The following is a 54,920-nucleotide window of genomic DNA, read 5'->3' on the forward strand; positions in this document are numbered from 1 at the left end:
TGCTGCGCTTCATTGTCCGTCTCCAAAAGTGGGCGGACTCTACCAAAACATGGAGGAAGTTTAGGGTCTAAGGTCACACGCATCAATCTGATCTTTGGTTTCGAAAGCAAGGCCAACGGTTCCGCCGTTTGCGAAAGTGGCAGGTTCGCCATTGATCGGCTTCGTCAACATGAAACTAGCACCGTCTCGGATGTAGACGATGCGACCCTTCGCGTCGGCCTGACCCACATCTCCTCCCGACGCTGCCCGCGTTACAATTCGCATCACGTCGTCCGGGGAGTGCCTAATTTGGTTAACAGAGCGAGGGCGCGAGCGGTATGCTTTTTGTCGCAAAAGCACTTTCTCTCGGTTCTCCAAATAATGCTGACGGTACCGCTCAAGCATATACTCGTGATTGTCGCGATAGTAGGCGGCTTTGGCCACAGCAACCTGTGCTTTGTGTTTGTCACGATAGGTTTTTCGATAGGCTCGCATTTTTTCTGCATTGGAGTGGCTCCAAAGGCGGTCTCTCTCTCGGCATCCGTCGCGATTGGCTAACTTCCATCGGTTCTTAATTTCCCGCGCATTTTCCGGGTGAGCCTCGCGCCATTTTTTTGAAGATGCCCTGCAGCGGGCCTTCTTCAATTCGCTCTCAGCCGGTGTTAGTATCGCTTTCACGACGGTCGCTCCATTTGGAGCCCCCGATTGCCGACTATGCCTGCAATACGTGATTCGTTCCACGGCCCTGGCGAACAAGAGGACTGATCCCTCGCCATGGCGCCCAACCCTGTTGCCCCATCCGCCGGCAAAATGGGAGCGTCAATCCTTTTGAAGGCGTACCCCAGGGCCTCCCGTTATCATTTCGCCGTCGGCAAGGAAGACGACCTTATTGGCCTCTAGCGCGCTCACCATCGCGTGCAGATTGTTTTGGACCGGGACAGATCGACCCGCTTCAAAGTTTCTCACTGTCGACAAACCTACCTTGGCGGCTCGCGCTAGATCATCCTGGGAGAGGTTTGCCAACGCTCGGCCGGCTCGACATTGTTCGGGGGTCACGTTCGCTCCTACAATCAATTCCGTCATCTATAACGAAAACCGTTTGACATTGCCAGATACAACTAATAGCGTTGTCATTAACGTTAATCGTTATATAAGGGAGTACGCACTATGACGAACGACGCCACGCGGGCGACCGCTGAAGCTATGCCTACAATCAACCGCAGACGCTTTCTGCTCCATACGGCGACGACTGGTGCCGCTCTTGCTGTCGCTGTTCCGGCGACCGCTGCCGAGCCAGAATTGTCGCCGCGCGAACAAGCTATCTGGCACATGCGTGAATTGGGTCGCCTCGTTCGTGAGGGCGGAGGTCAGGATGTCGTCGTTCAAGCGATTGGCAAATATACCTGCAATGAAGATTGCCGCCTGATCGGCATCCACTTTAGCGGACGCTTGACTTGCGATGACAACATGTTCGCCCCGAAGGGTGATGCATCATGAGCGCCGCTCCCGAACTGCTCACCTATTACGATCTGGAAAGCGAACTGAACGACGCGGTCAGCATGTCGGAAGTCGCCTGCGATCTAATTGAAAATGCACAATGCGCGGCGAACAGAACTGCGAGCGGCTACGCTCTGACGGCCGGCGAAATGCGCCTCATGTCGTTCTCGATTTACCACGCCAACAGTTTAGCGCTGAAACTCAAGAAGAAGTGGGACGAGGTTCACGATGTGGCGGGGAGGACGCGGTCATGTGCCGCTTTGTCCCCCAAGGCGACATGGGCGCTGCCAAATTGATGGATTGCAGCTATCAGGCCCAAGCCATCATCCACCTATGTCAGTTCGTCGCCAACCGCATATCGGACGATGACCAGGCTGTACGGCTCGGAGCCGAGATAGATCTGGCTCTTGCTGTGGCAGGTGAGTTTCTCGGCATCGTGCACGACGCCCTCGAAACCCACGAAGGCTTGAAAGGCGGTGCGTCATGCGACTGATCCGCTTCCTTGCCGCGCTCGTCTTGCTCAAGGCGGGGTTCGCTGCGCTGGATGCTGCCGTCTGGCTTCATCACCGGGTTGCAGAAAAACCCGCTGATGGCTCGCGGCCGGACCCGTATCGCCCCATCGAACGCATACTTCTCGGCTCTATCGTCAGCCTTGGCATCTGCCCCTTATGGATATGGATCAGTGCGAGGGCAGGACAATGAGTCAGCGCGGCGTTTATCAACAGTTAATCGAACAAGATTAAATAGGGGGACAGAAGGGAGGGCGGAATTTTCTTGATTTCCCCTATCATATTGAAAATACACGATAAATAGCATTTAAGTGGTGCGGGTGGCCGGAATCGAACCGGCACTCCTTTCGGAACTGGATTTTGAGTCCAGCGCGTCTACCAATTCCACCACACCCGCACAGGCGTTGCCCGTCCCTGCCTGAAGCGAGGGACCGGCTGCCGGAACGCGCGCCCCGCACCCTTTCAGGCTGCGGGAACAGTCACCGACAGTAGATGGCGCGAACTACACGGCCCGACCCCTGTCCGTCAACTGGATTGCATCTCTCGTTTCCGGCAAAGCAGCCGTTACCCCTCTCTGCCGGCCCGCCAGGCCCCGTTTTCGATTTCGTGAAGACGCCGCCATTGTGCGGCACCGGGATTTTTCCTATTCAGGCGGCGCACTTCGAGGGAACACCATGCTTCGCGGACTTTATGACTGGACCTTGTCGCTGGCGGCACGGAAATCCGCCGAATGGTGGCTCGCCCTCATCGCCTTCGTGGAAAGCTCGGTCTTCCTGGTGCCGGCGGACGTACTGTTCCTGCCGATGGCGCTTTCGCGCCCCAGCCGCGCCTATCGCTATGCGCTGATCGCCACCGCCGCGTCGGTGCTGGGCGGCATCGCCGGCTGGTTCATCGGAAATTACGCCTATGATGCCGTGGCCCGGCCGATCCTCGAATTCTACGGCAAGTTCGACGAGTTCGAGCACCTGCGGCTGTCTTCGGGCGACGGTATCATCCTGCTGATGCTGGTCACCTCCGGCCTGGCGCACCTGCCGCCCATCAAGGTGGTGACGATCCTGGCCGGCGTGGTCGGCTTTCCGCTCGGCTGGTTCATCGTCTCGGCGATCGTGGCACGCGGCGCGCGGTTTCTTTTCCTGGCCTGGCTGCTGCGCCGATACGGCGAACCGATTCGCGACTTCATCGAAAAGCGGCTGGGCCTGATTGCGGGCGTCGCGGCGGCGGTCCTTATTCTCCTCTACTTGCTCGTCAAATATGCCATCTGAACATTGCCGCAAGGCAACTGGAGCGCAGTCATGATCTCGACCCTCGATGCCGCCGAAAGCCGCCGAAAGCTGACGGCCCTGTTCCTCGCAGTCGCGATGGCTGCCGTCGTCGGCTCGGCGCTCGGTTTCCAGTACATAGGCGGCTACATCCCCTGCAAGCTCTGCTACGAACAACGCATTCCCTATTATGTCGGCATACCGCTGATGGTGCTGGCGGTCGGAGCGTGTGCGCTTCGCCTGCCGGCCTGGCTGTCGCGCATCCTGCTCGCCATCGGCGGCCTGCTGATGCTCTACGGTCTCGGTCTGGCTATCTATCATTCGGGCGTAGAATGGGCCTGGTGGGCCGGCCCGACCGACTGCACCGACGTCGCCGGTCCTGTCGACACGGGCGGCAACGGCGTGCTGGATGCGCTCGAAAAATTCGTGCCGCCATCCTGCGACAAGGCGGCGCTGCGCATCCTCGGCCTGTCCATGGCCGGCTGGAACGCCATTGCGAGCCTGATCCTGGCCTTCGTCGCGCTGCGCGCTGCATTTTCTCGCGATTGAGCCGCCAGATGGCCGGCATTCCGTATGCCAGAACGACTTCAAGGTTCGAGTTCGACATCCCAGTAGAGATAATCGAGCCAGCTTTCGTGCAGATGGTTCGGCGGAAACAGGCGGCCATTATTGTGCAAATCGTGCACCGTCGGCTGATAGGGTTTCTGGCGGGGCCACATCTTGGCCTGGGCCGGCATCAGGCCACCCTTGCGCAAATTGCAGGGCGAGCAGGCTGCCACCACGTTCTCCCACGTCGTTGCCCCGCCGCAACGACGCGGGAGAACGTGATCGAAGGTGAGATCCTCCGGCGTCCCGCAATATTGGCACTGGAAGCGGTCGCGCAAAAATACGTTGAAGCGAGTGAAGGCGGGGTGCCTTGACGGCTTCACATAGGCCTTCAGGCTGACGACACTCGGAACTTTCATCGAGAATGTCGGCGAAGAAACCGCGTGCTCGTACTCTGCGACGATGTTGACCCGGTCGAGAAACACCGCCTTGATGGCATCCTGCCACGACCAGAGCGACAAGGGGTAATAGCTGAGCGGACGGTAATCCGCGTTCAGCACCAGTGCAGGAAGCCCATTCGCAGAGACGGCGACCGTCACGTTCCCGACCTCCTTCGCTTTCGATCCGAACGTCACCGATACTGTAAGCCCGACATGACAGGGATGTGAAGCGGATTGTCGGCTGGACGATGCGGTAAACGGCCTGTCTGCAACGTTTTTTTAGCGTCTCACGCCGGCGGAACGGCCTCGCGGCCCTTCAACTCCCGGTAATAGGCCCAAAAAAGCCGGGCAGCGACCCCGCGCCAGGGCGACCATGATTCGGCAATAGTGATCAGCGCCTTTTCCGGCGGGCGTGGCGCAACGCCAAGCGCATGGCCGACCGCCGTTTGCAAGGCGACATCGCGCGCGGGGAAAATATCGGGATGCCCGGCGGCAAACAAAAGGTAAACCTCGGCCGTCCACGGGCCGATCCCCGGCACGGCTACCAGCAAGGCCATCGCTTCTTCCGCGTCGAGCGAACACAGGTGATTGAGGTCGAGGCCATCGGCCACAGCCTGCGCAACCGCGACCAGGCCGCGCTGCTTCGGGCGCGACAGCCCAGCCTCGCGAAACACGGCCTCGCCCGACGCAAGGATTGCCAGCGGCGTCAGCGGATCGACCAACCGGGTCAATCGGCCAAAAATGGCATCGGCGCTGGCGCGCGACACCTGCTGCGAAATGACGATCGAGGCAAGGCTGTGAAATCCCGGCTTCGACAACCGGAGCGGGACCTCGCCGGCCTTGTCACGCACGGCTTTCAGGCGCGGGTCCAGCAAGCAAAGCGCGTCGAGGCCGTTGCCTATGTCATCGAGCGTTGCAATGCGCTGCATGGTTCCCTTGTCCCGTCCTTCGGGGCAAAGTAGCAATCGGCGGAAGCACCGCAACCCGATTAACGCCGAAGGATGAACCTCCTGACATTCCGCTTCGCGCCCAGCCCCAACGGCGAATTGCATCTCGGCCACGCCTATTCCGCGCTGCTCAACCAGAAACTGGCGAAAAGAACCGGCGAACGGCTGTTGCTGCGCATCGAGGATATCGACACGGCACGGTGCACGCCCGCGTTTGAGGCAGGCTTTTTGCGCGACCTGGAGTGGCTTGGCATCGAGTGGGAACGGCCGGTGCGGCGGCAATCGGAGCATTTCGCCGAATACGAGGCCATCCTTGAACGGCTGATTCGCGAAGAACTGGTCTATCCGGCCTTCATGAGTCGAGGCGAAATCCGCGCTTTCATTGCCGGCAGCGACAGCAAGGGGCGGGACTGGCCGGCCGACCCGGACGGCGTGCCGCTCTATCCCCCTTCGGACAAGACGATCCCGGCGAGCGAGCGCCGCCGGCGTATCGCCGAAGGCCACCCTTTCGCCTGGCGGCTGGATATGGCGGCAGCGATCGCGCGTATCGGCAGCAAGCTGGCATGGACCGAATATGCCGACGAGAGCCTGACAGCGGAAGTCAGCGTTGAGGCCCGCCCGCAGGACTGGGGCGACGTCATCCTGGCCCGGCGCGACCTGCCGACCAGCTATCACATGGCGGTCGTTGCCGACGATGCGCTGCAAGGCGTCGAGCATGTTGTGCGCGGGCGCGATCTGTTTCTCGCCACGTCCGTGCAGCGCGTGCTTCAGGAACTGCTCGGCCTGCCGCAACCCGCCTATTTTCACCACCGGCTCATTCTGGATGCCGACGGCCGCAAGCTGTCGAAAAGCCTGCGCGACACCAGTCTTGCCGCCTTGCGGGCAGACGCGGTCACGCCGGACCGCATCCGGCAGATGGTCGCAATCTGACCGCGCCGAAACCGTCATCAATTCCCGTTATCCTATGGTTCAACCGTTTCGCTTTGCTTGTTGCGAAGAACCGCACTACAGGCAGCCCTCCTTCTTCCAGCAATGGCCGGGCCGAAATGCACAGTCTCAAGCGGTTCATTCCCGCCACTTTCGTCATTTTGTGGGCGACCGGTTTCATCGGCGCGCGCTACGCCATGCCCTGGGCGGAACCGTTCACCTTCCTGTCGATGCGCTTTGTCGTGGCTGCGGCGCTTCTGGTCGCCATCGCCACCCTGATCGGCGCGAAAAGAGCAAATCGCGACGAGGCCATGCACGCCATGATCGCGGGCATGCTGATCCACGGCGTCTATCTCGGCGGCGTGTTCTGGGCAATCCATCGCGGCATGCCGGCCGGCCTCTCGGCGCTGATCGCCGGACTGCAGCCGCTGACTACGGCCGTGCTGGCGGGCAAATTGCTGGGCGAAAAAATCCTGCCGCGCCATTGGATCGGCCTGGCGACGGGCTTTGCTGGCGTCGTCGTCGTGCTATGGCCGCGGCTCGGTGAGATGGGCAGCGGCATCACGGCGGAAACCCTTGCCGCCTCGGTCGTGTCCGTGCTCGGGATAACGCTGGGCACGATCTGGCAGAAGCGCTTTGCGGTGAGCGGCAATCTCGCTGCCACCACGGTCTGGCAATATGTCGGCGGGGCACTGGTGGTGGCTTTGGGCTCGCTTCTATTCGAAGCGCGCACGGTCGTCTTCAACGGGGAACTTTTCTTCGCACTCGCCTGGCTGGTGCTGGTACTGTCCATCGGCGCGGTCTTCCTGCTGATGGTGATGATCCGCAACGGCGAAATGTCCAAGGTCGCCTCGGTGTTCTACCTCGTGCCGGCGGTAACGGCGGTGATGGCCTGGGCGCTGTTCGGCGAAAAGCTCGATCCCATCCAGATCGTCGGCATGGCGATCACCACCTTTGGCGTGGCGCTGGCGACCGCTCAGCCCGGAACCCGCGCCCTCGCCTCGAGATAGCGGGTGATCGCGGCGTTGAACTCGCCGCCGAGGATGAAGATCGCCGAGACGATGTAGAGGAACACTACCGCGATCATGATCGAGGCGAGACCTGCATAGGTCGTCACATAGGAAGAGAAATGGTCGAGATAGGTGGCGAAGATGGTCGATCCGATCAGCCAACCGACCAGGGTGAAAACGATGCCGGGGACGATGGACAGGAAGCGCCTTTTGCCGAGCGGCAACCAATAGTGCACGGCGAACAATCCGCCGATGATCACCATCGACGCGATGATGTAGCGCCATAGCGTGAAGGTGCCCATGTAGGGCTTGATCCATTCGAAATGGGCCTCGGCCAGCCGCGCCAGGATTGGCGCCAGGACCAGCAGCACACTGATGATCACGAACCCGACCGTGGCGATGATCACGAAGAAGAGGCTCTGCGCCCGCCTGTAGAGGATGCCGCGCGTTTCGACCACGCGGTAGGCCCGGTTGAGCGACGTGCGCAGCGCCTCGATGCCGTTCGAGGCAAAATAGCCCGCCAGCAACACGCCATAGGTCAACAGGTCGGTGCGCTGTACGGTAAGGACGTTGAGCACTTCGCGGGCGATCGGCTTGGCGATCTGCTCCGGCCAGGTATCGAACACCAGATGCACGGCCGTGTCGGCAAATGCCTGCGCACCCAGGAACGAGGCCAGCGTGGTCGCGAAGATGAGGAACGGAAACAGCGCCATCAGCGCCGTAATGGCCAGATGACTGGACATGGCCCAGCCGTCATCGTTGTTGAAATGACCAAGCGCATCGTAGACCACGCGTTTGAAGGCAACGATGTTCCTCAACAAGAAAGCTTCCTGCGATTGTTTCCGGGCCGCGAATATGGGAAGGGATTGCGGTAAATGGCAAGCCTTCAGGGAGCAACGGCTTTCAGGTGAAAGAGTTGCGCACAATCATCGTCACCGGTGCTTCGTCAGGGGTCGGCGCTTATTGCGCCCGGGCCTTGCGCGCCGATGGCTGGCGGGTATTCGCGACGGCGCGCAAAAGCCGCGACATTGCAGCACTCGAAGCCGAAGGCATCGAAGCCTTACCCCTCGACTACCGCGACGCTCACTCGATCGAGACGTTGGTGGCGACGGTACTGGAGAAAACCGGCGGCAGGCTCGACGCGCTCTACAACAACGGCGCTTATGCGCAGGCCGGCGCCGTCGAGGATATTCCGGTCGAATTGCTGCGCGAGCAGTTCGAGGCGAACTTCTTCGGCTGGCACGATCTGACCCGACGTATCGTGCCGGCGATGCGCAGGCAGGGACACGGCCGCATCGTGCATTGCTCGTCCATCCTCGGCCTCATGCCCCTGCCCTATCGCGGTGCCTATTGCGCGTCGAAATACGCGCTGGAGGGGCTGATGCTCAGCATGCGCCAGGAATTGGCCGGCACCGGCATTCATGTCTCGCTGATCGAGCCGGGTCCGGTCGTCTCCGACCTGCACGACAACGGCATGCCCTTTTTCATGGACAGGATCGATCACGAGAATTCCGCCCACCGCCAGGCCTATCGCAGGCAGATGGACCAGTTACGATCGGGACCGACAAAAGGCCGGGCAAAGGCCGGCCCGCATGTCGTCTATGCCGCACTGAAGCACGCGCTTCTTTCGCGGCGTCCGCGTCCACATTATGTAGTAACACTACCCGCGAGAGCGGGCATCCTTCTCAAGCGCATTCTCCCGGCATCGCTGTTTTACCGGCTTGTCGCCAGAACCAACTGATCGAACTGGAACGGCCATGGGCACTGTCTTCAATATCTTCGCTATCCTCGTCATGGTTGCGGTCGTGGCCGTGCTTGGGCGCGGCCTCTTCAACATGATGCGCGGCGGCGACGCCATGACCTCCAACAAGATGATGCAACTGCGTGTGCTATTGCAGTTCATCGCTATCGTGCTGCTGCTGCTGGCCGTTTATTTCACGCGCAAATAGCAATACCCGGATCGGATTCTGGCCTTGGTCAAACTCAACAAGATTTACACCCGCACCGGTGACAACGGCACGACGGGCCTGGGAACCGGAGAGCGGCGGCTGAAGTCCGATGCTCGCGTGGACGCCTACGGCACTGTGGACGAGGCCAATGCCTGCATCGGCATGGCCCGCGTCCACACGGCGCAAACCCACCCGGTGCTGGACGCCATGCTTGGCCGCATCCAGAACGACCTATTCGATCTCGGCGCCGACCTTTGTTGCCCCGACGACGGCAAGCCGCTCGACTACGAACCGTTGCGCATCACCGCGACGCAGGTGGCGCGGCTGGAACAGGACATCGACCTCCTCAACAAGGAATTGCAGCCGCTGCGCTCCTTCGTGCTGAACGGCGGCTCGCCGGCCGCAGCCGCGCTGCACCTGGCCCGCACGGTGGCCCGGCGCGGCGAGCGCCTGATGGTCGGCCTGGGGCAGAACCCGGCCGAGCCGGTCAATCCCGAAGGCATCAAATACATCAACCGGGTTTCGGACCTGTTGTTTGTCGCGGCGCGCACGGTCAATGACAACGGAAATGCCGATGTGCTATGGGTGCCGGGCGAGAACCGCTGACATTTCCGCCGGCGAGCGGGGGAGTATTCGATGTTTATCCCGCTCTACGACACCAACCATCTGCGCACCATCCGGCTGCAATATGTCACCTTCATCCTGATCGGCATCAACGTCGCGGCTTACCTCGCAACGAAGATCGGCGGTGAAAACTTCACCAATGCCGCCGTTCTCGGCCTCAGCTTCATCCCGTCGGTGATCCATAATACGGCGGAACTGTCGCCCCAGTTCGTCATCATTCCCGAAAACCTGAGCTACCTGACCTATTCGTTCCTGCACGCCGATATTTTCCATCTCGGCGGCAACATGCTGTTCCTGTGGGTATTCGGCGACAATGTCGAGGATGCGCTCGGCCATTATCGCTTCCTTCTTTTCTACGTGGCCTGCGCCATCGGCGGCGCTTTTTTCCACGGCCTGGTCGCGCCTGATTCCCAGGCGCCGCTTATCGGCGCTTCCGGCGCTATCGCGGGCGTCGTCGTGGCCTATCTCATCCTTTTTCCGCGCGTGAAAATCTGGATTCTGGCCTTCGGCCGAATCCCGCTGCGCATCCCGGCCTATATCCCGCTGGCGCTGTGGATCCTGCTCCAGTTCGCTATGTTCGTGCTCGGCGGTGAGGACCAGATTTCCTGGGCCTGCCATATCGGCGGGATCATTTCCGGTGCCGTGCTGGTGTTGTTGTTGCGACGCCGCAACGTGCCTTTGACGGACGAGGCCATCGTCGTGCCGGTTGCCATCGACCCCGAGCAACCCGTCGTCCTGCAGCCGGCCGACCGGCAACCTCCATCGCGCTGGGGACGGCAATGATTCAACCGATTTTGGTTGCCTCGGCATATTGACGTATAGACGGGCCACAATTACCGTCCGCGCGCTTGTGGAAGCCCCCTCCGCCACTGAGACGGCTGAACAACGGAATTTCCATGAAAAATGTCGGCTTTCGACAACTTCGAGGGAGCGCGTGCTGCTACGGCTCGCTCCAAACCATCGGATAAAGGTGACAAGCAGATGAAAGTCCTGGTGCCCGTCAAGCGTGTTGTCGATGCGAACGTGAAGGTCCGCGTGAAGGCCGATGGGTCGGCGGTGGAACTTGCCAACGTCAAGATGGCGATGAACCCGTTCGACGAGATCGCGGTCGAAGAAGCGATCCGGCTCAAGGAATCCGGCAAGGTCGAGGAGATCATCGTCGTTTCGGTCGGACCGCAGCAGGCGCAGGAAACGCTGCGCACGGCGCTCGCCATGGGCGCCGACCGCGCCATCCTGGTCAAGACCGACGAGCAGACCGAGCCGCTCGGCGTCGCCAAGGTGCTGAAGGGCGTAGTCGAGGCGGAACAGCCCGGCCTGGTCATCCTCGGCAAGCAGGCGATCGACGACGATTCCAACCAGACCGGCCAGATGCTGGCGGCGCTGCTCGGCTGGGCGCAGGGCACGTTTGCCTCCAAGATCGAGCTTTCCGGCGACAAGGCCAAGGTCACGCGCGAGGTCGATGGCGGCCTGCAGGCCCTGGAGTTGACGATGCCCGCCATCATCACCGCCGATCTTCGGCTCAACCAGCCGCGCTATGCCTCGCTGCCCAACATCATGAAGGCCAAGAAGAAGCCGCTGGACGAAAAAACCCCGGCCGATTTCGGCGCCGACGTGACGCCGCGCCTCAAGATCTTGAAGACCGAGGAACCGAGCGGCCGCAAGGCGGGCGTCAAGGTCAAGAGCGTCGCCGAACTGGTCGACAAGCTGCGCAACGAAGCCGGCGTGCTCTGAGGATTTGAGGTGAGGCCGGGCTGCAAATGGCGCCGTCCTCCGCTTCCGGTGCTCACGTACTAAAGTACGCTCCGCTCCGGTCCTCGAACGTCACCATTTTCGCTTCGGCCTGACCTCAAATCAGGCACCCGATGAAGTAAGGAAAAAAGAATGGCTATTCTTCTGATTGCCGAACACGACAACGCTACCCTTTCCGACCAGACCGCCAAGGCGCTGTCGGCCGCCCTCCAGATCGGTTCGGACGTGCATGTGCTGGTAGCCGGCAAGGGCGCGAAGGCTGCGGCCGACGCCGCCGCCAAGCTCAAGGGCGTCACCAAGGTGCTGCTGGCCGAAGCCGACGAACTCGCCCAGCAGCTTGCCGAACCGATGGCAGCCCTGGTCGTGTCGCTGGCCGGCGGCTACGACACCATCGTCGCTGCGGCGACCTCGACCGGCAAGAACGTTGCGCCCCGCGTCGCGGCCCTGCTCGACGTGGCGCAGATATCCGAGATCATCGAAGTGGTTTCGCCCGACACCTTCAAGCGGCCTATCTATGCCGGCAACGCCATCCAGACGGTGCAGTCGGGCGAGGCCAAGAAGGTCGTCACCGTGCGCACCGCCGGCTTCCAGGCAGTTCCCGAAGGTGGCTCCGCCTCGGTGGAAACCGTCAAGGCCGCGAGCAATCCCGGCCTTTCGACCTTCATCGAAAACAAGCTGTCGGAAACCGACCGTCCGGAACTGACCTCGGCCAGGATCATCATTTCCGGCGGCCGCGCGCTCGGCTCCGCAGAAAAGTTCCAGGAAGTCATCCTGCCGGTGGCCGACAAGCTGGGCGCGGCGGTGGGCGCGTCCCGCGCCGCCGTCGACGCCGGCTATGCGCCGAACGACTGGCAGGTCGGCCAGACCGGCAAGGTGGTCGCGCCCGACCTCTACATCGCCTGCGGCATTTCCGGGGCGATCCAGCATCTTGCCGGCATGAAGGATTCCAAGGTCATCGTCGCCATCAACAAGGACGAGGAAGCCCCGATCTTCCAGGTCGCCGATTACGGCCTCGTCGCCGATCTTTTCGTCGCCCTACCGGAACTCGAAAAGGCGCTTTGACGCTTTCCTTCTAACCGTATTACACTGGTCCGCGAAAGGCGGGGAGGCGAACGCCTCCCCGCCTTTCTAGTTGCGCTGCACAAAAAACAGGCTAGTTTGCACTGCACAAAAAATGAGCGGCGGGTTAACGGGATCAGGTCATGAGCAAGATTGAAACGATCGGCATCATCGGGGCTGGCCAGATGGGCGGCGGCATTGCCCATGTGTCGGCCCTGTCCGGATATAACGTGCTGATCTACGATATCTCCGTCGACCGCATCGAAAAAGGCATCGCCACCATCAACGGCAACATGGCCCGCCAGGTTGGAGCCGGCAAGCTGGAGGAAAAGATCCGCAAGGACGCCATGAGCCGGATCTCCACGGCAGCATCAATGGCCGATCTCGCCGGCGCGGATTTGGTCATCGAGGCGGCGACCGAGGACGAAACCGTCAAGCGCAAGATTTATGCGCAGCTTTGTCCGCAGCTCAATCCCGAGGCGATCCTCGCCACCAACACCTCGTCCATCTCCATCACCCGCCTTGCGTCGCAGACCGACCGGCCGGAGCGCTTCATCGGCATCCATTTCATGAATCCGGTGCCGCTCATGAAACTGGTCGAACTGGTGCGCGGCATTGCGACCGAGGACCAGACCTTCGAGGCGGCCAAGGCCTATGTGACCCGGCTGGACAAGGCGATCACCGTGTCGGAAGATTTTCCGGCGTTCATCGTCAACCGCATCCTTTTACCGATGATCAACGAAGCGATCTACACGCTCTACGAGGGCGTCGGCTCCGTCGAAGCCATCGATACCGCCATGAAGCTCGGCGCCAACCATCCGATGGGGCCGCTGCAACTGGCCGATTTCATCGGCCTCGACACCTGCCTGTCGATCATGCAGGTGCTGCATGACGGCCTGTCGGATTCGAAATACCGCCCCTGCCCGCTTCTGGTAAAATATGTCGAAGCGGGCTGGCTGGGCCGCAAGACCGGACGCGGCTTCTACGACTATCGCGGCGAGCATCCGGTTCCGACGCGCTAGAATATCACCGCGCCAGTTATAAATCACCGGGAGAGCACGTCTACCCATTCCTTGTGGCGCTGGAACTGGGCGGCAGCGAACGGGCATAGCGGAATGATTTTCTTGCCTGCCGCGCGGGCGTCCTCGACGGCCCTTGTCACAAGCCGCAATCCCGCGCCCTGCCCGCGAAAGGCGTCCGGCACGCCGGTATGATCGATGATGATCTGTTTTTCGCCAACCTTGGTGAAAGTCATCTCCGCTTCGGCTCCGTCCGGCCCGCGCAGCACATAACGGCCCTTCGAGCCATTGTCTTCCAGTTCTATCTCCGGCAGTTGTTCCGTCATTGCTTCCTGTCCTTCCTTCGTTCGCGGCAAGAATTACACTCCAAAAGTGAACAATGCGAACGGCATGGTTCACGGTGAAGAGGAACCGATTCAAAAAAAAGCCCGCGCCGGATAAGCGCGGGCTTTCGTCATTCAAGCTACCGAAGCGCGGTGCTACTGCAGCATCATGCGCTGCTCGTCGCGCTTTTGCGCATAGCTGCCCTTGTCATAGGGAGCCTGCTTCTCCAACTGGTCCTTGGTGAAGGCCGTATAGAGATATTTGTTGCCGTCCTTGTCGGTCATGAACTTCAGATTGTCCATGCCGACGGCAACTTGCTTCTCGCCCATGCCGAGGAACCCGCCAACGTCGACGATCACGGCGTCGACCTTGCCGTCGGTTGAAAGCGCGACATCGCCGATCTCACCAACATTGGCGTTGTCGGCGCCATAAACCGTCGTGCCCACCAGCTCCTTGCTGGTTATGTCACCGACCGGCATTTCGGTCAGGGCCGACTTGTCGATCGCAGCCGTTTGTGTCGCATCGGCGGTGGCGTCCGCAGCCGGCGCTTCCTGCGCCGTATCCGTGGAAGGCGCGACTGTCGTGGTATCGGCCGGGGCCGCAGCCATGGGCGCCGGAGCGGTCACGTCGCTGGAGGCCGCTGCCGCAGGCGCGGGCGCGGGATCATAGGCCTTGCGGTCGAAGGCCGGCAGCGCCGTCAGTTCTTCCTTGCTGCCTTGGACAACCAGCCAGCGGTCGTTGTCCTTGGTCGCCCACTGCGCCTTGTCGTAGTCGAAGGCAACGCTCTTCTGGCCCAGGCCGAGGAAGCCGCCAACCCCGATGACGAGCGACTGCGCCTGACCATCCTTGGCCACCACGATGTCGTTCACCTCGCCGATATTCTCGGCATCGTCGCCGGTACCGTTATAGACGTTCTCGCCGATGATCTGGCTGGCAAGGTTACCCTCCACCTTGACGACCGGGGCGGTATCCGCCGGAGCCGTCTCCGTCTGTGCCGTATCTGCCGAAGGGGCCGTTGCGGTGCCGTCTGCCGGCGCCGCAGGAGCCATGGCGCTGTCTGCCGGCGCTGTGGTTGTGGTATCGGCTGGAGCGGTAGCGGCCGGCGCCTGTGCAGCCGTGGGCTCATAAGGTGCTGGATCGAAGGCTGGCTGCGCCTTTAGTTCGTCCTTGCTGGTTTCGGCCACCAGCCAGCGGTCGCCGTTCTTTTCGGCCCACTGAAGCTTGCTGAAGTCATAGGCGACCTTCTTTTCGCCAAGGCCGAGGAAACCGCCGACGCCGATGACCATGGCTTTCGCCTTGCCGGCATCATCGAAAACCACATCGCTTACCTTGCCGATGCTTTCGGCATCGTCTGCGGTTCCGTTATAGACAGATTCACCGATGATACTGGTCGTGAGGCTACCATTGGCGGGTGTTACGATGGCAGCGGGAGCCGTTGGCTGCACCGCCGGGGTCGTGGTTTCAGCCGGCGCCGTGCTGTCCTGGGCGTAAGCACCCGATACCAGAAGCGTTGCTAATGCGGTCGTAGCCATAAGTGTGCGGAACATGATAGTCTCTCCTTGTATGTGAAAACGTGCACGCCGCGTCCGTTGAACCGTCGCTGGGAATGTCGGGCGCGGCATCTGCAGGTTCACAACGTCGCGACCCACTTCTTGTTCCGAATTTGCTGGGGTCGAATTGCTTCGAGTGTGCGGCCGGCCCAATCCGCCTTTTGGAAAAGGCAACTTTCCCGGCTTCGCGCCGTTCATCGAACAGCCGGCCATTCGCGCCGGCTTTATCGCGCGACGGGAGCGGCCATGAAATTTGCGGCAGTGCTAAACAGGGACGGGGGAACCCTCAGAACGACCGATCTCCCTGCCTTTTGCGAGCGCATGCGCGAAACGCTGGAAGCCGCCGGCCACTCCCTCACCGTCGATGTCGTGGCAGGCGGCGATATCGCCAAAGCCCTCGACCAGGCGGTCGCCAAACGCGGTATCGACGTGGTGTTGGCAGGCGGCGGCGACGGAACGATTTCAGCTGCTGCGGCACGCCTGATGGGAAAACGCAAGGCGCTCGCCATCCTCCCTGCCGGCACCATGAACCTGTTCGCGCGCGGGCTCGGCATTCCCCAGGACATGGACGGTGCCATAAAGGCGTTTGCCGGCGGCAGGATCATGCCGATCGACATGGCGAGCGCCAACGGCGAACCTTTTGTCCATCAATTCTCGATCGGCATGCACGCCAAAATGGTGCAGTTGCGCGACAGGATGGAGTTCGGCTCGCGGCTGGGCAAAATCCGGGCTTCAGCCCGCGCGGCGTGGACGATCCTCAACGACCCGCCATCCATGCAAGTGACGCTGGCCATCGGTGAAACGAAGACGAGGCTTCGCACCAGCGCAATCGGCATCACCAACAATCTGTTTGGCGAAAGCACGCTGCCCTATGCCGAAAACCCCGCCGGCGGCACGCTCGGGGTCTATGTGACCACGACGCGGCAGCGGGGCGAACTGATCCGGTTCTTTCTCGGCGTCGCGCGCGGAAAATGGCGCGACAACCAGCATGTCGACATCACCCGGACCGACAAAGTGGTTCTGGAAATCCATTCGGCCAGCAAAAAGTTGTATGCGGCCATGGACGGGGAATTGATAAAGCTGAAGCCGGAAACCGTCTTCGAAATCCATCCCGGCGCGCTCAACGCGCTGGTGCCGCAGGCCACGCCATCCAAGGCGGAGTAAAACCTGTTCCACAGGCCCGCATGGTCAGCCTTTCGGAATCTGCCCCTGGCTAGTGCCAGTGTCGCCGGCAGGCGTCGTGTTGTCTATCGTTTCGCCATAAAACTCGGCGGCTCCCCATGCTATGGTGGCCAGAACGAGCGCGATAATCAGGACCCAGAGAACCCGAAGGCCCCTGCCCCCCTGCCTGGCTTTCTGCCCGGGAATGATTTTGGTCATCGTCGGCCTCCATGTCCTTGTGCTCATGGAACGCCTGGGCACGCAGGATAATGGTCGCCTGCCGGTAAGGTTCCGGGCACGCTCTATTCCGGGCGATCCGGTCCGGTGTCACCGTCGGTCTTTGTGTTCTCGCGATAGATCGCATAGGCGGCGGCAGCTATTGCAGGCATCAGAAGGGCGCCAAGCCCTCCCTTGCCGCGCAGCAGCGTCGGCACGACCGCCAGTGCGGCGGTAACGCCGACCGCCGTCATGTCGGTCTTGCGGCGCTTCACCTGCCGTTCACGCCGGCTGCCGGCGGTAAGCTTGAAAATCAGGAGGATCAGCCCGCCCAGAACCAGAAAGCCAGCCCCGAAACAAAGGGCAGCGGTAACGGCGCCATGGATACGGGCCACATAAATGTAGGCCGCGCCGACCAGAAAGCCCACTCCGCACAGTGCAGCCACCGACGAAAGAGCATAGGCGATGAGGGCCAGGCGCGCACGCCGCAGGGCGGCAACCGTTTCGCCCGAGGCCAGTCCCGCGATCAGCGATGCAAGCGTCCCCATGGGCGGTTAGCGACGCGTAAGCAGGGCAAAAAGGAAGCCGACGCCGGCAGCGATGGCCAGCGAGGTGACCGGCTTTTCACGCACGCTGGCGACGATCTGCGCCTCGATATCCTGCGCGCTTCCGCGCAGCGATCCCAGCGCTGCTTCGCCCTGCGCCCGAAGTTGCTCGACGCCTTCCGTCGCTGCGCGCTTGGCCGCGCCATAACCGTGCTCGCCGGTCGCGGCTAGCTGCTTGGTAAGTTGCTCTATATCGGCCTTGAGCTGGCGGATATCGGCTTCCATATCCGCATTCGGGTTGCCGATATTCTCGGACTTTCCAGTAGCTGCCATTATCTGCTCCTTCATTTGCCCGGTATGAACGTCCGGTGCGGGCCAAGGTTCCGTCGTTCCCCATTGAAGGGGTGCCGATGCGATTATGTCGCGTTGCAGCATTTTGTGAAGCCGGAGTGTCATTTTTAAATGACGCTCCGCCGAATTTCCTCCATGAGGAGCCGCCAACGGATGGAGTTAACCTATTTGTCATCATTGCTTGACGGCCTGCGCATTCTCCTCCTCGAAGACGAGTTGCTGATCGCCATGGACGTGGAACAGCTTTGCATCGACCATGGCGCAAGCGAAGTCACGATCGTGCGAAGCCTGGACGGGCTGGATCAGGCCGGCATTGCCGGTCGGTACGACGCCGCCATCGTCGATCTGATGCTGGGAGGCGTCTCCACCCTCGATTTCGCGCAACGCCTCAAGGACTGCGCGGTGCCGTTCGTTTTTGCGACCGGCTATTCGGAAACCGACGAAATCCGGTCGATCTTTCCCGGCATCGCACTCATTGAAAAGCCCTATGCCGGCGCCGATCTGGTCGAAGCGGTCGCGGCGAGCTTCCGCCGGCCGAGCCCTCAGTTGGTCGATATGCCCATTACCTGAGCGGAGATCGCATCCGGCCCGTACTCGTCCTCGCCGGATATTTTCAGGATTTCCTGAAGCTTCGAGCGCGCGCGGCTGACCCGGCTCTTGATCGTGCCTACCGCGCAGCCACAAATTTCCGCAGCTTCTTCGTAGGAGAAGCCCGACGCTCCAATCAAAACGATCGCTTCGCGCTGGTCTTCCGGCAACCGTTCCAGCGCGGAGCGAAAATCCTTGAGGTCGAGTTGCCCGTGCTGGGCAGGATGAACGGCCAGCCGCGCGGTCATGATGCCGTCGCTATCCTGCACCTCGCGGCCGCGCTTGCGCATCTGCGAATAAAATTCGTTCCGCAAGATAGTGAACAGCCAGGCCTTGAGATTGGTGCCCATCTGGAAGCTTTCATGCTTGTCCCAGGCCTTCACCAAAGTCTCCTGGACCAGATCGTCCGCCTTGTCGGCGTTCTGCGACAGTGACACCGCAAACGCTCGCAAACTCGGAATGGATGCGAGCAAATCCGTCTTGAATGCCTGTGAGACGGCCATCGTCACCCCTTCTTCGCTGAGGGCTCGGCCTGTTCCAACTGCGTGAGCAACTGGGCGAAGCGATCCGGCACCTCATCGGAGACCAGATCGTCGTAATATTGCTTCAATTTTCGGCCGATTTCTGAATTCGGCCCCAATGGATCACCAAACGGGCCTCGACGCACGGCGCCCGCCGGATATTGTGTTTTTTCTTTCATCAGTCCCCCAACAGGCCCAAAACGCTATTCCCCGCTTGTTTATGCACATACAACGCCCGATAACGCCAGTCGGCGAAAGAAGTTCCCGCCTGACGGAACTTTTTACACCGCCTCACGTTTGTAAGACCGGGCTTGCAATCCGACCGGTCTGCATCCTGTTCGAAGACGTCATTTGAGGGAAACATCAACCATGAGCCTATCCGCGACAATTGCACCGCATCTGCCATTCTTGCGCCGCTTCTCGCGCGCGGTTTCCGGTTCGCAGGAGAGCGGCGACGCGCTCGTAGCCGCCATGCTCGAAGCCATCATCGCCGATGTGGAGATCTATCCGCAAGCTTCCAGCGAGCGCATCGCGCTCTACAAGATTTTTGCCAAGCTGTTCACGTCGGTCGCCATCCGGGTTCCGCAAGAACAGGCCCAGTCGGCATGGGAGCAACACGCCGCCGCCAATTTGAACGCATTGGCGCCGCTGCCGCGCCAGGCTTTCCTGCTGGTCGCAGTCGAAGGCTTTTCGGAACAGGAAGCCGCCGAAATTCTAGGCGTCGGCGAAGACGATTTTTCGGATCTGCTTTCGCAGGCCAGCAACGAAATCTCCCGCCAGGTGGCAACCGACATCCTGATTATCGAAGACGAACCCCTGATCGCCATGGATATCGAAGAGATGGTGGAAAGCCTGGGGCACCGCGTTGTCGGCACCGCGCGCACCCACAGTGAGGCGGTCGCGCTTTTTGGCAAGACCCGCCCGAAAATGGTGCTGGCGGATATTCAGCTTGCCGATGGAAGTTCGGGCATCGATGCCGTCAACGAAATCCTGTCGTCGACCTCCGTCCCGGTCATCTTCATTACGGCATTCCCCGAACGCCTCCTCACCGGCGAGCGCCCGGAACCGGCGTTCCTGGTCACCAAGCCGTTTAACCCCGATATGGTCAAGGCACTGATCAGCCAGGCCCTATTCTTCGACAGGCAGGCAAAAGTGGCGGCCTGACCGGTCAAGACTTTACGGCGGAACAATTAGCCTGGCATCGCGTTTTGCCTGTAACAATTGCAAGGGTGAATCATGCTTTATTGGGCGCTTGTATTTCTGGTGGTGGCAATCATTGCCGGCGCGTTGGGTTTTGGCGGGATAGCAGGCGCATCGGCGGGACTGGCCAAGATTCTTTTCTTCATCTTCCTGGCGTTCCTGGTGATTTCGCTTATTGCCGGCATTTTCAGGCGAGCATGAGCGCCTGGAGCATCCAAGGGAATGTTCTCGTGCGGACTGCAGGACACTCCAATGCCAAACTGGAAGCCGCCCCCCTCAAACGGTTTCCAGCCGCCGCCGGGTGATATTCTTCGGGATGTCGCCCGGCGGAACTTTTATCGCAACTCCTTTCCGGCTTGGACCGAGGTCCACTGGAACCCTATCCCGTCACAGCCGTTCAGCTGGTCATGTAGTAAACTGGTTGGCAGATGATTTCCGAAGCCGGAGACGGCCATAAAGCCCATGCAGGCGATGAAATCGTCGCGTTGCCCGCTGAGAGGGAAGCGCAGCTCGACCGTGCCTTGCTTCACGCGCTGCGCAATGCCGGTATTTCAGTGCTCTATCAGGATCGCACCCTCAAAATTGTCTGGTCCCGCAATATGCGCACGCCATTGGCGACGGAAGAGACCGCCGGTGGGGCGATGACGCCCATGCAGGGGGAGCGGATCGACGCTGCCCGCCGCGATGTTCTGGCTTCGGGTAATCCCCTGCGCCTCGAGATAAACGTCCCCGGCCCCAACGGCCTGCGGTGGTTCGAGATATGGATCGATGCGGACCGGGATGACGATGGCTCGATCGTCGGCGTGGTAACGACGAAAGTCGAGATGACGGAACAGAAGCGGCGCGAACAGACGCTGAAGACCCTGCTGCGCGAAGTCAGCCACCGATCGAAGAACCTCTTGGCGATCATTCAGAGCATCGCCACCCAGACCGGACGCTATTCCGACACCCTTGCCGAGTTTCTCGCGCGGTTCCGGGGGCGCCTGCATTCGCTGTCGTCGTCGCAGGACCTGGTGACGTCGTCGAACTGGCGCGGCGCGGAACTGCATGAACTCGTTTCCGGACAAGTCAGCCGTTATGGTGCCAATCCGAAGCAAAGCCTGCGGTTCAGTGGCGACAATCCTTACCTCAATCCCAACGCCGCGCTGCATATCGGCCTTGCCATGCACGAATTGGCGGTCAATTCGGTCAGCTACGGCGCACTTTCACAGCCCGACGGCTTTGTGGAAATCACGGCGCGGCTGCTTACGTCCGACACTGGCGAAAAAACGCTCTCGCTGGTCTGGATAGAAATCGTCGGCATCAACACCCGCCATGAGCACAAGAAGTTCGGCAGCGTTGCTTTGGAACGGATCGTGCCTTCGTCGCTGAACGGAACATCGTCGCTCGAGATCGTGGGCGGCCGGCTGGAGTATCGGTTGACCGTTCCGCAAGGCAATTTCGAAACGGATTAGGACCAATTCCGCTCTGTTAACGTACCATTTACCATAAATGCCGATGCTGCCCTTGCAGGCCGATCGTGGCTATTCATCGGATGGAGGCGGGCTTGACTGTCACCGATATGAACAGACTGGAACATGCCGCCCGCCTTTCGATGGGCGGGTTCGCCGATGCCGATGCGCCTGCCAAACCCTTGCCGCACACCGGCAATCTTCGCGTCGCGGCACTCGCAGTCGTTGCGATAGCGTTGCTCGTGCTGGGCGCATTCGTCTGGGCCTAGGCCTGCAGCGCAACCGATTTAAGCTCGCCCCGAGAAAAAACCTTGCAGGCAATGAAATCGCGCGTGGAACATTCCGTGCGTCAGAGCGTTCCTGAACCCAACAACTGCAGACCCGATCTTCGAAGGCGGGAGAGCCTTTTCACCAAGCTGTATCGCCCTTCAGAGGGTGCTAGGCAGATTCCACGGCCGCATGATATAGAGGCGCCGGGACGGTCATCGAGAGACAGAAAATGAGAGGAGTGCGTTTATGAGGAAAATAGCTCTTGCCCTGGTGGCGATAGTTGCATTGAGCGGTTGCACCACGACCGAACAGGACGTTGGTGTCGGAACCGCAGCCGGCGCGGTAATTGGCGGTATTGCCGGCGGCGGCAAGGGCGCGCTGATCGGCGCGGCCGTAGGCGCTGGTTCAGGCCTTTTGGTGCGCAACCTTCGTAATGGCTATTGCCAGTACAGGGATCATAACGGCCGCATCTATACCGCTCGCTGCAGATAATCCGCTATTATAGCGCTACCAATAAAAGGCCGGCTCGACCGGCCTTTTTTTCGACGGTTACTCGGGCAGCGGGATAATAATTGCGACCTTCAGCCCATCCTGCTTGAAATCGCGGATGATGGAACCGCCCAGTTCGCGCGTAATATTGATGTCGATCAGTTTGGTGCCGAAGCCCGTCTCGACAGGAGCTTCCAGCTGCTTCTGACCCGTTTCCTGCCAGTCGAGCATGAGCTTGCGGCTGCGCGAACGCCCTTCAAGCCGCCAGCGTATCCTGATTGCGTCCGCCAGTTTGCCGGCATCGCCATATTTCAAGGCATTGGTAGCCAGTTCGTGAAAAGTCAGGCCAAGCGCCTGCGTCGTCGTCTCATCCAGCAGGACCTGCGGCCCAGCCAGCAGGCTGTCCGGCAAATCCTTTCCGAAAACCTGGCCAAGCTCGATGCGCAACAGGTCGCCCAGGTCCGCCTTCTGCCAGCGCGAGCGCGTCAGCATGTCCTGGGAAGCGGCCATCGCCTGCAACCTTGCCGAGAACGACGACGCGAATTCGCCGATCCCGTCTGATCCCGCCGCGGTCTGGCGCGCGATGGCAAGAACGCGCGCAATCAAATTCTTGATGCGGTGCTTCATCTCCTGAAGCATCAGTTCCTTTTCCAGCAGGCTCTTCTCGGTTGTCTCATGCAGCGACGACGCCGCCTCGTAGGCCCGTTGCTGGAAGCGGGCAACCAGCGCGATCGCACCCGCAAGCAACAGGCCCAAAAGCCCCAGCATGACGGGTATGGCGCCAGACGACGGCGGCGAGAACGTGCTTGTCGGCCGGAAAAGAACTTTCCACTTCCTGTCTGCCACGGTGAGTTCTCTCGTCACCAGAAGCTTCTCGCCGAGGCCAGACGACGGCGGCGTCTCGGACCGGAACAGAAGATTGTCCTTGGCATCGCTATCATCATAAATTTCGACATTGACCGGCAGCAACGGCGCCTTGTTGAGCGCAACCTGGAACAATTGCGCGCTGCGGAAAACCGCATAGAGAACGCCACTGGGAGCGTGGCTGGCCGCCACCCCCTGACCCGACGCCCCACCTTGACCCGGTGTCGGTTCCGCCCCAATGCGTAAAAACGCCAGGAACCCGGTAAACAGATCGCCGCTTCCCGAGACCTTGCCCAGGGTAAGCCGCCCGGTTGCGTGCGGCTCATCGTCCAGCAGGGCGCGCTTGATCGCCGGCTTGCGCAGGGGATCGGTCAGCATGTCATAACCTAGCCCCGCCATCTTGCCGCTGGCCAGAGGTCCGAAAAGAACGGTAGGCGCCCGCCAGTCGGATTTCGAAGTCGGAAATATCGCCCGGTCGAGCCCGTAATTGGCGCGGATTTCCTGCTCCGCGCCTGCTTCGTCGCCGGCTTTTACCAATCGCAAATAGCCAATGCCGCGCAGCCCGGCAAAATTCTGGTCGACATCGATGGCCCTGAAAAACCCATCGAACTCGTGACGGGAAATTTCCCCGTGGCGGGCATCGATCAGGGCCTGCGTCGTTCGCAACAGGGACAAATGCAGGTTGATGCGGCTCTCGATGCGGGAGAGCGCATCGTCGGCGGTCGCCTCGAACTTGATACGGGCCGCTTCCTGCGTCGCGAAATAAGCGAACCCCGCCATGGTCAGGCTGATAAGCGCTACCGCAACGAACGCGACGATCGGAAAAAGCTTCTTCAACTGCAGATTTGACCCATGAATACTCCAAGCCTTCTTATCCTGTTCACAGGCTAACACAAAGCAGGAGGTTTCACGCCAAAAATGCACGCAATAGTTGTCCAAGACACGTTATAGGCGAATCGATCAGGCAGCGATCTTCAGGGCGCCGGGGCCGGGAATTGCGCCGGGCGGGCATTTACCCAGGATGATCATGCCAAGCACCTCGTCCTGGGTGACGTCGGTGGTGCGGGCCGTGCCGACGACCTGCCCGTTTTTCATGACGCAGACCCGGTCAGCCAGATCGAAGACGTCATGGATGTCGTGGCTGATCAGGAATATGCCGATGCCGTCGGCTTTCAACTGCTTCACCAGTTCGCCGACCTGCGCCGTCTCTTGCGGGCCAAGGGCGGCCGTCGGTTCGTCCATGATCAGGATACGGGCGTTGAACAGGATGGCGCGCGCGATGGCCACCGACTGGCGCTGGCCGCCGGATAGCTTGATAACCGGTTCCTTGAAGCGCTGGAAGCGCGGGTTGAGCCGGCCCATGACCTTGCGCGCTTCCGCCTCCATAGCGCCGTCGTCCAGCGTGCCCCAACTCGTCATCAGTTCCCGGCCGAGAAAGAGGTTAGCTGCGGCATCGACATTGTCGGCCAGCGCCAGCGACTGGTAGATCGTCTCGATCCCGTATTTCTTGGCGTCGCGCGGGTTGGAGATCGAGGCTTCCTCGCCATTGACGAAGATATGGCCGCCATCGCGCTTGTAGGCGCCGGACAGGATCTTGATCAGCGTCGACTTGCCTGCCCCATTATGGCCGAGCAGCGCCATCACCTCGCCCGGGAAAAGATCTACGGAGGCGTCGTCGACGGCACGGATGCCGCCAAAGGCGATGGAGATATTCTTCAGGTCGATAAGCGGCGTACGGGTTTCTTCCATGATGAATTCTCCCTACACGCGCTTTTTGTAGACAGTGTCGAGCCACACGGCGAGAACCAGAACCGCGCCTACCACGATCGATTGCAGCGGCGAATCGATGCCCAGCAGCACCATGCCAGACTGGAGCGACTGCATCAAAAGCGCGCCAAGCATGGCGCCGATAATCGTGCCGGAGCCGCCGGCCAATGACGTGCCGCCGATCACCGCAGCCGCGATCACCAGCAATTCGTCCAGCGTACCCAGCGCATTGGTCGAAGCGTTGAGGCGGGCCGAGGAAATCGCGGAACTGACCGCCGCCAGAATGCCCATGATCATGAACACCTTGACCGTTACCCAGCGCGTGTTGATGCCGGCAAGTTCGGCGGCTTCCGGATTGCCGCCAATGGCAAAGACATAGCGGCCAAAGCGGGTGCGGCTGGTGATGAAGGTCATGACGATGCCGACCGCAATTGCGATGAGCACCGGTATGGCGATGCCGTGGGCGATGAACAGGCCGCCTTCGGGGAGGGTTATGTTATTCTGCTCCGCATATCGGCGCACGATGCCGATCGGCCAGGGATAGGAATTGGCGACCCAGACCGCACCGAGGATGGCGGCGCAGGAGACAGCGCCCAGAAACGTTTCCGCCCATACCGGGCGCAAGGGGAATTTGAAGCGCTTGCGCTGTGCCCTGCCGTTGAGCAGCATGAGCACCACGGCGACACAGGCGACGATTGCCACCACCCAGCTCCAGGTAGCGCCGATGGAACCGCGCGGACCGCCGCCCATCAACTGGAAGGTGGCGTCAAGCGGCGCGACCGTCTGCCCGCTGGTGATCATCCATGCCATGCCGCGCCAGACCAGCAGGCCGCCCAGCGTGACGATAAAGGAAGGAACTTCAAGATAGGCGATGATGACGCCTTGCAGGCCGCCTATGGCCATCCCCAGCAAAAGCCCGCAGGCGAGCGCGATGATCCAGATGAACGGGTTGCCCGATTGCAGGCCGACCACATGGATCAGGAGCACGGCCTGCGCCACGCCCATGACCATCCCGATCACGCCTTCGGCGGACCCGACCGAGAGATCGATGTTGCGCGTGACAATGACCAGCACCATGCCCGTTGCCATGATGGCGACGGACGACGTCTGCACCGAAAGGTTCCACAAATTGCGCGGTGTCAGGAAAAGACCGCCCGACAGGAGGTGGATGCCCACCCAGATGACCAGGAGGGCGCCTACCATGCCTAGCATGCGCGTATCGAGTTCGGTCGCCTTCAGGAAACGGGCCACCGCACCGAGTTCGGAAGCGCGCGCGCCTTCAGCCGGTGCGCTCGTCGTCGTGTCGGCCATGGTTTCCTCCCACCGGCTGTCGGATCGCAATGCTACTGGCTTTTGGATTTTTCTTAAAGGCCGTCGCGCCCACGAGAGCGCGACGGTCGACCAGCGACGGTTTCTCGCCGCCGGTTTTTAGTTGCAGGCCGCGACGGTGCCCGCCTTGACCCCGGCGCAGGCCGCGTCCTTGGAAATCCAGCCGGCGTCGATGACGACGTTCAGATTATCCTTGGTGATGGCGACGGGCGTCAGGAACAGCGACTTGACCGTGTTTCCGCCAGGCGTGGTGAAATCTTTCACGCCGGGAATATCGGTCATGGCCTTGCCGTCCGCGAGTTGCGAGGCGATTTCGGCGGCATTCTTGCCGAGTTCGCGCGCGTCCTTCCACACCGACACGGTCTGCGTGCCGAGCGCGATGCGGTTGAGGGCTGCATGGTCGCCGTCCTGGCCCGAAACCGGCACGGTGCCGGCCAGCCCCTGCGCCGTCAGCGCCGCGACGACACCGCCGGCGGTGCCGTCATTGGCCGCCACCACCGCATCGACCTTGTTGTCGTTGGCGGTCAGGAACTGTTCCATGTTCTTCTGCGCATTGGCCGGCAGCCAGCCGTCCGTATAGGCCTCGCCGACATTCTTGATCTTGCCTGAATCGATGGCGTCCTTCAGCACTTCCATCGAGCCGGCGAAGAGGAAATCGGCGTTTGGATCGGCACCCGAACCCTTGATGAAGACGTAGTTGCCTTCCGGCTTCACCTTGAACACTTCGCGGGCCTGCATGCGGCCGACTTCCTTGTTGTCGAAGGTGAGGTAGAACACGTCCTTGTTCTCGATCAGGCGGTCGTAACCGACGACCGGGATGCCCTCGTCCAGCGCCTTCTGCACGGCCGGGCCGATGGCCGAGGCGTCCTGCGCCAGAATGATCAGCGCGGTGGCACCCTGCGAGATCAGGCTCTCCACATCGGTAAGCTGCTTGCCCGGGCTCGATTGCGCATCGGCGGAGATGTATTTGTCACCGGCCGCCTCGATCGCCTTCTTCATCGCGGCCTCATCGGTCTTCCAGCGCTCTTCCTGGAAATTCGACCACGAGACGCCGATGACCTTGTCCTTCGCCTGTGCCACCGACACCAGTGTCATCGACAGCGCAGCGCCCGCCAGAATGGCGGCAGTGAATTTCCTCATGACATCCTCCCTGCGCCGCGTGTGGCGCGACCTTGTTGATCCGGATCGCTCCGGGCCGGCAATGAAGCCTTTATTTCGGGCTTCGAAAAAATACTCACCCAATGCCCGAACGCTGTCAACAGCGTTTCAATCGTTTCATCGATTTTTTTCGTGACCCGAAATAATCAATGACAGCATCCCTAGCTTCTGCCACTACTTGTAGAAGGGTTCGAACCGTCGGCAAAGTCACGAAAGGGCGATGGCGCTGGAGGAGCAGGCAAAATGACAGTCGGGATGCGCCATGACGACCTGCGGCGGCGCAACCGCGCGATGGTCATTGCGGCGGTGCGCCGGGCCGGCGGGCAATTGTCGCGCACCGAGATCGCAGCCGTCACCGGGCTTAGCCATTCCACCATTTCCGCCATTTCGGCCGACCTGATCGGCGAAGGCATCCTGACCGAGGGCAAAGGTGTTCACCCCGCACCCAGGCGCGGGCGCCCGCAGGTGGGACTGGCCCTCAATCCGGCGGCCACCGCGGTGCTGAGCCTGGTGCTGTCGCTCAATTCCCTTTCCGTCGCGACGATCGACTATTCCGGCACCGTTATTGCCGAAGAGCAGCGTCGCCTCGACACGCGGGCGATGTCCCGCGATGCCTTGGTCGGCGAGTGTCTTGCCATCGTGCGGCGGCAGGTTGAGCGTTCCAACCCGAACGGATCGGGCATCGCGCGCATCGCGCTGGCGATCCAGGGCATCACCGACTCGGCATCGCGCTGCCTTTTGTGGTCGCCGATCACGCCGCATACCGACATTGCCTTCGCCGATAGGGTCGAGGCTGAATTCGGCATCCCCGCCGTCGTCGAGAACGACTGCAACATGATGGCGGTGGCGCTGCGCTGGCGCGATCCGGACCGCTACAGGAACGATTTCATCGCCATCCTTTTGTCGCACGGCATCGGCATGGGCATGGTGCTGAAGGGCGAACTGTTTGCCGGCACGCATTCGTCCGGCGGCGAGTTCGGCCACATGATCCACCGGCCCGACGGGGCGCTCTGCCGCTGCGGACGGCGCGGCTGCATCGAGGCCTATGCCGGCAACTACGCCATCTGGCGCAATGCGCAGCAGGGCAGCGAAAACGACGAGCCGGTGTCGGACATATCGGATGAAGCGTTGCAGGCGCTGGCGGCAACCGCCCGAAAGCACCCCGGACCGGAGCGCGAAGCCTTCCGCAAGGCGGGCGAAGCGCTCGGCTTTGGTCTGGGCAGCCTGTTCGCGCTGATCGACCCGGCGCCGGTGGCCATGGTCGGCATCGGGGCCACGGCCTTCGATCTCATCGAACCGGCGCTGCGCGAGGCCATCGCCAAAACCGCAGGCGGCCATCATTCGAAGGCCATCTCCTTCGACACCGAACCGAACGAACTGCCGCTTATCCGCGAAGGCTGCGCCATGCGCGCGCTGACTTTCGTCGATCAGGAAATATTCGCGCCGGGAACCTCGGATGCCGTGCGGCCGTCCGGCGTATTGCCTCAGCCTTCCTTGATCGCGTAGCCCGCGCCGCGAATGGTGCGGATGACGTCGTCCTGGCCATGACCGCTATTGACAGCCTTGCGCAGCCTTCCGACATGGACGTCGACCGTGCGCTCGTCCACATAGATCGCCTCGCCCCAGACATTGTCGAGCAACTGGCCCCGCGAAAACACGCGGCTGGGCGCACGCATCATGAATTCCAGCAGGCGAAATTCGGTCGGCCCGAGCTTGATCTCGTTCTGGTTGCGATAGACGCGGTGCGTCTCGCGGTCGAGCACCATTTCGCCGACCTTGAGCACGCTGGAAAGAACTTCGGGTTTGGCGCGCCGCAGCAGCGCCTTGACCCGCGCCATGAATTCCGGCGTCGAGAACGGCTTGACCAGATAATCGTCCGCCCCGGTCGAAAGCCCCCTCACCCGGTCGCTCTCCTCGCCGCGCGCGGTCAGCATGATGATCGGCAGGCGCTCCGTTTCTGCACGCATGCGCAGGCGGCGGCATAGTTCGATGCCCGATATGGCAGGCACCATCCAGTCCAGCACCAGAAGATCAGGCACGTTCTCCTGCAGCCTTATCTCGGCCTCGTCGCCGCGCGTCACCACTTCGACCTGATAGCCTTCGGATTCGAGATTGTAGCGAAGCAGCACGCCCAGCGGCTCTTCGTCCTCAACCACCATGATGCGCGGTGCGATCATTCGTGTGTTTCCTGCCTCGTTCGTCAAGCCGCCGGCGTCGGCGCGGTCATTTCGTCCGATTTTGGACGATTGGCGGGAAGCTGCTGCCCGGTCAGCACGTAATAGGCATTTTCAGCGACATTCGTCACATGATCGCCGATGCGTTCCAAATTCTTGGCGCAAAACAGCAAATGCGTACATGCCGTGATATTGCGCGGGTCTTCCATCATATAGGTCAGGAGTTCGCGAAACACGGAAGTATATTTCACGTCAATGCGCTCGTCGTCGTTGCGCAGCGCGACAAGGCCGGCGGCATCATGCGCGTCGTAGCGATCGATGACGCCCCGCACCTGCTCCAGCACCAGTTGCGCCATGCCGTCGATGGAATGCGAAAGTTCACGCGGAACCGCGCTCTGGCCGACGGCGCCGACCCGCTTGGCGATGTTCTTGGCCAGGTCGCCGATGCGCTCCAGGTCGCCAGCCATGCGGATCGCGCCGACCACGGCGCGCAGATCGTCGGCCATCGGCTGGCGCTTGGCGATCAGCGTGATGGCAAGATCGTCCAGTTCCCGCTGGCGCGCATCCATGATGGCGTCGTCGGAAACGATGCGCTGCGCCTGCGCGACGTCGACATGCAACAGCGCCAGCGTCGCCCCGCCGACCATCGCGCCGGCAAGTTCGCCCATGTCACGGATGAGCCGGCTGACCTGCCGCAGTTCCTGGTCAAAGGCCGTGACGGTATGTTCGCTCATAATGCTGGTCCTCGTATCGGTGTCTGGAACGCGCGCTCAGCCGAAACGGCCGGTGATATAGTCTTGCGTGCGCTTCTCGCTTGGCGAGGTGAAAATCTTCTCGGTCTTGTCGAACTCAATCAGTTCGCCGAGATACATGAAAGCCGTCTGCTTCGAGACGCGGGCGGCCTGCTGCATGTTGTGGGTGACGATGACGATGGTGTAGTCGGCCTGCAATTCGTCGATCAGTTCCTCGATCTTGGCGGTCGACAGCGGATCGAGCGCCGAAGCCGGCTCGTCAAGCAGGATCACCTCCGGCTTCACCGCGACGGTGCGCGCGATGCACAGGCGCTGCTGCTGGCCGCCGGAAAGGCTGAGACCGCTGGCATTGAGCTTGTCCTTGACCTCGTTCCACAAGGCCGAGCGTTTCAGCGCCTGCTCGACGCGGCCATCCATCTCGCTCCTGGAAAGCTTTTCGTAGAGCCTTATGCCGAAAGCGATGTTCTCGTAGATCGACATCGGAAAGGGCGTCGGCTTCTGGAACACCATGCCGATCTTGGTGCGCAGCAGATTGAGGTCCTGCGAGCGGTCGAGCACGTTCTGGCCGTCGAGCAGAACCTGTCCCTCGGCGTGCTGCCTTGGATAAAGCTCGTAGATCCGGTTGAACACGCGCAAAAGCGTCGACTTTCCGCAGCCCGACGGGCCAATGAAGGCGGTGACGCTGCGCTCCGGCAGCGACAGGCTGATATCCTTCAGCGCCTTCGACTGGCCGTAGTAGAAGTTGAGGTTCTTCACCTCGATCTTCGTCTTTCCGGCTTTCTCGGCGACGTTTTCGATCATGGTCAATTCAGGGGCCAACATCTGTACCATCTTTCTAGGTCCTGCGTCCGGTGAGGCTTCTGGCAACGATGCTCAAGACCAGAACCGCGAGCGTAATGATGAGAGCGCCGGTCCATGCCAGTTGCTGCCATTCCTCGTAGGGGCTGAGCGCGAACTGGAAGATGGTAACCGGCAGGCTGGCCATCGGCGCATTGAGATTGCTCGACCAGAACTGGTTGTTGAGCGCGGTGAACAAAAGCGGCGCGGTTTCGCCCGTGATGCGGGCAATCGCCAGCAATATGCCGGTGACGATGCCCGACATGGCGGCGCGGTAGCCGACCGAGCGGATGACGATCCAGCGCGGCGCACCGATGGCGGCCCCCGCCTCGCGCAACGAATTCGGCACCAGGTTGAGCATGTCCTCGGTGGTGCGAACGACCACCGGGATAACCAGGATGGCCAGCGCCACCGCGCCGGCAAGCGCCGAAAAATGCCCCATCGGCCGCACCATCAGTTCATAGACGAACAGGCCGATGATGATCGACGGTGCCGACAGGAGGATGTCATTGATGAAGCGCACCACCGTCGTCAGCTTCGAAAAGCGCCCGTATTCGGCCATGTAGGTTCCGGCAAGAATGCCGATGGGCGTGCCGACGAACACGGCGAAGGCTGTCATGATCACGGAGCCGAATATCGCGTTGGCGAGGCCGCCGGCATCGCCCGGCGGCGGCGTCATCTCCGTGAACACGGAGAACGAAAGCCCGGCGGTGCCCTTGTAGACGAGCGCGCCGAGGATAAGCGCCAGCCAGGCAAGACCGATGCCGGCAGCAATCACGCACAGCGTCATCATCACGGAATTGACCATCTTGCGGCGGCGGTGAAGCAGGGGGGATGCAGCCATCGGTCAGGCTCCGGCGCGCCGTTCGATCCGCATCAGCATGAAGCGCGCGGCGGCAAGGATGATGAAGGTGATGACGAACAGGATCAGGCCGAGCGCCACCAGCGAGGATGTGTAAAGCTCACCGTCGGCCTCGGTGAATTCATTGGCGATGGTCGCTGAAATCGTCGTGCCGGGCGCGAATATCGAGGCGCTGATACGGTGCGCATTGCCGATGACGAAGGTCACGGCCATGGTTTCGCCGAGCGCGCGGCCAAGGCCGAGCATGACGCCGCCCATGATGCCGACCCGCGTATAGGGGATGACGACGCGGCGCGTCACCTCCCAGGTAGGTGCAGCCGATACCGTAGGCAGATTCCTTCGCCACCGCCGGCACCGTATCGAACACATCCTTGGTGATCGAGGTGATGAAGGGCAGCACCATGATGGCCAGGATCAGCGCCGAAGTTAAGAGGCCGATGCCGTAGGGCGGCCCGGCAAACAGGCTCGAAAGGACCGGCACGTCTTTAAAGAGGTCGATGAAGAAAGGCTGCACCGTCCTTTGCAGAAACGGCGCGAAGATGAACAGGCCCCAGATGCCGTAGATGATCGAGGGGATGCCGGCCAGCAGTTCGACGGCGATGCCGATCGGGCGGCGCAGCACGCGCGGGCACAGTTCAGTGAGGAAGATGGCGATGCCGATGCCGATCGGCACCGAGATCAGGATGGCGATCGCCGCCGTCACGAGGGTGCCGTAGATCGGCGCGAGCGCGCCGAATTTCTCGGTGACGGGGTTCCAGGATTCGGTGACTAGGAAGGATGCGCCGAACGTCGCAAGCGCCGGCCACGCGCCGACAAACAGCGAAACCCCGACGCCGCCCAGAATGAGCAGGACGAGGATGGCGGCTGCGCGGGTCATGCCGCGAAAAATTGAATCGGTGAGTGCGAAGCGCCGCACCGTGGCGGCTCTCGCCAGCAGCGCGTCCGAACGTGGCATTGGTTCGGCAAAAATGGTCATGGATCGCTCTCGCATTCGGATGAAGCGGGAAGGCGCTGGAAAGCGCCCTCCCGAAACGGATTTTACATGGCCGAATAAAGCGGCTTGCCGTCGCTGCCGACGATATCCTTGGCCCACATGTCCTCGACGCTCTTGACGACACTGTCGGGCATCGGAACGTAGTCCAGTTCGCCGGCCATCTCGTCGCCCTTGCCGTAGGACCAGGCGAAGAACTTGAGCGCCTCTGCGGTGGCGGTCACGTCTTCGGGCTGCTTGTAGACGAGGATCCAGGTGGCGGCGGTCATCGGCCAGGATTCGGCGCCCGGCTGGTTGGAGAGGATGACGCCATAACCCGGCTGCGAGGACCAGTCGGCGTTGGCGGCGGCGGCCGAAAACGCGGCGGCCGTCGGCTCGACCGTCTTGCCGTCCTTGTTGATCATGTCGGCATGGCTCAGCTTGTTCTGCTTGGCGTAGGCATATTCGACATAACCGATCGCGCCGCCGGTCTGGGCAACGTTGTTGGCGACGCCTTCATTGCCTTTCGCGCCGATGCCAACCGGCCATTCCAGCGCAGTGGCAACGCCGACATTTTCCTTCCAGTCGGCGCTGACGTCGGCCAGGTAGGTGGCGAAGTTGAAGGTGGTGCCCGAACCGTCGGAGCGGTGAACGACGGCGATGGCCTGCGAAGGCAGCTTGGCGTCGGGGTTCAGCTTCTTGATCGCAGCGTCGTCCCAGTTGGTGATCTTGCCCTGGAAGATGTCAGCCAGCGTCTGGCCGTCGAGAACCAACTCGCCCGGCTTGATGCCTTCGAGATTGACGACCGGCACGATGCCGCCCATCACCATCGGGAACTGCGCGAGGCCGATGGCGTCCAGGTCTTCACCTTTCATCGGCGCGTCGGAAGCGCCGAAGGTCACGGTCTTGGCCTTGATCTGCTTGATGCCGCCGCCGGAACCGATCGACTGGTAGTTGAGACCGATATTGGTCTCCTTCTTGTAGGCGTCCGCCCACTTTGCATAGATCGGATAGGGGAAGGTCGCGCCAGCGCCGGAAATGTCAGCGGCGTATGCTGCGGAAAGGGTGAGCGTGGATGCTGTGGCCATTGCAACGGCAACGGCGGCAGAGCGGAGGAAACGTCTCATGGGGCCTGCTCCTGTTCGGAATATGGTCTCTCGGCGCCGTTCGTTTCTGGCGTCGGGGAGGCAATAGCCGTGATTTATAACAGTCGCATGACAGGTTCGTGACGATGCCGTAACGCTGCACCGCCCTCGTTTCCAATGGCGTATCCTAGCCGCCGGCGCTTACCCGCTCGCCTTCGCTGTCCCTCCCCAACCAGCGCTGAACCTTGGCAAGAAGTGCCTTGGGGCTGATCGGTTTGGAAAGGTAATCGTCCATGCCGGCCTCAATGCACCGCTCGCGGTCGCCCTTCAGGGCATGCGCCGTCACCCCGACGATGGGGACATGCCGGCCGGTTCCTTCCTCGGCGCGTCGGATTTCGAGCGTCGCCTCGTGGCCGTTCATTTCAGGCATGGAAACGTCCATCAGGATCATCTGCGGCTTCAGCCGATCATACGCCTCGAGCGCCAGCCGGCCATTGGCCACGATCTCGAAGCTTAAACCCGTTTCGCCCAGTATCTGGGTGAAAACGAGTTGATTCACCTCATTGTCCTCGGCGACCAGAATATCGACCTGATGCCCTGCCTCAGTGGCCGCAGCGCCCAGATAGACAGGCTGCCCGTGTGAAGACGCCTGTTGCGGCTGCTCGCCGGCCGGTTGCTCTCGGGGATCATCCTGCTGCGGCTCATCAAGGCCTGCGGTCGCCGCCTCTTCCGGTGCCGACTCGCTGCGGTGCCATTGAATGGCGCCAACCAGGGCTTCGAGCAGCGCCGAGGAGCGCACCGGCTTGACCAGATAGGCGTCGATGCCGAGGTCAAGGCACTCCGCGCTGGCGAGCGAGTGATCGACCGAAGTCAGCATGACGATCGGCGTATGCGCAAGACCGTCGGTGTTGCGCACGATACGGGCCATTTCCTCGCCGCTCATGCCCGGCATCTGGTAGTCGAGCACCACGCAATCCACCGGAACGCCGTAGGCTGCCGCCGCAACCAGCACTTTCAGCCCCTCCGCGCCGCTCGACGCCGCGCAGGAATCGAAACGCCACGATGCCATCTGCTCGGTCAGGATCGACCGGTTCACGGCGTTGTCGTCGACGATCAGCACGCGCGCGCCCGTTACATCGGAAGGCGTGATGCGATTGCGCGACGACTGCTCCGCACTGGGCAGCGTCACGGCAAACCAGAACGTGGACCCCCTGCCCTCCGCGCTTTCCACGCCGATGTCGCCACCCATCAGTTCGACGAGCCGGGAGGTGATGGCAAGGCCGAGGCCGGTTCCCTCGTGCCGCCGCGTCGAAGAGGCGTCGACCTGGCTGAACTTTTCGAAAACCAGCCGACGTTTCTCTTCCGGAATGCCGATGCCCGTGTCGGTGACGGAAACATGCAGGCGGGTGCCATCGACAGCCCGCTCGCCGGTGACATCCACCAGGACATGGCCGTCATCGGTGAACTTGACCGCGTTGCCGACCAAGTTGGTCACGATTTGCCGGATGCGCCCCACATCGCCCACGAACAGGCCGTCGAGGCCCGGCTCGATCCGGACGATCAGTTCCAGATCCTTTTCCTTGGCGCGGGTCGATACAAGCGTCGCCACATCCTCGATCGCTTCGCTCAGCCTGAACGGCGCCGGATCGAGCACAAGCTGGCCCGCGTCGATCTTGGAGAAGTCGAGAATATCGTTGATGATGGTGAGCAGCGCGTTGCCCGACTTGACGATGATGTCGGTGAAGGTCTTCTGCTTCGGGTTCAGTTCGGATTTCGCCAGCAATTCGGCCATGCCGAGCACACCGTTCATCGGCGTGCGTATCTCGTGGCTCATATTGGCCAGGAATTCCGACTTGGCGCGGTCGGCCAGCACCGCCCGCTGCCGGGCTTCCTGCAATTCCGCTTCCCGCTGCTTCAGGTCGGTAATGTCGGTGGTCGAGCCGATCAGATAAAGCGAGCCATCGGAGGCGATCATCGCGCTCTTGCGGGCGAACTGATGACGCATGCCGCCATCCGTCAATTTTACCGCTTCTTCGATCTCCTGCGTCGTGCCGGTGCGCAGCACCGCAAGATCGCTTTGCACGAAGGCCTCGCCATCGGCTCCAAAGATTTCGACGTCGGTCTTGCCGGCCGCTTCCGCCTTGCTGAAGCCGGTAAGGTCGCACCAGCCCTTGTTGACGTAAAATATGCGCAGATCCGACCGCTTGGCGTAGATCGACACCGGGACGTTATCGATGAGGGTGCGGAACACCTCGTTCTCGCGCATGCTTTCCTCAAGGGCCAGCTCGCGCGCCTTGACCTCGGTTATGTCGGTGCTGGAGCCGACCAGATGCACGGAACCGTCCGTTGCCACAAGACGGCTCTTGCGCGTCATGACCTGCCGGATCGTGCCGTCGCGATGGGTTACGGGTTCTTCCACCTCGACCATGTCGCCGGTGGTGCCGACCCCGGTGTCGTCGAGGCTGTAATTGGCCCCCTCTTCGGTGCCGAACAGTTCGCGGTCGGTACGCCCGACCGCTTCTTCCTTCGATATGCCGGTTATGGCGCACCACGCCTTGTTGACAAACTCGATGGTAAGGTCGTCCGCCTTGGTGAAGGCCGCGACCGGCAGTTCGTCCATGATATGTCTGAACAGGTCGATCTGGTGCATCGAATCGCGCAGCGCCGTCTCGCGGTTCTTGAGTTCGGTGATGTCGACGCGCACGCCGATATACGTGCCGTCATCGGTGCGCATATCGTAAACCTGATACCACCGGCCATCGGGGTTCAACCGCTCGAAGCTCGAATAGGGCAGATGGTAGCGGGCGACAGTGGCGTCCAGCCAGGCCTTTGCGTCCACATCGTAGAGTTGGTCGATGGCCTTGTCGCCGCTGTGCCGGAAATAACCGCAGGTTCGGCCAAGTTCCAGCGCCTCCCTCATCGTTTGGCGGGGGCTCCAGGTCGCCAGCATCGCCGGCAATGAATCTTGAAGCTTCTTGTTGGCAAACACGAAATTGTCGTCACGGTCGTAGATCATGACGGCGGTGGGCAGGGATTCCAGAACATCGGCCAGGTACTTGCGTGCCTGTTCGGTTTCCTTTTCGCGCTGCCTGGATTCGCTTATGTCGAAAATGGAGCTGGCAAGGTAGGTCTTGCCGCTCGAAGTCTGCACCCTGTTCTTGCGGACCATGCGGAAGCCTTCGACGCCGTTCCGCAAATAGGCCGATTCGCCCTGATAGAGTTCGCCTGTATCGAGAACCCGCCGCTCGCTCTCGTCGAACGTGCCCATCTCCTCGGGCGAAACGAGGTCCTCGTCCGACTTGCCGATGACCTGGTCCGGGGTCGTGTCGAAAAAATCGGCAAACGCCTGGTTGGCCATGACATAGGTAAGGTCGGCATCCTTGACGAAGATCGGGTTCGGCACGCTCTCGATGACGGCTTGGGCCAGCTTTGCCTTCTCGAGCGCCTGCGTCAATTCGGTTACGTCGTAGTAGGAAATCAGGCGCTTTCCGCCGGAAAGCGCCGTGACCGAATAGATCGTCGTGCGATCCTGGACATGCGCGAGTTCGCGCGGCGCCATGTCACCCGCCCTGACTTCGGCGATCCTGTCCTCGACATAGGCTTCCCAGGCGTCCTGGCTGACGGCCTCCGCTCCTTCTCCGCGATCGAGTTCGAGCAGGCTCCGGAACGGGATGCCCAAGGGCGCCTGTTCGGGCGCCAGCTTCCAGATCGTGTAGAATGCCCTGTTGACGATTTCGGTATTGAGGTCGGCGTCCAGGATAACGATGCCCATTTCGACCGCATCGATGGTCCGCTCGAGGTCGGACAGCAGTTGGCGGCTGCGCTCGGCCGCCGTGACCAGTTCCGCTTCTATCTGCCGGGCATGTGCCGTAGGTGCGGAAGGATCGGCGTCTTCCAGCTTTTTGAGCGACCCGGCAATGCCCGTCACGTTGCGGCCGACTCCGCGGTAGCCGATGAAATTGCCGGCCGAATCAAAGCGGGGGAAGCCCGAGGTGGAAATCCAGCGGCAATTCTCATCGCTATCGTTCAGTTCGTAAACGAAATCGCGGAACGTCCTGCGCTCCTGCAAATCCTTCAGATGCGCAATGGCAGCATCGCTGCCGCTCGACATATGCTTGAGAAAATCGAACCGGAACCGCCCGAGGACCTTCGCCGGATTGGTGCCGGTAGCGGCCGCGAAACCGTCGGAAAGCCAGGAGAACCGCAGTTCGGCATCGGTTTCCCAAAGCCAGTCGGAGCCGAATTCGAGCAATGTCTGCAATTCGCCGGCAGATAACCCGCCGGCTGCTTTCTCGTGCGTCGACATTTCTGCTTGGCTGGCTCCCCGCTCCGGACTAGCCATATCGGTTTCTACTGGTCCAACCACACCCTATTCCCATCCGGGCCATTGCATGCTCTCGGATGCCCCCGCAATCCGCCGTGCAAATGTGCCCAAGAAGGCTTAACGTTCCGCTAACCTTAACGCCGGGGAAGCAACCGGACGGGGGCGCAAGGCGTTAGATCGTAGTGACGAAAGAATGCATCACACCATGAATGTGCCAAGATGGAGCCGGAGACCGCGAGTGCCTAGATATATGTCGCTGGTCGTCTTTCTGGTCGCAGCCGTCGCCGGCTGCTCGCGAACCGACGACGGTACGGTCGTCATCCCGCCGGCGCTCGATGCCCGCCGGATGGATTTCGGGCCTTTCGACCTCCGCCACCCCGGTCACATCAAGCCGGCCGTGACAGCGCCGAACATCGTGGCCGCCGCGCCGGAACCTTTCCCGATTGCCCCCGGCATCACGGCTCGGCACATACGAAGCAGCGTGAAAAGACCCGGAAAAAGCCGAAACAAACGGAACGTTCACCAGGTCCCGGCTTCCGCAGCGGCGCGGCCGCAACTGGCCTGTGAAGCCGCGACGCCCACCGGCAAACGCGTCCGGGTCCTGTGCGAATAGCCACGATTGTCCGCTGATCCATTTCTCCTTGCGCTCTAACCGTCTTCCCCCGCTGTTTACAAGCGGGCAACCCGGCCTCACCTTCTGTCCCCGACGCCGGCAATACGATCGCCCGCTCCGGTTCGCCGGAGCGGGCATTTTTCGTTTGCGCCTCAGCCTCCGAAGGCCGCTTTGCATTCCCACCCAAAAGCAGTGGCCATCAGGCTTGTGCAACCTACCAGCAAAATATCGGCTGCCGTGAATACAGCGGTCGTGAAGATGATCAGCGCCAACCATCCGAACGCTGCTTCTCGTCGGGCTGCTCTCACCTCCTGCGGCGTCCTGTGATCGCGCGTGTAGATGTATTCGTCGTGGTGGTCTTTCATTGGGTCACCCCAGCTTTACGGCTTTAGGAAGCCATGGCTATTTTCCATGCAGCAGATGCGCCGTCCTCTTTTGAGGCGGCGGCCTGTGCAGTTGGTTCGATTTTTGGAAAGTGCCGATTGCGGCAATTACGGGCGCAGCGGCGGAGCCTGCGCGTCGAAGTGGCGGAGCCGGGGCAGATCGACTGCGTCATGGACGAAGCGTGGAATGATCGGGTGCGGCCGCGAGGTGGCCATCCGAACCTCGGCAGAAACAATGCCGTACCCGCCGGACGCTTGGACCGGCCCGCTACGCTCTGCAGCGCGCGACCACCCGGGCATGGAACGACTGTCGAGGGTCAGATTGTATGAAATATCCTGACGAAGGATCGCCAGGTTATTGATCGGCCTCGATGTTACCGCTGGCGACCTGTCGATAGTCAGCCCGGCCGCCGAGGGAAACGAGACTGTCAGGAGCGCGAGGGCTAAAAATACCAGCCAAGTTCCGCGCCTGCATCTGCGGACGAATTCTGTAACGGATTTCACGTCGAACTCGATGGTCGCTGTCTCGCTATCACTCCGCGTCATGAGGATGTGATGCCTTCAACGGCGGCCAGACGCAAGGCGCTGCCATGATCCTATGTGCAGTTTTTGCGATTATCCAGCCCACGCGTCCTGATGGGTGCGCGGGCTTTTTCGTGCGCTTACGCCTGCCTCAGCTACCTTTTTTACCGGTGGTTTGGCGAGATGACGGCGGGCGGAAACGAGCCTCACTCACGCGGTCAGAACAGCTTATTCGATCGCTATCAGACGATTCTCGGAAGAATATAAACTGAGTAATGAACCTTGGTACGCCCAAGGGGAATCGAACCCCTGTTCCCGCCGTGAGAGGGCGGTGTCCTGACCGCTAGACGATGGGCGCGTTCAAGAACCGGCGATATAGGCTGCCGCTTCGCAAAAAGCAACCGACCTCGGCCGCATAAATGCCAAGCCCGAAACGGGCGTCGCCGGCCGCCAAGAATTATTTGTTGCGGATGGCAAAATGGCCGATCATCCGGCGTTCCGTGACATCGTAGATGAAGATGACGCGAGAACCGTCGACAAGCTCCGCCTGAATCGACAGGCGGTTGCCCGAAATCGATTGCGACACCACTGCCGCGCCTACCGGCAACACGATATCGCCGGTGAGTTGTTCGCCGGCCGGCACCTGGATTTCACTCAAGGTCGCCGGAGCCGACTCCTTTGTTCCGCGCGATTTGTAGACAAGGGCGACGATCACCACCATAAGGGCAAGGAACAGCAGGCCCAGATTGACGCCCATGAAGCGGATCAGCTTCCTGCGCACATTCTCGACATGCGGGTCGAGCGGCTTTTCCGCGCCTTTTCCGGCAGCGGCGGCCTCACGCGCAAGTTTGTCTTCGTCGGCATGGGGCCGGGTCATGGCAAAAATTCCGGAACGGTTATCAATGAGCGCTCTTAGCGAACAGGCCGATGAAATGATAGAGGACGACGATGCTTCGGCCCCGGCGGCGGTGATCGCGCCGGTTGTTGTGGTCGCCGATGCCGATGCGGCCGGCCAGCGACTCGATCAATGGCTGGCAAGCCAGCTAGGCCCCGACATGTCGCGCAACCGGGTGCAGATGCTCATCAAGCAGGGAGCGGTGAGCATCGAAGACAAGCCGGTCAGCGAAGCCAAGCGCAAGATGGCGGCGGGCGAGCGCGTGTCGGTGCTCATGCCCGAACCGGAGCCGGCCGAACCGCAGGGCGAGGCCATACCGCTCGCCGTCCTTTACGAAGACGACGAACTGATCGTCATCGACAAGCAGGCCGGGCTGGTGGTTCACCCCGGTGCCGGCAACTGGACCGGCACGCTGGTCAATGCGCTCATCCACCATTGCGGGACAAGCCTTTCCGGCATCGGCGGCGTGCGCCGGCCCGGCATCGTCCATCGGCTGGACAAGGATACAACCGGCGTCATGGTCGCGGCCAAGACCGACCGCGCCCACAAGGCCCTGTCGGAAGCCTTCGCCGACCACGGCCTGACCGGCGATCTCGAGCGCGCCTATGCGGCACTCGTCTGGGGCATCCCACCAAGGGTGAAGGGAACGATCGACGCACCGCTGGGCCGCGCCGCCGACCGCGTGCGCCGCGCCGTAGTGCCGGAGGGCCGCGCAGATGCCCGTCACGCCATCACCCACTACACGATCGAGGAACGCTTCGGCGAAGCCCAGAAGGCGTTCACCACGGCAAGCCTGGTCGAGTGCCGGCTGGAAACCGGGCGCACGCACCAGATCCGCGTCCACATGGCCCATATCGGCCACCCGCTCGTCGGCGACAAGGATTATGGCCGCGCCTTCAGCACCAAGGCCAACCGGCTTCCGGAAGCTTTGCGCGAAACGGTGGCGGCCTTCCCGCGGCAGGCATTGCATGCCCGCCTTCTTGCATTCCGCCACCCGACCACCCACATATCGATGCGCTTCGAGGCCCCGCTTCCGTCTGACATGCAGGAGATGGTGGACGGCTTTCGCCAACTCTGACCCACCATCAAGAATCCTGAATCGATCCGCATAAAACCTGACTGGTATTGTTCACTTTGGCGTGACAGTCTGTTTCGAGTTGAACAAAAGCTGTCTTTTCTGGTTTTGTTCCTGTATAAAGCGATTGTTGCGGATGCGCCTTTTTGGCATCCGTGTCATATGCCCGCCGCGTTTTGGGGGCAGTTCTCTAAGAGAGAGGAGGGCGCTATCATGGCCCAGTCACTACCCAGCGTCGTTTCCGGTGAAGGCGGCCTCAGCCGCTACCTGGAAGAAATCCGCCGTTTTCCGATGCTTCAGCCGCAGGAAGAATACATGCTCGCCAAGCGTTACGCCGAGCATGAAGATACCTCTGCCGCCCACAAGCTCGTCACCAGCCACCTTCGGCTCGTCGCCAAGATCGCCATGGGCTATCGCGGCTACGGCTTGCCGATCGGCGAGGTGATCTCGGAAGGCAATGTCGGCCTGATGCAGGCCGTCAAGAAATTCGAGCCGGAGCGCGGCTTCCGCCTGGCGACCTACGCCATGTGGTGGATCAAGGCGTCGATCCAGGAATACATCCTGCGCTCGTGGAGCCTGGTCAAGATGGGCACGACCGCCAACCAGAAGCGGCTGTTCTTCAACCTCAGGAAGGTGAAGGGCAAGATTCAGGCGCTGGACGACGGCGACCTCAAGCCGGAGCACATCACCGAGATCGCGACGCGGCTGAACGTTTCCGAAGCGGAAGTCGTGTCGATGAACCGCCGCCTGTCGGGCGACGCTTCGCTGAACGCGCCGATCCGCGCCAGCGAGGGCGAGTCCGGCGAATGGCAGGACTGGCTGGTCGACGACCACCAGAGCCAGGAACAGACGCTGATCGAGCAGGACGAGCTGGAAAACCGGCGCGGCATGCTTACCGGTGCGCTGGCCGTGCTGAACGAGCGCGAAAAGCGCATCTTCGAGGCGCGTCGCCTGTCCGAAGAGCCTTTGACGCTGGAGGAATTGTCGGGAGAGTTCGACATTTCCCGCGAGCGCGTGCGCCAGATCGAGGTGCGCGCCTTCGAAAAGGTGCAGGACGCCGTCAAGGCCGCCGCCAAGCGGCAGGCCCAGTCGCTTCGCACCATCGAGGTGCAGCCAGCGGCTTAAGCGGCCCTGCTATAGGACCGCCAACGGAAATGAAAAGCGGCGCCGGAGAAATCCGGCGCCGCTTTTTTCAACAAAGTATCGCCGCTTCCACCGCCGTCATGCTTGGGCTTGTCCCGAGCATCTGCTGCCACCCCTCAAAACGCGTTCAGCGGAAATTTCAGATAGCGCTGGCCGTTGGCTTCCGCTTCAGGCAAACGCCCGCCATTGATGTTGATTTGCAAGGCATGCAGGATCAGGCGCGGCATCGGCAGCGTCTTGTCCCTCGCCTCGCGTAGCGCGACAAACTCCGCCTGCGTCTTGCATCTGGACAGATGGCTGTTCGTCGCCCGCTGCTCGGCGACCGTGCTCTCCCACACCGGATCGCGGTCTCCCGGCATGTAGTCGTGCCCGGTAAACAGCCGCGTATCGTCCGGCAGCGCCATGATCTCCTGGATCGAATGCCACAGCCGCTCGGCGCTTCCGCCGGGGAAATCCGCGCGCGCCGTGCCGCTGTCCGGCATGAAGATGGTGTCGTGGATGAAGGCGGCATCGCCGATCACGTAGCTGATCGAGGCAAGCGTGTGCCCCGGCGAAAACAACACCTTTACCGGAATGGTCCCGATGGAAAATGTCTCGCCGGCGGCGAAAAGCCTGTCCCATTGCGAGCCGTCGGCGGCAAAATCCGGCCAGTTGTAGATGGCCTTCCAGAGCTTCTGGACTTCCGCGATGTTCGCGCCGATGGCGGTCGGCGCGCCGGTCTTCCTGGCCAGATAATGCGCGGCGGAAAAATGATCGGCGTGCGGGTGGGTGTCGAGTATCCAGTCGACGCTCAGTCCGTTCTGGTCCACGAAATCAAGTAAAGCATCGGCATTGGTCGTGGCCGTCGCGCCGGATTTCTCGTCGAAGTCCAGCACCGGGTCTATGATGGCGCATCGCCCAGTCGCCTTGTCCGCGACCACATACTGGATCGACCCGGTCGGCTTGTCGTAAAAGCCGGTTACCTGCGGCCTGGCAGACGATGCGCTCAATCCAACCTCCACTCCTGTCGGCGCAGGAATAATTTTCTCTACCGGTAGGGAATGGAGGTATGGTTATCCGCACAGCCGGCACAGTCAAGCACTGCACCGGCGCATAGGCGGAAAAACGGAAAATCAGGCAGAGGGCTGCTTGGTCTTGCGCATATAGGGCAGGATGGTTTCGAACGAACCGAACCGCTTGGTCGCTTCCTCGTCCGAAATGCCGCCGCCGATGATGACGTCGTCGCCCGGCTTCCAGTCCGCCGGTGTCGATACGGAATGCTTGGCGGTAAGCTGGATGGAATCGATGGCGCGCAGGATTTCCTGGAAATTGCGGCCGGTCGACATCGGATAGGTGAGGATCAGCTTGATCTTCCTGTCCGGGCCGATGACGAACACCGAGCGCACCGTCTGGTTGTCGGCAGGCGTGCGGCCTTCCGAACTGTCGCCGGCGGCGGCGGGAAGCATGTCATAGAGCTTGGCCACCTTGAGTTCGCCGTCGCCGATCATAGGATAGTTGACGGTATGGCCGGTCGCCGTCTTGATGTCGTCCTTCCAGCGGTTATGGCTTTCGACCGGATCGACCGAAATGCCGATGATCTTGGCGTTGCGTTTCTTGAACTCGCCATCCAGCCCGGCCATCGTACCAAGCTCGGTCGTGCAGATCGGGGTGAAATCCTTGGGGTGCGAGAACAAGACTGCATAACCGTCACCGATCCAATCATAGAAATGGATGGTGCCCTGCGTCGTCTCGGCGGTAAAATCGGGTGCCGTATCGTTAATACGAAGGCTCATGGCGTTTCCTACCTATGCTGTTACTGAAATTGGGCTGCCGCTATGCGGTCCCATGTTTTAGCACCAATACAACGGTGCTCAAAATCCGGCCGCACCAAGCATACGGATTATTGAGAATAAATTTCTCACCCGACGGAGCGGGCTAGTATGAATTACCCTTGCTGTGGTTAGGCCGAATCGGCCTCCGATCAACCGCAAGGGGCAGATCAGGCCTTCCTGACCGTCAGTGTCTCTGCCAGGCCTTCCATGCGCAAGGCGAGCGCGCCAAGCGCGCCGGTCAGCGCCGCGTCGTTCTTGTCAGCCTTGGTCAGCGCCTCGTCACGCGTCTTGCGCAGCGTCTGCACTTCGCTTTCCATGCCCTTCACGCGCTTTTGCAATTCCGACAATTCATCCATCACCATGATGCCGGCCATGACGGTGAGCCGCTGGTCGCCGATCTCGCCGAAGGAATCCTTCAGATGCGAGACATAGCGATCGAAGCGCAGCGCCAGATCGGTCAGATGCTCTTCCTGCCCCTCGTCGCAGGCCATCCGGTATTGCTTGCCGTCGATGGAAACCGTGACTTGCGCCATGTCCTCGCCTACCTGTCCAGAACTGCGCGGATGGTTTCCATCGCGGTCACCAGCCGGCGCGAGACTTCCTTGTTGGCATCTTCCAGCCGCTCCGCCCGCGCTTCGGAATTGTCGAGTTCCTGCGCCAGCCGCGAACGGTCTGCATTCATGCGCTGCACTTCGGCTTCAGCCTCGGAATAGTCGCGCTCGTTTTCGAGCCGGGCCACGACGGCATCCTCCAGCCCGTCAATCGCTTTACCAAGCCTGGCAATGACTTCCTTGAGCGTCGTTTCACCGGTCATGGCATTTGTCCCGTCACCTGCCCATCACCGAATCGTTCACATTCAGAACGCGTTACTCTCGAAACATTAGGCGGCGTGTGAAGCATGCGTCAACAAAGCTCTGTCGCCTGTCCCCCGGTAACGAGGGTTTCCGGCGGATTGTATCGCAATTGTTGCGCCAGAAGCGACCTAAATCGATTTAGGTTTTGTTGACTAAAGCGTCTGTCCTGCTATGTGTCGTCTCACCTTTCCCCAATCGAAATTATCCCGGAGGTCCCATGGTTTCGCGCGAACAACATGATCGTATGGCCAACGCGATCCGCTTCCTGTCCATGGATGCCGTCGAGAAAGCCAATTCGGGGCATCCGGGCCTGCCGATGGGCTGCGCCGACGTCGCAACGGTGCTCTTTACCCGCTTCCTGAAATACGATCCCAAGAACCCGCACTGGCCGGACCGCGACCGCTTCATCCTGTCGGCCGGCCACGGTTCGATGCTGCTTTATTCGCTGCTGTATCTCACCGGCTACGAAGACATCACCCTCGACCAGATCAAGAAATTCCGCCAGTTGGGCTCCCGCACGGCCGGCCACCCCGAATACGGCCATGCCGCTGGCATCGAGACGACCACCGGACCGCTCGGCCAAGGCGTCGCCAATTCGGTGGGTTTCGCCCTTGGCGAGCGCATCATGAACGCGGCATTCGGCAACGACCTTGTCGATCATCACACCTACGTGCTCTGCGGCGACGGCTGCCTGATGGAAGGCATCAGCCAGGAAGCCCTCACGCTGGCGGGCCATCTCAAGCTGAACAAGTTGATCCTCATCTGGGACAATAACGACATCACCATCGACGGTTCCGTATCGATGTCCGACAATACCGACCAGGTTGCCCGCTTCCAGGCTTCCGGGTGGAACGCCATGCATGTCGACGGGCTCGATCCAGAGGCGATCGCCTACGCCATCGAAACGGCGCGCCATTCCGACAAGCCGACGCTGATTGCCTGCAAGACGACCATCGGCTTTGGCGCTCCGACCAAGGCAGGCACCAACAAGGCGCATGGCTCGCCTCTCGGCGCCGACGAAATCGCCGGCGCGCGCAAGTTCTTCAACTGGGACTCGAAACCTTTCGAAATCCCCGCCGATATTCTCGAAGCATGGCGCACCGCCGGCAAGGCGGGTGTCAAGGCACGCACAGACTGGGAGGGCCGCCTTGCCAAGGCTGAGCCTGCCAAGCGCGCCGAATTCGAACGCCGCATGAGCGGCAAGCTGCCGCAGAACTTCGATGCGGTCATCGCCGATTACAAGAAGAAGCTGGCAGCCGACAAGCCCAAGGTCGCCACCCGCAAATCGTCGGAAATGGCGCTGGAGGTCATCAACGGCGCGGTGCCGGAAACCATCGGCGGCTCGGCCGACCTCACCGGCTCCAACAACACCAAGACCAGCCAGACCAAGAACATCACGCCGCTCGACTACGGCCAGCGCTATGTCCATTACGGCATTCGCGAGCACGGCATGGCGGCGGCGATGAACGGCCTGACCCTGCATGGCGGCATCATTGCCTATGGCGGCACGTTCCTGTGCTTCTCCGACTATGCGCGGCCTGCCATGCGGCTGGCTTCGCTGATGGGCATCCGCTCGATCTTCGTCATGACGCACGATTCCATCGGCCTTGGCGAAGACGGCCCGACCCACCAGCCGGTCGAACACATGGCCGCCCTTCGCGCCATTCCCAACCACAACGTGTTCCGCCCCGCCGACGCGATGGAAACCGCCGAATGCTGGCAGGTAGCCCTCGAAACTGAAAAGACGCCGTCGACGCTGGCGCTTACCCGCCAGAACCTGCCGGCGCTGCGTACCGAGTTCGTTTCGGAAAACCTCTGTGCCAAGGGTGCCTACGAGATGGCGGCGGCCGAAGGCGGCGACGCTGCCGTGACCATCTTCGCTTCCGGCTCCGAGGTCGAGATCGCGCTTGACGCCCGCAAATTGCTGCAGGGTCACGGCCACCCGACCCGCGTCGTCTCGGTGCCCTGCTTCGAATTGTTCGACAAGCAGAGCGATGCCTACCGCGCCAAGACCATCGGCAATGCCGGCATCAAAATCGCCATCGAAGCCGGCATCCGCCAGGGCTGGGACCAGTTCATCGGCGCGGATGGCATCTTCATCGGCATGACCGGCTTCGGTGCGTCCGGCACCATCGAGCAACTCTACCCGCATTTCGGCATCACCGCCGAGCATGCTGCCGAGGCAGCCGAAAAGCGGCTGCACAAGAAATAGGTTTTGGCAGGCTGCCGAAGCCCAGCGATTTCAAAACCCGCGACGGATGCGGCCATTGTGGCATCCGCGCACCGAACGACGGACGTCTTCCGCCCCAGGAGAAATAAATGACTGTCAGAGTTGCCATCAACGGATTTGGCCGTATCGGCCGTAACGTCCTGCGAGCCATTCATGAATCTGGCCGCAAGGATATCCAGGTCGTTGCCGTAAACGATCTCGGCCCGGTCGAAACCAACGCGCACCTGCTCCGCTATGACAGCGTGCATGGCCGTTTCCCGCATGAAGTGACCGTGAACGGCGATCAGATTTCGGTCGGCTCGGAAACGTTCAAGGTCTGCGCCGTGCGCGACCCGGCCCAACTGCCATGGAAGGAACTGGGCGTCGACATCGCGTTGGAATGCACCGGCCTCTTCACATCCAAGGACAAGGCTTCCGCTCATCTTGCCGCGGGCGCCAAGCGCGTTCTTGTCTCGGCTCCCGGCGATGGCGTCGACCTGACGGTCGTCTACGGCGTCAACCACGACAAGATCAGCAAGGATCACATCGTCGTCTCCAATGCGTCGTGCACCACCAACTGCCTCGCGCCGGTCGCCATGGTGTTGAACAATGCCTTCGGCATCGAAAAAGGCTTCATGACGACCATCCACGCCTATACGGGTGACCAGCCGACGCTCGATACCATGCACAAGGATCTCTACCGCGCCCGCGCCGCCGCCATGTCGATGATCCCGACCTCGACCGGCGCCGCCAAGGCGGTCGGCCTCGTGCTGCCGGAACTCAAGGGCAAGCTCGACGGCGTTTCGATCCGGGTGCCCACCCCGAACGTCTCGGTCATCGACTTCAAATTCGTGTCGAAGCGCAATGTGACGGTCGAAGAGGTGAATGCGGCCCTGGTCGCGGCGGCAGACGGCCCGCTCAAGAATATCCTCGCCTACACCAAGGAACCGCTGGTCTCGATCGACCTCAACCACAACCCCGCGTCCTCGACCTTCGCGCTCGACCAGACCAAGGTCGTCGAGGGCAATCTGGTGCGGGTCATGTCCTGGTACGACAACGAATGGGGCTTCTCGAACCGCATGAGCGACACCGCCGTCGCCTTCGGTAAGACCATCGCCTGATCCTTCGTCTTTTCGCTTTTTGAAAACGCCCGGCTTCCGCCGGGTGTTTTTGTTTGTGCCAGTCGTGTAAAAAAGCTCTCCCATCATCGATATCAAGGCCGAAAACCTTGCCTTTCGCCATGTCTTCGCCGCACTCTGCCCTATTCAGAAATAAGGCCCGCCTCAACTAAGAGACGAGCGCAAGGGAACCGGGGGCATGGAGCACGCGATCTATCTGGTGACGCTGGTCGGCACCGGGCTTGTGGTCGCCGCGGCGTTTTCAAGCCTGATCGCCTTTCGCTTCGGCGCGCCCCTCTTGCTTCTGTTCCTTGGCATCGGCCTGGCATCGGGCGGCGACGGCCTTGGCATCCAGTTCGACAATCCGCGCATCGCCTATTTCGTTGGTTCGCTGGCGCTGGCCGTCATCCTGTTCGATTCCGGCTTCGGCACGCCGCTCAAGGTGCTGAGGCAGGCGGCGTTGCCGGCGCTATCGCTGGCGACCATCGGGGTGCTCATAACCACCGGCGTCTTCGGCGTCGCCGTCTACTACCTGCTCGATCTCACCTGGCTGGAATCCTTCCTGCTGGGTGCGGCTGTCGCTTCGACCGATGCGGCGGCGGTGTTCTTCCTGCTGCGCGCGGGCGAGATCAATTTGCGCGAACGGGTGCGCTCGACGCTGGAAGTCGAATCCGGAACCAACGATCCGATCGCCATTTTTCTTACCATCACCTTGGTTGAGATAATCGCCGCAAATGCGCACCCCGAAGCCCAGGTACTGCTGGCCGACCTCGCCTTGGGCTTCCTGCTCAACATGGGGCTGGGCGCACTTGTCGGCATTCTTGGCGGCATGGCGATCGTGCGCTTTGTCGACAAGCTCAATCTCGATCACGGCCTGTTGCCGATCTTCGTGCTGACCTTGTCGCTGATGGTGTTTGCCGCTGCCGGAACAATCGGCGGCTCCGGTTTCCTGGCCGTCTATCTGGCCGGGCTTGTCGCCGGCAATTCCGACATCCGCGCCGTCACCATGCTGAAACGCTTTCAAGGTGGCATGTCGTGGCTGGCACAGATCATCATGTTCCTGATCCTTGGCCTGTTTGCCACGCCCTCGCAATTTCCCCAACTGCTCCTTCCAGCGGTGCTGCTTGGCCTGTTCCTGATATTCGTTGCCCGCCCGCTCGCGGTCTGGGCGTGCCTGATGCCTTTCCGCCTGCCACGGCCGGAAGTCGCCTTCATCTCCTGGGTCGGTCTGCGCGGCGCGGTATCCATCCTGTTGGCCATCACGCCCCTGCTTGGCGGGCTGGAGAACGGACGGCTGATCTTCAACACCGCCTTCATCGTCGTGCTGGTGTCGCTGGTCATACAGGGTTGGACGGTTGGACCGCTGGCGCGGCGGCTTGGCCTGATCGTTCCCGCCCGCCTCGGCCCTCTCGACAAGGTGGAACTGGAATTGCCGGGCTCCGCCCGCCACGAACTCCTTGCCTACAAGGTCGCAGCCGGCAGTCCGGTCGCACGCGGCGAACGCATCCCGCGCTGGGCGCGCCCGTCTCTGGTGGTGCGCGAGGGCCGTTCGATGCGCTTCCAGGACATGGGCCGGCTTGCCGCCGGCGACAACGTCTATATCTTCGTGCCGGACCGCTATCCGCGCCTGCTCGACAAGCTGTTTGCCAGTCGCGCCGTCGTCGATCCCGAGGATGCCGATTTCTTCGGCGCGTTCGCGGTCGATCCGGCCCGCCCCGCCGCCGAACTGGAGACAGCCTACGGCATCGGCCTGACCGAGGCCGAACGCAAGCTGACCGTCGCCGCTCTCGTCATCGAGCGGCTGGACGGCCACGCCGAATATGCCGACCGCGTGCCCATCGGCCCCATCGAGTTGATCGTGCGCGACGTCGACGACAAGGGCCACATCGCCGGCATCGGCCTTTCCTTCGAGCCGACCGCTCCCGTGGCGCGCGTGCCTGTCTTCCTCAGCGCCGGCGAAATCGCGGATCGCGTCAGGGCCTATCTCAAAAACCGGCGGAAAAAGGCCGAGCCGCCCACCGCTCAATCCGTGCCACAAGTGGTTCCCGACGCACCAGCCCCACCCGAAGGCCTGCACGGCGACAGCCTTGAAGACGACGCACCGCAAGCAGCGTGACGCCGGCGTTTTTCCGGGCTGCGCGGTTTCGCGGCCTTGCATCGCGTTAAACGCCGGGTAATGTCCGGCAGATTTTCTGCAAAAAGGAATCCGGCATGGCCAGCTTCAAGACACTCGACGACATGGGCGCTATTGCCGGCAAGCGCGTTCTGGTGCGCGTCGATCTCAACGTTCCCGTCACGGACGGCAAGGTCAGCGACACGACCCGCATCGAGCGGATCATGCCGACGCTGGACGAACTGTCGAAAAAGGGCGGCAAGGTCATCCTACTTGCGCATTTCGGCCGCCCGAAGGGCCAGCCCTCGCCTGAATTCTCACTGGATCCGATTGCCCACGCCGTTTCCGCCATGATCGGCAAGCCTGTCGCCTTTGCCGCCGATTGCATCGGCGAAGAGGCCGCCAATGCCGTGACGCGCATGAAGGATGGCGACATCCTGCTTCTGGAAAACACCCGCTTCCATGCCGGAGAAGAAAAGAACGATCCGGCCTTTGCCGAGGCGCTGGCCAAAAACGGCGACATCTTCGTCAACGACGCTTTTTCAGCGGCGCACCGGGCGCACGCCTCGACTGAGGGGCTGGCGCATCTTCTGCCGGCCTTCGCCGGGCGCACCATGCAGGCCGAACTGGATGCACTGGAAAAGGGCCTCGGCAGCCCGGTCAAGCCCGTCGTCGCCATTGTCGGCGGCGCGAAGGTGTCGACCAAGATCGATCTTCTGATGAACCTTGTCAGGAAGGTCGACGCGCTGGTCATCGGCGGCGGCATGGCCAACACGTTTCTCGCCGCGCGCGGCACCGATGTCGGCAAGTCGCTGTGCGAGCACGACCTGGCTAAAACCGCCAAGCAGATCATGATCGAGGCGGCCACCGCCGGCTGCGCCATCGTCTTGCCGTCGGACGGCGTCGTGGCAAGGGAATTCAAGGCCGGTGCCGCAAACGAGACGGTCGCAATCGAAGCCTGCCCGAGCGACGCCATGATCCTCGATGCCGGCGACAAGACCGTCGCCGCCATCAACCAGTGGATCGACCGCGCAGCCACGCTGGTCTGGAACGGCCCGCTTGGCGCTTTCGAGATCACGCCGTTCGACCGCGCAACGGTCGCGGTTGCCCGGCACGCCGCCGCGCGTACCAAGGCCGGGAAACTCGTATCCGTCGCCGGCGGCGGCGATACGGTTTCAGCGCTGAACCATGCCGGCGTCGCCGACGACTTCACCTATGTCTCGACGGCAGGCGGCGCGTTCCTCGAATGGATGGAAGGCAAGCCGCTGCCCGGCGTCGACGTCCTGAAGAAATAGGGGCGCACCCGAAACGCAAAATCGTGAGGCGGTTCGCTCGATTTGGGCTTTCTGCAACCATTCCTTGGGCGGTAGGTTACTGAAAACCTCGTTTGGAAGGAATGCCGCCATGAGCGAACGCCTCGAAGACATCGCCGCCAAAATGGTGGCCGGCGGCAAAGGCTTTCTGGCCGCGGATGAAAGTTCCGGCACTATCAAGAAGCGCTTCGATGCCGTTGGCGTGGAGTCGACGCCGGACAGTCGGCGCGACTACCGCGAAATGCTGTTTCGCACCTCCGATGCCATGACCAACTACATTTCCTCGGTCATCCTCTATGACGAAACGATCCGTCAGAAAGCCGCCGACGGCACGCCGCTGGTCGAGATCATCCAGGCGACCGGCGCCATTCCCGGCATCAAGGTCGATGCCGGCGCCAAGCCGCTGGCCGGCTTTCCGGGCGAAACCGTCACCGAGGGGCTGGATGGCCTGCGCGAGCGTCTCACCGCCTATTACAAGCTCGGCGCGCGCTTCGCCAAATGGCGCGCGGTCATCGACATCGACACCGCCAACGGGGTGCCGTCGGGCGCTTCCATCGCTTCCAACATGCACGCGCTGGCGCGCTATGCGGCACTTTGCCAGGAAGCCGGCATCGTACCGATCGTCGAGCCGGAAGTGATGATGGAAGGCGATCACTCCATCGACACCTGCTACGAAATCTCCAAGGCGGCGCTGCTGAAGCTCTATGGCGAACTCTATGGCCTGCGCGTGAAGCTCGAAGGCACCATCCTCAAGCCGAACATGATCCTTTCCGGCAAGAAATCGGCCAGCCAGGCAGGGGCGGAAGAGATCGCAGAAAAGACGATAAAGCTGTTTCGCGAGACGGTCCCGGTCGCCGTGCCGGGCATCGCCTTCCTGTCCGGCGGCCAGGGCGATGTGGAGGCGACCGCCAACCTCAACGCCATCGCCGCACTTGGCGCGCAGCCGTGGAAGCTGACCTTTTCTTATGGCCGCGCCTTGCAATCGGCGGCGCAAAAAGCATGGAGCGGTAAGGTTGCGAATGTCGCGTCCGGCCAGGCAGCCTTTGCGCACCGCGCCCACATGAACCATCTGGCAGCGCTCGGTCAGTGGCAGGAATCGCTGGAGACCGCGCCCTGACGCTGCGGGCTCAGCCCCAGTGGCCAAGCACGGCGGTCAGCGAGATGGCGGCCAGCGCCAGCACCGCCAGTTTCCAGAAGTCGCGTCGCGCCCTCAATCCGGGCCAGCCCAGTGGCTTGATCAACTGGATGACCATCATCGCCAGGATGACAAGCGCGAGAATTTTCGTCATGCCGCCTTTGACCAGCATCTCGCGCTGCTGTCAAAGGACAGCCCAAAATTCCCGGTCGAAAGCGCGATGGACGCGCCACCCTTCCAGGCGCTAGAACAAATGAAGGAAAAATTACCGGAGAGGAAAGAGGCATGGCTTCGCGCTATCACGAGGTTTACGAGGGCTGGAAACGCGATCCCGATGCCTTCTGGGCGGAAGCGGCCAAGGGCATAGACTGGTCGACGCCCGTCGACAAAGTGTTCGATGCTGAAGCGGGCGTCTATGGGCATTGGTATCCCGGCGCGGCCTGCAATACCTGCTGGAACGCCGTCGACCGTCACGTTGCCGGCGGGCGGGCCGAGCAGACGGCGCTGATCCACGACAGCGCCTATACGGGCGTCGTCGAGAAGTTCACCTATGCCGAGATGAAGCGCGAGATCGTCGCGCTGGCTTGCGTGCTGAAAAACCACGGCGTGACGAAAGGCGACCGCGTCATCATCTACATGCCGATGGTGGCCGAGGCGATCTTTGCGATGCTGGCCTGCGCGCGGCTGGGCGCGGTCCATTCCGTGGTGTTCGGCGGCTTTGCCTCGCGCGAACTGGCCACCCGCATCGACGACGCCAAGCCCAAGCTTATCGTGTCGGCTTCCTGCGGGCTGGAGCCGGGCCGCATCATCGCCTACAAGCCGCTGCTCGACGGGGCCATCGAAATGGCCCGCCACAAGCCGGAGCGCTGCATCGTCCTGCAGCGCGACCAGTTGCGCTGCGACCTCAAGGACAATTACGACATCGACTTCGCCGACGCCGTGGCGCGCGAGCGTGCCGCCGGCGCCAATGTGGACTGCGTGCCTGTGCTGGCCACCGACCCGCTCTATGTCCTCTACACGTCGGGCACCACCGGGCAGCCCAAGGGCGTCATCCACGACAATGGCGGCCACATGGTCGCGCTGAAATGGTCTATGGACAACGAATACGGCGTCAAGCCGGGCGAAGTGTTCTGGTCGGCCTCCGACATCGGCTGGGCGGTCGGCCATTCCTATATCGTCTACGGGCCGCTCCTGCACGGCTGCACCACCATCGTCTATGAGGGCAAGCCCGTCGGCACCCCGGACGCCAGCGCCTTCTGGCGGGTGATCTCGCAGCATGGGGTCGTCGCGTTGTTCACCGCGCCAACAACCTTCCGCGCCATAAAGGGGCAGGACCCGAAAGGCGAATTGATCGCCAACTTCGACCTGTCGAAATTCCGCACGCTGTTTCTGGCTGGCGAGCGCGCCGACCCCGAAACCATCAAATGGGCCGAG

Annotated in this window: 61 protein-coding genes, 2 tRNA genes and 1 pseudogene (1 of these 64 running past the window's edge); 32 read left to right on the plus strand and 32 right to left on the minus strand. The window is 61.6% G+C overall.

Annotated features, from left to right (window positions below):
* Nucleotides 1–60: 60 nt before the first annotated feature.
* Both ACX3P1_RS20670 and ACX3P1_RS20675 read right to left on the minus strand, forming a co-directional pair.
* Nucleotides 61–657, minus strand: a complete 597-nt coding sequence (locus tag ACX3P1_RS20670; RefSeq protein WP_459081486.1) for a VOC family protein — start codon at nt 655–657, stop codon at nt 61–63.
* Nucleotides 658–798: 141 nt separating this feature from the next.
* Nucleotides 799–1,062, minus strand: coding sequence for a helix-turn-helix domain-containing protein (locus tag ACX3P1_RS20675; protein WP_459081487.1), 264 nt, complete (start codon nt 1,060–1,062; stop codon nt 799–801).
* A gap of 84 nt (nt 1,063–1,146) precedes the next feature.
* Here ACX3P1_RS20675 and ACX3P1_RS20680 point away from each other — a divergent pair, with 84 nt between their 5' ends.
* Genes ACX3P1_RS20680 through ACX3P1_RS20695 form a run of 4 tightly spaced genes read left to right on the plus strand, consistent with a single transcriptional unit; the run spans nt 1,147 to nt 2,178 of the window.
* Nucleotides 1,147–1,476, plus strand: a complete 330-nt coding sequence (locus tag ACX3P1_RS20680) for a twin-arginine translocation signal domain-containing protein (RefSeq protein ID WP_459081488.1) — start codon at nt 1,147–1,149, stop codon at nt 1,474–1,476.
* The gene (locus ACX3P1_RS20685; protein WP_459081489.1) at nt 1,473–1,772 is read left to right on the plus strand and encodes a hypothetical protein; all 300 of its coding nucleotides are present in this window, start codon (nt 1,473–1,475) and stop codon (nt 1,770–1,772) included. The genes ACX3P1_RS20680 and ACX3P1_RS20685 overlap by 4 nt, the downstream gene beginning before the upstream one ends.
* Entirely contained in the window at nt 1,754–1,969 is a 216-nt protein-coding gene (locus ACX3P1_RS20690; protein WP_459081490.1) for a hypothetical protein, read from the plus strand. The genes ACX3P1_RS20685 and ACX3P1_RS20690 overlap by 19 nt, the downstream gene beginning before the upstream one ends.
* The gene (locus ACX3P1_RS20695; RefSeq protein WP_459081491.1) at nt 1,960–2,178 is read left to right on the plus strand and encodes a hypothetical protein; all 219 of its coding nucleotides are present in this window, start codon (nt 1,960–1,962) and stop codon (nt 2,176–2,178) included. The genes ACX3P1_RS20690 and ACX3P1_RS20695 overlap by 10 nt, the downstream gene beginning before the upstream one ends.
* Nucleotides 2,179–2,297: 119 nt before the next feature.
* Here ACX3P1_RS20695 and ACX3P1_RS20700 read toward each other — a convergent pair.
* Nucleotides 2,298–2,382, minus strand: a tRNA-Leu gene (locus ACX3P1_RS20700).
* 277 nt (nt 2,383–2,659) lie between these two features.
* Between ACX3P1_RS20700 and ACX3P1_RS20705 the strand changes: the two genes are divergently transcribed.
* Nucleotides 2,660–3,247 carry a YqaA family protein gene (locus tag ACX3P1_RS20705; RefSeq protein ID WP_459081492.1) on the plus strand — a complete coding sequence of 196 codons (588 nt, stop codon included), beginning with the start codon at nt 2,660–2,662 and terminating at the stop codon, nt 3,245–3,247.
* Between the two features lie 30 nt (nt 3,248–3,277).
* Complete coding sequence (locus ACX3P1_RS20710; protein WP_459081493.1) at nt 3,278–3,793, plus strand: disulfide bond formation protein B; 516 nt, start codon at nt 3,278–3,280, stop codon at nt 3,791–3,793.
* A 38-nt stretch (nt 3,794–3,831) separates the two neighbouring features.
* Here the strand turns inward: ACX3P1_RS20710 and ACX3P1_RS20715 are convergent, their stop codons facing one another.
* Nucleotides 3,832–4,389: an HNH endonuclease gene (locus tag ACX3P1_RS20715; protein ID WP_459081494.1), complete on the minus strand. Its 558-nt coding sequence runs from the start codon at nt 4,387–4,389 to the stop codon at nt 3,832–3,834.
* A gap of 128 nt (nt 4,390–4,517) precedes the next feature.
* Nucleotides 4,518–5,159, minus strand: coding sequence for a DNA-3-methyladenine glycosylase family protein (locus ACX3P1_RS20720; protein WP_459081495.1), 642 nt, complete (start codon nt 5,157–5,159; stop codon nt 4,518–4,520).
* Nucleotides 5,160–5,231: 72 nt separating this feature from the next.
* Between ACX3P1_RS20720 and gluQRS the strand changes: the two genes are divergently transcribed.
* The gene (gene gluQRS / locus ACX3P1_RS20725; protein WP_459081496.1) at nt 5,232–6,107 is read left to right on the plus strand and encodes a tRNA glutamyl-Q(34) synthetase GluQRS; all 876 of its coding nucleotides are present in this window, start codon (nt 5,232–5,234) and stop codon (nt 6,105–6,107) included.
* Nucleotides 6,108–6,223: 116 nt separating this feature from the next.
* Nucleotides 6,224–7,114 (plus strand): DMT family transporter, encoded by an 891-nt coding sequence (locus ACX3P1_RS20730; RefSeq protein WP_459081497.1) that lies wholly within the window; start codon nt 6,224–6,226, stop codon nt 7,112–7,114.
* Here the strand turns inward: ACX3P1_RS20730 and ACX3P1_RS20735 are convergent.
* Complete coding sequence (locus ACX3P1_RS20735) at nt 7,081–7,935, minus strand: YihY/virulence factor BrkB family protein (RefSeq protein WP_459081498.1); 855 nt, start codon at nt 7,933–7,935, stop codon at nt 7,081–7,083. The genes ACX3P1_RS20730 and ACX3P1_RS20735 overlap by 34 nt on opposite strands.
* 86 nt (nt 7,936–8,021) lie before the next feature.
* On the opposite strand from ACX3P1_RS20735, the gene ACX3P1_RS20740 reads away from it, so the two are divergent.
* From ACX3P1_RS20740 to ACX3P1_RS20770, 7 genes are all read left to right on the plus strand, one after another.
* Nucleotides 8,022–8,855 (plus strand): SDR family oxidoreductase, encoded by an 834-nt coding sequence (locus ACX3P1_RS20740; RefSeq protein WP_459081499.1) that lies wholly within the window; start codon nt 8,022–8,024, stop codon nt 8,853–8,855.
* A gap of 16 nt (nt 8,856–8,871) precedes the next feature.
* Nucleotides 8,872–9,063 (plus strand): twin transmembrane helix small protein, encoded by a 192-nt coding sequence (locus ACX3P1_RS20745; RefSeq protein WP_459081500.1) that lies wholly within the window; start codon nt 8,872–8,874, stop codon nt 9,061–9,063.
* Nucleotides 9,064–9,087: 24 nt separating this feature from the next.
* Entirely contained in the window at nt 9,088–9,669 is a 582-nt protein-coding gene (locus tag ACX3P1_RS20750; RefSeq protein WP_459081501.1) for a cob(I)yrinic acid a,c-diamide adenosyltransferase, read from the plus strand.
* A gap of 30 nt (nt 9,670–9,699) precedes the next feature.
* Nucleotides 9,700–10,470, plus strand: a complete 771-nt coding sequence (locus ACX3P1_RS20755) for a rhomboid family intramembrane serine protease (RefSeq protein ID WP_459081502.1) — start codon at nt 9,700–9,702, stop codon at nt 10,468–10,470.
* Between the two features lie 198 nt (nt 10,471–10,668).
* Nucleotides 10,669–11,418 carry an electron transfer flavoprotein subunit beta/FixA family protein gene (locus ACX3P1_RS20760; RefSeq protein ID WP_459081503.1) on the plus strand — a complete coding sequence of 250 codons (750 nt, stop codon included), beginning with the start codon at nt 10,669–10,671 and terminating at the stop codon, nt 11,416–11,418.
* Nucleotides 11,419–11,568: 150 nt separating this feature from the next.
* A complete protein-coding gene (locus tag ACX3P1_RS20765) occupies nt 11,569–12,498 on the plus strand; it encodes an electron transfer flavoprotein subunit alpha/FixB family protein (RefSeq protein ID WP_459081504.1) in 930 nt (309 codons plus the stop codon).
* A 140-nt stretch (nt 12,499–12,638) separates the two neighbouring features.
* Nucleotides 12,639–13,517 (plus strand): 3-hydroxybutyryl-CoA dehydrogenase, encoded by an 879-nt coding sequence (locus ACX3P1_RS20770; protein ID WP_459081505.1) that lies wholly within the window; start codon nt 12,639–12,641, stop codon nt 13,515–13,517.
* A gap of 23 nt (nt 13,518–13,540) precedes the next feature.
* Here the strand turns inward: ACX3P1_RS20770 and ACX3P1_RS20775 are convergent, their stop codons facing one another.
* Nucleotides 13,541–13,840, minus strand: coding sequence for a GNAT family N-acetyltransferase (locus ACX3P1_RS20775; RefSeq protein ID WP_459081506.1), 300 nt, complete (start codon nt 13,838–13,840; stop codon nt 13,541–13,543).
* 153 nt (nt 13,841–13,993) lie between these two features.
* Complete coding sequence (locus tag ACX3P1_RS20780) at nt 13,994–15,385, minus strand: PRC-barrel domain-containing protein (protein ID WP_459081507.1); 1,392 nt, start codon at nt 15,383–15,385, stop codon at nt 13,994–13,996.
* Nucleotides 15,386–15,634: 249 nt separating this feature from the next.
* Here ACX3P1_RS20780 and ACX3P1_RS20785 point away from each other — a divergent pair, with 249 nt between their 5' ends.
* A complete protein-coding gene (locus ACX3P1_RS20785; RefSeq protein ID WP_459081508.1) occupies nt 15,635–16,552 on the plus strand; it encodes a diacylglycerol/lipid kinase family protein in 918 nt (305 codons plus the stop codon).
* A gap of 24 nt (nt 16,553–16,576) precedes the next feature.
* Here the strand turns inward: ACX3P1_RS20785 and ACX3P1_RS20790 are convergent, their stop codons facing one another.
* From ACX3P1_RS20790 to ACX3P1_RS20800, 3 genes are all read right to left on the minus strand, one after another.
* Complete coding sequence (locus ACX3P1_RS20790) at nt 16,577–16,768, minus strand: hypothetical protein (RefSeq protein ID WP_459081509.1); 192 nt, start codon at nt 16,766–16,768, stop codon at nt 16,577–16,579.
* A gap of 83 nt (nt 16,769–16,851) precedes the next feature.
* Nucleotides 16,852–17,313, minus strand: a complete 462-nt coding sequence (locus ACX3P1_RS20795; RefSeq protein WP_459081510.1) for a hypothetical protein — start codon at nt 17,311–17,313, stop codon at nt 16,852–16,854.
* A gap of 6 nt (nt 17,314–17,319) precedes the next feature.
* Complete coding sequence (locus tag ACX3P1_RS20800; protein WP_459081558.1) at nt 17,320–17,646, minus strand: DUF883 family protein; 327 nt, start codon at nt 17,644–17,646, stop codon at nt 17,320–17,322.
* Nucleotides 17,647–17,829: 183 nt separating this feature from the next.
* Between ACX3P1_RS20800 and ACX3P1_RS20805 the strand changes: the two genes are divergently transcribed.
* A complete protein-coding gene (locus ACX3P1_RS20805) occupies nt 17,830–18,231 on the plus strand; it encodes a response regulator (protein ID WP_459081511.1) in 402 nt (133 codons plus the stop codon).
* Here the strand turns inward: ACX3P1_RS20805 and ACX3P1_RS20810 are convergent.
* Nucleotides 18,204–18,752, minus strand: a complete 549-nt coding sequence (locus ACX3P1_RS20810; RefSeq protein WP_459081512.1) for a sigma-70 family RNA polymerase sigma factor — start codon at nt 18,750–18,752, stop codon at nt 18,204–18,206. The genes ACX3P1_RS20805 and ACX3P1_RS20810 overlap by 28 nt on opposite strands.
* Nucleotides 18,753–18,754: 2 nt before the next feature.
* Nucleotides 18,755–18,949, minus strand: coding sequence for a NepR family anti-sigma factor (locus ACX3P1_RS20815; protein ID WP_459081513.1), 195 nt, complete (start codon nt 18,947–18,949; stop codon nt 18,755–18,757).
* 190 nt (nt 18,950–19,139) lie between these two features.
* Here ACX3P1_RS20815 and ACX3P1_RS20820 point away from each other — a divergent pair, with 190 nt between their 5' ends.
* From ACX3P1_RS20820 to ACX3P1_RS20840, 5 genes are all read left to right on the plus strand, one after another.
* Nucleotides 19,140–19,934, plus strand: coding sequence for a response regulator (locus ACX3P1_RS20820; protein WP_459081514.1), 795 nt, complete (start codon nt 19,140–19,142; stop codon nt 19,932–19,934).
* A 72-nt stretch (nt 19,935–20,006) separates the two neighbouring features.
* On the plus strand, nt 20,007–20,171 hold the full coding sequence (locus tag ACX3P1_RS20825; RefSeq protein ID WP_459081516.1) for a DUF1328 domain-containing protein: 165 nt from the start codon (nt 20,007–20,009) through the stop codon (nt 20,169–20,171).
* A 227-nt stretch (nt 20,172–20,398) separates the two neighbouring features.
* Nucleotides 20,399–21,424: a sensor histidine kinase gene (locus ACX3P1_RS20830; protein ID WP_459081517.1), complete on the plus strand. Its 1,026-nt coding sequence runs from the start codon at nt 20,399–20,401 to the stop codon at nt 21,422–21,424.
* Nucleotides 21,425–21,516: 92 nt separating this feature from the next.
* Nucleotides 21,517–21,690, plus strand: coding sequence for a hypothetical protein (locus ACX3P1_RS20835; protein ID WP_459081518.1), 174 nt, complete (start codon nt 21,517–21,519; stop codon nt 21,688–21,690).
* 247 nt (nt 21,691–21,937) lie between these two features.
* The gene (locus ACX3P1_RS20840; RefSeq protein WP_459081520.1) at nt 21,938–22,183 is read left to right on the plus strand and encodes a YMGG-like glycine zipper-containing protein; all 246 of its coding nucleotides are present in this window, start codon (nt 21,938–21,940) and stop codon (nt 22,181–22,183) included.
* Between the two features lie 57 nt (nt 22,184–22,240).
* On the opposite strand, the gene ACX3P1_RS20845 is transcribed toward ACX3P1_RS20840, so the two are convergent.
* The 4 genes from ACX3P1_RS20845 to xylF form a co-directional block, all read right to left on the minus strand.
* On the minus strand, nt 22,241–23,881 hold the full coding sequence (locus ACX3P1_RS20845) for a CHASE domain-containing protein (protein WP_459081521.1): 1,641 nt from the start codon (nt 23,879–23,881) through the stop codon (nt 22,241–22,243).
* Between the two features lie 123 nt (nt 23,882–24,004).
* Nucleotides 24,005–24,793, minus strand: coding sequence for an ATP-binding cassette domain-containing protein (locus tag ACX3P1_RS20850; protein ID WP_459081522.1), 789 nt, complete (start codon nt 24,791–24,793; stop codon nt 24,005–24,007).
* Nucleotides 24,794–24,805: 12 nt separating this feature from the next.
* Nucleotides 24,806–26,122: a sugar ABC transporter permease gene (locus ACX3P1_RS20855; protein WP_459081523.1), complete on the minus strand. Its 1,317-nt coding sequence runs from the start codon at nt 26,120–26,122 to the stop codon at nt 24,806–24,808.
* A 117-nt stretch (nt 26,123–26,239) separates the two neighbouring features.
* Nucleotides 26,240–27,280 (minus strand): D-xylose ABC transporter substrate-binding protein, encoded by a 1,041-nt coding sequence (xylF, locus tag ACX3P1_RS20860; protein WP_459081524.1) that lies wholly within the window; start codon nt 27,278–27,280, stop codon nt 26,240–26,242.
* A 261-nt stretch (nt 27,281–27,541) separates the two neighbouring features.
* On the opposite strand from xylF, the gene ACX3P1_RS20865 reads away from it, so the two are divergent.
* Nucleotides 27,542–28,804, plus strand: a complete 1,263-nt coding sequence (locus ACX3P1_RS20865; RefSeq protein WP_459081525.1) for an ROK family protein — start codon at nt 27,542–27,544, stop codon at nt 28,802–28,804.
* Here the strand turns inward: ACX3P1_RS20865 and phoB are convergent.
* The 7 genes and pseudogenes from phoB to ACX3P1_RS20900 form a co-directional block, all read right to left on the minus strand.
* Complete coding sequence (gene phoB, locus ACX3P1_RS20870) at nt 28,783–29,475, minus strand: phosphate regulon transcriptional regulator PhoB (RefSeq protein WP_459081526.1); 693 nt, start codon at nt 29,473–29,475, stop codon at nt 28,783–28,785. The two genes, ACX3P1_RS20865 and phoB, sit on opposite strands and share 22 nt — an antisense overlap.
* Nucleotides 29,476–29,498: 23 nt before the next feature.
* Entirely contained in the window at nt 29,499–30,206 is a 708-nt protein-coding gene (gene phoU, locus ACX3P1_RS20875; RefSeq protein ID WP_459081527.1) for a phosphate signaling complex protein PhoU, read from the minus strand.
* Nucleotides 30,207–30,242: 36 nt separating this feature from the next.
* Nucleotides 30,243–31,055, minus strand: a complete 813-nt coding sequence (gene pstB, locus ACX3P1_RS20880) for a phosphate ABC transporter ATP-binding protein PstB (protein ID WP_459081528.1) — start codon at nt 31,053–31,055, stop codon at nt 30,243–30,245.
* A 4-nt stretch (nt 31,056–31,059) separates the two neighbouring features.
* Entirely contained in the window at nt 31,060–31,905 is an 846-nt protein-coding gene (pstA, locus tag ACX3P1_RS20885; RefSeq protein WP_459081529.1) for a phosphate ABC transporter permease PstA, read from the minus strand.
* Between the two features lie 3 nt (nt 31,906–31,908).
* Nucleotides 31,909–32,878, minus strand: a pseudogene (gene pstC, locus ACX3P1_RS20890) (phosphate ABC transporter permease subunit PstC).
* Nucleotides 32,879–32,961: 83 nt separating this feature from the next.
* Entirely contained in the window at nt 32,962–34,020 is a 1,059-nt protein-coding gene (gene pstS / locus ACX3P1_RS20895) for a phosphate ABC transporter substrate-binding protein PstS (protein ID WP_459081530.1), read from the minus strand.
* 145 nt (nt 34,021–34,165) lie between these two features.
* A complete protein-coding gene (locus ACX3P1_RS20900; protein ID WP_459081531.1) occupies nt 34,166–38,284 on the minus strand; it encodes a PAS domain-containing protein in 4,119 nt (1,372 codons plus the stop codon).
* A gap of 256 nt (nt 38,285–38,540) precedes the next feature.
* On the opposite strand from ACX3P1_RS20900, the gene ACX3P1_RS20905 reads away from it, so the two are divergent.
* Nucleotides 38,541–38,915, plus strand: coding sequence for a hypothetical protein (locus ACX3P1_RS20905; protein WP_459081532.1), 375 nt, complete (start codon nt 38,541–38,543; stop codon nt 38,913–38,915).
* Between the two features lie 152 nt (nt 38,916–39,067).
* Here the strand turns inward: ACX3P1_RS20905 and ACX3P1_RS20910 are convergent, their stop codons facing one another.
* From ACX3P1_RS20910 to ACX3P1_RS20920, 3 genes are all read right to left on the minus strand, one after another.
* Nucleotides 39,068–39,280 carry a hypothetical protein gene (locus ACX3P1_RS20910; RefSeq protein WP_459081533.1) on the minus strand — a complete coding sequence of 71 codons (213 nt, stop codon included), beginning with the start codon at nt 39,278–39,280 and terminating at the stop codon, nt 39,068–39,070.
* Between the two features lie 823 nt (nt 39,281–40,103).
* A tRNA-Glu gene (locus ACX3P1_RS20915) sits at nt 40,104–40,178 on the minus strand.
* 99 nt (nt 40,179–40,277) lie between these two features.
* Nucleotides 40,278–40,697 (minus strand): fimbrial protein, encoded by a 420-nt coding sequence (locus ACX3P1_RS20920; protein ID WP_459081534.1) that lies wholly within the window; start codon nt 40,695–40,697, stop codon nt 40,278–40,280.
* A gap of 25 nt (nt 40,698–40,722) precedes the next feature.
* Here ACX3P1_RS20920 and ACX3P1_RS20925 point away from each other — a divergent pair, with 25 nt between their 5' ends.
* Nucleotides 40,723–41,793, plus strand: a complete 1,071-nt coding sequence (locus ACX3P1_RS20925; RefSeq protein WP_459081535.1) for an RluA family pseudouridine synthase — start codon at nt 40,723–40,725, stop codon at nt 41,791–41,793.
* A 210-nt stretch (nt 41,794–42,003) separates the two neighbouring features.
* Nucleotides 42,004–42,915, plus strand: coding sequence for an RNA polymerase sigma factor RpoH (gene rpoH, locus ACX3P1_RS20930; RefSeq protein ID WP_459081536.1), 912 nt, complete (start codon nt 42,004–42,006; stop codon nt 42,913–42,915).
* A 134-nt stretch (nt 42,916–43,049) separates the two neighbouring features.
* On the opposite strand, the gene ACX3P1_RS20935 is transcribed toward rpoH, so the two are convergent.
* From ACX3P1_RS20935 to ACX3P1_RS20950, 4 genes are all read right to left on the minus strand, one after another.
* Nucleotides 43,050–43,922, minus strand: coding sequence for an MBL fold metallo-hydrolase (locus ACX3P1_RS20935; RefSeq protein ID WP_459081537.1), 873 nt, complete (start codon nt 43,920–43,922; stop codon nt 43,050–43,052).
* Nucleotides 43,923–44,045: 123 nt separating this feature from the next.
* Complete coding sequence (locus tag ACX3P1_RS20940) at nt 44,046–44,705, minus strand: peroxiredoxin (RefSeq protein WP_459081538.1); 660 nt, start codon at nt 44,703–44,705, stop codon at nt 44,046–44,048.
* A 206-nt stretch (nt 44,706–44,911) separates the two neighbouring features.
* Nucleotides 44,912–45,277, minus strand: coding sequence for a cell division protein ZapA (locus ACX3P1_RS20945; protein ID WP_459081539.1), 366 nt, complete (start codon nt 45,275–45,277; stop codon nt 44,912–44,914).
* 8 nt (nt 45,278–45,285) lie between these two features.
* Complete coding sequence (locus ACX3P1_RS20950; protein ID WP_459081540.1) at nt 45,286–45,558, minus strand: DUF4164 domain-containing protein; 273 nt, start codon at nt 45,556–45,558, stop codon at nt 45,286–45,288.
* A gap of 257 nt (nt 45,559–45,815) precedes the next feature.
* Here ACX3P1_RS20950 and tkt point away from each other — a divergent pair, with 257 nt between their 5' ends.
* The 5 genes from tkt to ACX3P1_RS20975 all read left to right on the plus strand — a co-directional run bounded on the left by tkt (nt 45,816) and on the right by ACX3P1_RS20975 (nt 53,468).
* The gene (gene tkt, locus ACX3P1_RS20955; RefSeq protein ID WP_459081541.1) at nt 45,816–47,810 is read left to right on the plus strand and encodes a transketolase; all 1,995 of its coding nucleotides are present in this window, start codon (nt 45,816–45,818) and stop codon (nt 47,808–47,810) included.
* A gap of 107 nt (nt 47,811–47,917) precedes the next feature.
* Nucleotides 47,918–48,928, plus strand: coding sequence for a type I glyceraldehyde-3-phosphate dehydrogenase (gene gap / locus ACX3P1_RS20960; protein ID WP_459081542.1), 1,011 nt, complete (start codon nt 47,918–47,920; stop codon nt 48,926–48,928).
* Between the two features lie 196 nt (nt 48,929–49,124).
* Entirely contained in the window at nt 49,125–51,041 is a 1,917-nt protein-coding gene (locus tag ACX3P1_RS20965) for a potassium/proton antiporter (protein WP_459081543.1), read from the plus strand.
* Nucleotides 51,042–51,136: 95 nt separating this feature from the next.
* Nucleotides 51,137–52,333 carry a phosphoglycerate kinase gene (locus tag ACX3P1_RS20970; protein WP_459081544.1) on the plus strand — a complete coding sequence of 399 codons (1,197 nt, stop codon included), beginning with the start codon at nt 51,137–51,139 and terminating at the stop codon, nt 52,331–52,333.
* A gap of 109 nt (nt 52,334–52,442) precedes the next feature.
* Complete coding sequence (locus ACX3P1_RS20975) at nt 52,443–53,468, plus strand: class I fructose-bisphosphate aldolase (protein WP_459081545.1); 1,026 nt, start codon at nt 52,443–52,445, stop codon at nt 53,466–53,468.
* Nucleotides 53,469–53,478: 10 nt separating this feature from the next.
* Here ACX3P1_RS20975 and ACX3P1_RS20980 read toward each other — a convergent pair whose 3' ends face one another.
* A complete protein-coding gene (locus ACX3P1_RS20980; protein ID WP_459081559.1) occupies nt 53,479–53,658 on the minus strand; it encodes a hypothetical protein in 180 nt (59 codons plus the stop codon).
* A 113-nt stretch (nt 53,659–53,771) separates the two neighbouring features.
* On the opposite strand from ACX3P1_RS20980, the gene ACX3P1_RS20985 reads away from it, so the two are divergent.
* Nucleotides 53,772–54,920: the 5' portion of a propionyl-CoA synthetase gene (locus ACX3P1_RS20985; protein WP_459081546.1), read on the plus strand. The gene runs 759 nt beyond the window's last position; the window shows 1,149 of its 1,908 coding nt (coding positions 1–1,149); it begins with the start codon at nt 53,772–53,774; the stop codon falls past the right edge of the window.

Source organism: Mesorhizobium sp. A623, from assembly GCF_054489405.1.

Coding starts and splice junctions, on each gene's coding strand:
- xylF (WP_459081524.1), bottom strand. CDS start 27,280: ATGAGGAAATTCACTGCCGCCATTCTGGCGGGCGCTGCGCTGTCGATG.
- ACX3P1_RS20795 (WP_459081510.1), bottom strand. CDS start 17,313: ATGGGGACGCTTGCATCGCTGATCGCGGGACTGGCCTCGGGCGAAACG.
- ACX3P1_RS20855 (WP_459081523.1), bottom strand. CDS start 26,122: ATGGCCGACACGACGACGAGCGCACCGGCTGAAGGCGCGCGCGCTTCC.
- ACX3P1_RS20685 (WP_459081489.1), top strand. CDS start 1,473: ATGAGCGCCGCTCCCGAACTGCTCACCTATTACGATCTGGAAAGCGAA.
- ACX3P1_RS20815 (WP_459081513.1), bottom strand. CDS start 18,949: ATGAAAGAAAAAACACAATATCCGGCGGGCGCCGTGCGTCGAGGCCCG.
- ACX3P1_RS20755 (WP_459081502.1), top strand. CDS start 9,700: ATGTTTATCCCGCTCTACGACACCAACCATCTGCGCACCATCCGGCTG.
- ACX3P1_RS20790 (WP_459081509.1), bottom strand. CDS start 16,768: ATGACCAAAATCATTCCCGGGCAGAAAGCCAGGCAGGGGGGCAGGGGC.
- ACX3P1_RS20825 (WP_459081516.1), top strand. CDS start 20,007: ATGCTTTATTGGGCGCTTGTATTTCTGGTGGTGGCAATCATTGCCGGC.
- ACX3P1_RS20690 (WP_459081490.1), top strand. CDS start 1,754: ATGGGCGCTGCCAAATTGATGGATTGCAGCTATCAGGCCCAAGCCATC.
- phoB (WP_459081526.1), bottom strand. CDS start 29,475: ATGATCGCACCGCGCATCATGGTGGTTGAGGACGAAGAGCCGCTGGGC.
- gluQRS (WP_459081496.1), top strand. CDS start 5,232: ATGAACCTCCTGACATTCCGCTTCGCGCCCAGCCCCAACGGCGAATTG.
- ACX3P1_RS20830 (WP_459081517.1), top strand. CDS start 20,399: ATGATTTCCGAAGCCGGAGACGGCCATAAAGCCCATGCAGGCGATGAA.
- ACX3P1_RS20820 (WP_459081514.1), top strand. CDS start 19,140: ATGAGCCTATCCGCGACAATTGCACCGCATCTGCCATTCTTGCGCCGC.
- ACX3P1_RS20945 (WP_459081539.1), bottom strand. CDS start 45,277: ATGGCGCAAGTCACGGTTTCCATCGACGGCAAGCAATACCGGATGGCC.
- ACX3P1_RS20760 (WP_459081503.1), top strand. CDS start 10,669: ATGAAAGTCCTGGTGCCCGTCAAGCGTGTTGTCGATGCGAACGTGAAG.
- ACX3P1_RS20775 (WP_459081506.1), bottom strand. CDS start 13,840: ATGACGGAACAACTGCCGGAGATAGAACTGGAAGACAATGGCTCGAAG.
- ACX3P1_RS20965 (WP_459081543.1), top strand. CDS start 49,125: ATGGAGCACGCGATCTATCTGGTGACGCTGGTCGGCACCGGGCTTGTG.
- ACX3P1_RS20675 (WP_459081487.1), bottom strand. CDS start 1,062: ATGACGGAATTGATTGTAGGAGCGAACGTGACCCCCGAACAATGTCGA.
- ACX3P1_RS20940 (WP_459081538.1), bottom strand. CDS start 44,705: ATGAGCCTTCGTATTAACGATACGGCACCCGATTTTACCGCCGAGACG.
- ACX3P1_RS20865 (WP_459081525.1), top strand. CDS start 27,542: ATGACAGTCGGGATGCGCCATGACGACCTGCGGCGGCGCAACCGCGCG.
- pstS (WP_459081530.1), bottom strand. CDS start 34,020: ATGAGACGTTTCCTCCGCTCTGCCGCCGTTGCCGTTGCAATGGCCACA.
- pstA (WP_459081529.1), bottom strand. CDS start 31,905: ATGGCTGCATCCCCCCTGCTTCACCGCCGCCGCAAGATGGTCAATTCC.
- ACX3P1_RS20720 (WP_459081495.1), bottom strand. CDS start 5,159: ATGCAGCGCATTGCAACGCTCGATGACATAGGCAACGGCCTCGACGCG.
- ACX3P1_RS20810 (WP_459081512.1), bottom strand. CDS start 18,752: ATGGCCGTCTCACAGGCATTCAAGACGGATTTGCTCGCATCCATTCCG.
- ACX3P1_RS20950 (WP_459081540.1), bottom strand. CDS start 45,558: ATGACCGGTGAAACGACGCTCAAGGAAGTCATTGCCAGGCTTGGTAAA.
- phoU (WP_459081527.1), bottom strand. CDS start 30,206: ATGAGCGAACATACCGTCACGGCCTTTGACCAGGAACTGCGGCAGGTC.
- ACX3P1_RS20970 (WP_459081544.1), top strand. CDS start 51,137: ATGGCCAGCTTCAAGACACTCGACGACATGGGCGCTATTGCCGGCAAG.
- ACX3P1_RS20920 (WP_459081534.1), bottom strand. CDS start 40,697: ATGACCCGGCCCCATGCCGACGAAGACAAACTTGCGCGTGAGGCCGCC.
- ACX3P1_RS20765 (WP_459081504.1), top strand. CDS start 11,569: ATGGCTATTCTTCTGATTGCCGAACACGACAACGCTACCCTTTCCGAC.
- ACX3P1_RS20695 (WP_459081491.1), top strand. CDS start 1,960: ATGCGACTGATCCGCTTCCTTGCCGCGCTCGTCTTGCTCAAGGCGGGG.
- ACX3P1_RS20980 (WP_459081559.1), bottom strand. CDS start 53,658: ATGCTGGTCAAAGGCGGCATGACGAAAATTCTCGCGCTTGTCATCCTG.
- gap (WP_459081542.1), top strand. CDS start 47,918: ATGACTGTCAGAGTTGCCATCAACGGATTTGGCCGTATCGGCCGTAAC.
- ACX3P1_RS20770 (WP_459081505.1), top strand. CDS start 12,639: ATGAGCAAGATTGAAACGATCGGCATCATCGGGGCTGGCCAGATGGGC.
- ACX3P1_RS20745 (WP_459081500.1), top strand. CDS start 8,872: ATGGGCACTGTCTTCAATATCTTCGCTATCCTCGTCATGGTTGCGGTC.
- ACX3P1_RS20730 (WP_459081497.1), top strand. CDS start 6,224: ATGCACAGTCTCAAGCGGTTCATTCCCGCCACTTTCGTCATTTTGTGG.
- ACX3P1_RS20705 (WP_459081492.1), top strand. CDS start 2,660: ATGCTTCGCGGACTTTATGACTGGACCTTGTCGCTGGCGGCACGGAAA.
- ACX3P1_RS20975 (WP_459081545.1), top strand. CDS start 52,443: ATGAGCGAACGCCTCGAAGACATCGCCGCCAAAATGGTGGCCGGCGGC.
- ACX3P1_RS20910 (WP_459081533.1), bottom strand. CDS start 39,280: ATGAAAGACCACCACGACGAATACATCTACACGCGCGATCACAGGACG.
- ACX3P1_RS20710 (WP_459081493.1), top strand. CDS start 3,278: ATGATCTCGACCCTCGATGCCGCCGAAAGCCGCCGAAAGCTGACGGCC.
- ACX3P1_RS20850 (WP_459081522.1), bottom strand. CDS start 24,793: ATGGAAGAAACCCGTACGCCGCTTATCGACCTGAAGAATATCTCCATC.
- tkt (WP_459081541.1), top strand. CDS start 45,816: ATGGTTTCGCGCGAACAACATGATCGTATGGCCAACGCGATCCGCTTC.
- ACX3P1_RS20680 (WP_459081488.1), top strand. CDS start 1,147: ATGACGAACGACGCCACGCGGGCGACCGCTGAAGCTATGCCTACAATC.
- ACX3P1_RS20925 (WP_459081535.1), top strand. CDS start 40,723: ATGAGCGCTCTTAGCGAACAGGCCGATGAAATGATAGAGGACGACGAT.
- rpoH (WP_459081536.1), top strand. CDS start 42,004: ATGGCCCAGTCACTACCCAGCGTCGTTTCCGGTGAAGGCGGCCTCAGC.
- ACX3P1_RS20900 (WP_459081531.1), bottom strand. CDS start 38,284: ATGTCGACGCACGAGAAAGCAGCCGGCGGGTTATCTGCCGGCGAATTG.
- pstB (WP_459081528.1), bottom strand. CDS start 31,055: ATGGTACAGATGTTGGCCCCTGAATTGACCATGATCGAAAACGTCGCC.
- ACX3P1_RS20840 (WP_459081520.1), top strand. CDS start 21,938: ATGAGGAAAATAGCTCTTGCCCTGGTGGCGATAGTTGCATTGAGCGGT.
- ACX3P1_RS20780 (WP_459081507.1), bottom strand. CDS start 15,385: ATGTTCCGCACACTTATGGCTACGACCGCATTAGCAACGCTTCTGGTA.
- ACX3P1_RS20785 (WP_459081508.1), top strand. CDS start 15,635: ATGAAATTTGCGGCAGTGCTAAACAGGGACGGGGGAACCCTCAGAACG.